Genomic DNA, 51,408 nt, shown 5'->3' with positions numbered 1-51,408 from the left:
GCCTGGAATAAAATGTTAAATTACATTGTGGTTTGGTTTTTGACCTTAATCTAGCGAAAAAAGAGTACATCTAAACGACTAACAATGTTTTACCTTTAACAAAAAAGCTAATTTTGCAAAAGGCTCCATTAGTTAATACTGTCATAAATCTCAACCTCTTCAAAAGGAGCCAGTTTAACGTCGGACTTTAGATAAATCTTGCCGAATCTAACGTCAACTTTGATCGGAAAGCGCCGGCCTTCGCGGAGGGCGATAAACTCAGTAATAATCCCCTTGTCATTCCATTTGGACGGGTAGCAGACAAATCCTTTGCCGCGGCTTGTATACTCCCACTCTTCAAAACACTTAACCGCTTGCTGCGGTGTGAGCTCCTTTTTACACCGTTCACAGATAATTTTAAGTGGACCTTCAACCCACTCGCCTTCTTTGGTCACTTTCCCCAGAGGGTCCTGGACAATGGACATAGAATTCGTTTTAGTTAAAGTAAATCTGGTCGAATTGCCACAAGGACAACGATAAAAGGCCTGTTTTTCCATAAGTACCCTCCCCCACACCCTTTTAATATTATTTATTATTTTAACACACCGACCACGGGAAAATCGACTCCACAAAAATCCCCTGACTTGCCTCTGGTCAGGGGGTTCTCGGTTTGGCGCCTCGACGATTTTACTCTCTTTCAATCAGTCAAGGTATTGTCAGCTACGACAATAAACGATAAGATATAGCTAACAGGCAAAACAAGGGGAGGGTTCAGTATTAGTAAACTTCTGCGTTTGTTACCTTACCTCATTGCCACCCTGTTAATTATTGCATCAGTAAACTGCGGTGATATTTTGCGGAGCATGGCCATTGGCGACATTCCAGCTATCAAAGAGCACATCTTGTCCTGGGGAATCTACGCTCCACTCCTCTCGATATTTCTCTTGATTCTTCAAGGGATCATCTCGCCAGTACCGGCGGTGGTATTATACATCGCTAACGCCATGGTCTTCGGCGCTACCGTAGGATTCATCATCTCCTGGGTTGGCTCCCTCTGTTGCGCCTGGCTTTGCTTCGCCTTGGTCAGGCACACCAACATCGGTAATAAAATTAATCACCGCTACCTAGAAAAAATCAATGAAATGCTGGAAAAATACAAAGAAAAGGCTGTTTTTTTCGCTCGGATTACACCACTGCTACCGGCGGATACAACCAGTTACGCTTTTGGTCTAACTAAAGTTTCGACAAGAGAATACCTGTTCGGCACTGCCCTAGGGCAAACTCCCTCGATTCTCTTTTACTCCTTCTGGAATAATGAACAGACTTCAGTCATCTGGAGCATCATTGGTATCTTGATGTGGTCAGCCATCATGGTGATCTTGCTGAAGTTATTCCACTTCTTAGTCCGTTGGATAACAAACCAAAATAACCGGGCTTTAACCCAAGACTACCCGCACAACTCTTGCATCATTCGGAATAATCAACCTGAACCCGAATGAGCAGGGACACACCATATCAACACCTAGCACTGTGTTACTATTGGTACAGAGCAATTCCAAAACGGGAGGCGTGGTTAGTGGTTAATTTAGCTTTGGTCAGCATGTAAATACTTGTGAAAAAGGTTTGCCTTTTGCTTCTTCTTCGCTCCAGCCTGTAATTTCCTGGGGCAACTTTGTTCATTGTCGTAATCTTTCCTTCTTCGTCTTTAGTAATCACCCCATCATCGATGGAGAAAAGGGTTTTCCAAGTTTTTCTCCATCTTTACCGTTTAATGTACATTATATAACCTCCCGCGCCTCAACCCCCGCCATCAAAATAAACACCACTTAGACCAGTGCCACTACCCTAATCTTATCTACCAGTGCCGTAAAGAAATCCCCGTCGAATTCGGTTATCCTGACAAAGGCTTCCTTCAGTTTTTCCTCATCCACTGCTTGGCCAATAATGTTTCCCCTAGGCGTGTGCGGTGCGCTTTTCTCGGCTGGAACGTTAAACGTGGACGTGTCAACTGCACACGTTTCCTAAAATGAAAAGGCCGTGGTCCATTTCCACAGCCTTACGGTTATTGGGTTTCTGGTGTCGGAGACGGGACTTGAACCCGTACGGTTGCCCACACGCCCCTCAAACGTGCGCGTCTGCCAGTTCCGCCACTCCGACACGTTTTCTGTTTGCAGTGACCATTATAGCAGATACCCTAGACCAGGTCAAGCAAAAATACGGCTTAAAATCTGGTAAGTATCAGGCTACTTCAATTTCACCTTGTTCAGCGGCACCGTATTCAGGCTGGTGACCTTTAAGCCTCGCACGTCCGGACCGACCAGCTTCAAGGCATCCCATGAAAACAACCCGATCAACGGCACATCTTCTATAATCAATTGCTCCACCTGGCGATAAATCGTTAGTCGCTTAGCCAGGTCCTTCGTCTCCCGACGGGCTCCTTCCAGCAAGCTGTCTACCTGGGGGTTACGGTAGAGACAATAATTACTACTCCCGATCTGGTTGGAGTGAAAGTTGCTGTAGAAGAGATCGTCAGGGTCAGGATAATCAGCCAGCCAGCCGACGCGGAAAAACTGACACTCTCCACCAGCCAGAGCGGTTTGATAATAATTCCACGTTACACTACGCAGCCTGACTTTAATGCCAACTTGCGCCAGCTGCTTTTTGAGCATTACCGCGATAGCCTCATGACCCGGACCCGCATTGTAGGAAAAGGTGATCAGGGGTAATCCCTTGCCCTGAGGATAGCCGGCCTCAGCCAACAGTTTAGTGGCCATCTCCGGATCATAGGGATACCGGGGCTCCTGTTTGCTCTCAAAGAAAACACTGGGAAGGAGGCCATATAGCGGCGTCCCCGTTCCCCCCAGAATCTCATCCACAATCGCCTGGCGGTTAATTGCGTAAGCAACCGCCTGACGGAGTTTAAGGTTGTTAAACGGCTCATACTGGACGTTAAAACCGATATAATACGTAGATAATAACGGGCGGCGTACCAGTAATTTCGCCATGGCCGGATCGGAAAAAATATGCTTCACCTGGTCCATCGGAACTTGATCGAGTATGTCCAATTGTCCCTGCTGGAACAGGGTCAGTCCGTCTCGAGCGTTCTTGAGGAAGATAAACTGCACTTCATTCAGATTAGCCTTAGGGCCAAAGTAGGCAGGATTGCGTTCGATCACAACCCGCTCGCCACTCACCCACTCTTTTACCTTAAAGGGGCCAGTACCAACCACCGAACCATTACTGGTCCCGTATTCTTTGCCTTCCTTTTCGGTGACGTTCCGGTCGACGATGAAAAAGGGCGGCTGCCCTAATCGGGAGATAAAAGAGGCATCCGGCTGCTCCAAGACAACCTGGAGGTGGTAGTCGTCAATGACCGTAATCCCGCTAACCTGTTTGGCTTTTCCCTCGATGACCTCCCTGGCTCCCTGGATGGGCAGTAGAAGAAAAGCCGAATCCGCCCGGGTAGCCGGGTCAAGAATCCGTTCCCATGAATACTTGACATCTGCCGCCGTGACTTCGCGTCCATTATGAAATTTAATCCCCTGGCGAAGTTCAAACTGATACACCTTGCCGTCAGGCGAAATCTGCCAGGATTTGGCCAGATTCGGCTCCGGTTTCAGGGTCTCCGGGTTATAGCAAATCAGGCCATCATACAAATTAATCCCCATGGTAAGATTACCAGCCAGGTAAAGGTGCGCCGGGTCCAGGGAAGAAACGTTGGCTACTAAACCAAAGCGAAATGGCCGCTGGTTGTTCTGAAGCCACGGCGGTGTAAATGAAACTGCCCAGGCCATTAAACCCAGAATAGCCAGCAGCCCAATCCACAATCCCCAATTTCGCCAGCGGTCGAATATCTTCCACAACTCGTTTACCTCCCTGCACCATAAATGTAGACAACCTATTAATCATATTTACATATTTATGGTCAGAGATTAGAATTTATGTTGGCATGTGAAAAAATATTGTTCAAAAACAAAGAGCTTCAAATGGGGCCTTAAATATACCCGGGTAGGTCTATAGTTACAACCGTTCCTTTACCTGGTTCACTTTCTACCTGTATTTTCCCCCATGTTTTTTAATAATCTGCTTGCTCATCCCTAACCCCAAACCAATGCCGCCCTTTTTAGTAGTAAAAAAAGTGTCAAATATCTTGTTCAAACTCTCTTGGCCTATCCCTTCGCCGGTATCTTTAATTCTAGTCCTCACTAAATTGTTCTCTCTGTTGTAATTAACCTTAATTTCCAACCTTCCTCCATCAGGCATCGCCTCAAAAGCATTTTTAACGACATTTATCAAGACCTGCTTGATTTGTTCCCGGTCCAACTTAACCAAAGGTAAATCAGGTTCTATGCAACACATAACCTGGATATTTTTCAACACGGCCTCGCTTTCGAACAGTCTTTTTATCTCTAGAATAATCTCCTCATATGAGTTAATAGTTCTTCTGGTTCTGGATGGTTTAGCGAGATGCAAAAAATCTTCCAGGATAGTGTTGATCCTCTCAATTTCTGCCATAAGAATTTCGATATAAGCCTCTTTAGGAGAGCCAATCAATTGATTCTTTAATAATTGGATAAAGCCTTTGATCGCTGTTAAAGGGTTACGAATTTCGTGAGCACATCCCGCCGCTAACTGTCCTAGTATAGCTAGCTTTTCTACCTGAAGAACCGCGTTTTCGAGCTCTCTGAATGCGGTAATATTCTGAACCACAGCTAGCAGGCCGTACTCGCTTTCACTTTGGGGTAGCATGTATGTACTTACCGATAGAATAACTTTCTTTCCATCCCAGGTTTTATCACAAATCTCAATTTCTTGCAATTCCCTTTGCTCTTTAATGGCTTCCAAGATTTTTTTATAGAGCTGGCTTTCTTCTCTAGGATAACCGGCAATGTCTTTCAGCGCTTTATTAGATACTCTTAAGGAACCGTCAGGATCAAATATCAAAACTCCTACCGGTAGGAGATCTAAAAAAAGAGGAGAGATGGACAATGCTTCCGTGAGACTAAGGTTAAAAAGCGGCATCTTTCTCATCACCTACTTATTCTTTAAGCTCAACTCATCCAAACTGACGTAGGAGTACTTCAAACGGTAAATAGCTTTGTCTCCACCGTTTTTAACAAGAACCCCCATCTCTAGAAGCTTACCAATGGCCCGTTCTACTTGCTCGGGTGTTCTATTGATTCGCATCGCCAGGCCGTTAATCGTATCCCGCGCATGAGGGTTGGCGTTAAAGTATGTAATCAAATCAATCCTGACCACAGCATCGGTAATATTTTTATTGTAAGGAGACAACTCTACTAAATTCTTTTTCTTAGACAACCTAAATAACACTCCTTTTAAGATTCTAGATCGCGATGGGGAGAACCAGAAATTCACAGTACTGACTTTTCATTGATTGGCACTGCATCTCCTCACAAATCATTTCTCTACCAAGTAGGACAGTTATATAAGCAGCAAAGGTGCCGCGCAAAAGATCACAAACCACCCTAGGTGTCCGGTATAACCGAATCTGGCTTTCCACAGCCGCGACCTGAAAAGACTCATAGCACCGGAAAACAACTCTTCCCTCTGTCTGGTTAAAGCAAACAAGCTCAACCTTTCCTAACCCAGAACGGGTTATTTCTTCACAAAGGCTCTCCAAACACTCCTGCACATTATTGTAAAGAGAACTGGCTCTTTGCGCGATAATCAAACCGGAAGAATAGCCTGCATCATATAAAACCTGGCGCAAGATATGTGGAGCATGTTCTTTGATGGCTGTCAAGAGAGAAGTGAAAGTTTGTAGTGGTAAAAAAATTGCCCTTTCTCCCGCTATTTTCAAGACATTTCCTTCCCGGACAACAATCTGGTGCTTCGACCAATCCCGGGGAAACACTTTTCCCTCGCAGATCTCGCCTTTGAAAGCAACAGTCGAGCCAAAATCAATTCCTAGCCGACTTTTCAAGACTCCCAAAAAAGCCCCTATACGGGGACAGTTAAAATACAATTCCTCGGCTCTGGCACGGTTGCAAAAAAGCTTGTAAATGCATTTTTTCTGTTGAATAGTAATGTGTATCGAGTCTTTATCATCTTTTAAAGAATAATCGTTAGCATCCAGGAACCCTTCCGAGTCAAGAAAGCTAAGGTAAGTCTGGCAAATATCAAGAGGGTTATCCGAGGCAAATTCTATCCGGTCCTGGAAATCCTTGAAGGTTTTGCTGCCAACCGCCTGGGTTATCTGCTCGACCCAGTACTCACCGCCAAAAGGCATCCGTCTAGCCATTTCGCTTAAGCACAGGTAGAGGACATTAATCACTCGACGAAAAGAAATAGCTTTATTTTTAATATCTTTGTCGATAGTCACGCAATCACCTCCAGATCTAAAGCTACCACGATCCCGAAGACAGGGTGGATGGTAAACATATACTGGTTAGCACTAAACTTGCCACTCTTTAGCTTCCCCAACTGTAAAATCCGCACCGGTCTGGCAGGAGAACCTCCTAAGGTCATTCGCACAATGACATTGTAAAGATGGGAGATCGCCGTCATCACTTGGGACTCAAGGATATCTTTAACAAAAACGTCCATGGTCAGAACCCCATGCTTGCGCAAGAACTTGAGCCGATTTTTGTGAAAATTGATTATTTGGTTAGAGTCTAGCCCCGTTAACAGGGTACTCATGCTGTCCACAATCAGCCTGACCCTGCCTCCCAAATTTTTACTCAAAATTTTCTTCTCCAAGGTGAAATACTTGTCCAGGTTACCGTGGTCACTGATACTATATAATTCTGGACTATCATCCTGCTCGTAAGCGTCGACAAAAATCAACCGCCCGGTTTCTTCATAGGCCTTTGTGCTTAACTTGAACATAGTCAAATGCTCTCGCATTACAGACGGCGCTTCATCACAGGCTACATAAATACAGGTATCTCCGCAAATTAATCCTTCTTTAATAAATTCGCCTGCTAAGACGGTTTTCCCGACACCGGTGTCACCTTGTACCAAAATTTGACTCCCGTAGCTTAGCCCCTGGGAAACGATGGTATCTAACCCTTCTACCCCAAAAAAAGCTCTACTCATCTTATAAAACCTCCCCAACCCGGGGAAAAACCTGGATCCCCCGGTCACCAATTTCCATGATGTGATTGCCAGTAATGTGGTTAATCCCCCGCATCTTGAAAACTTCCAGATACCTGATCCGCCGGTTTTTCTCAAAAGTGGATTTCAATAGAATGGTGCCGTGAACTAATGACTCCTCGGTACTGTACCCGTCCTGTTCACTCATCGTGAGGTTGGACAAGAGAAAAGCGGTACAGCCCAAGCTGGTCAGGTAAGAAACCAGACAATAAATTTTTTCCCGTAGAACATATTCATCTTTTATCGTCGCTGTTAAAGCCGGCAAGGAGTCAATAACAATTCGCTTGGCACCAATTTTAATAATCGACTGTCCTAACTTAATAATTTCCTCATCAAAGTTGAGGTTGATGGGTCGAGAGTAGAATACCTTAACCATATTGTCACGCTGAAGGAGTGGCAGGTCCCATCCGAAAACGGCGGCATTTTTGTGAAGTTGCTCCGGGTGCTCTTCAAAAGAAAGATAAAAACCTTTTTCCCCGTACTGCGTTGCCCCATTCACCAGGTACTGAAGGGCCAAAATGGTTTTACCTGTCCCGGAGCCGCCGGCCACAATCACCGAATGTCCCCTGGGGATCCCCCCGCGCAACAGATCATCTAAACCTTCTACGCCAGTAGGAATTGTATCCGTACCAATTTCTGGCAGTTCCTGGTGAGTAATAATACTTCGCAAAGAGTAGACTTTTACTCCGTGCTGCTCAATTCTGATGGGATGCCGGCCAGCGATGTGATCTTGTCCGCGGGTCTTCAAAATTTCGATATAACGGGTACGCCGGTTGGTGCTCTCTTCATTATTGGTCAGCCTGATCACCACATCGACAACATATTCCTAAAAAGGAATAATACGGTTGCCGGAGTCCTCGATTTCTTTCACCAAAAAAGAGGTCAAACCCATCCTTTTTAAACCATTACAAAAACTGTAAACCGCACGTCGTAATTCCAAAGGATCAGGAAGAATATTGGCAAAATGGGTGACACTGTCAATAACGATCCTTTTAGCACCAACTTCGCTAACAACTTCCTCCAATAAACCCGTGCCGGGGTCTAATAGTAGTTCTGGTGACGTGCAAACCACCCTGAGCTTGTTTTCTCGCTCCAATGCTCGTAAATCCCAACCAAAATTGGCGGCATCACGGTAAAACTGCTCAGGTAATTGTTCAAAAGTCACAATCACCCCGGCCTCCCCGTACCGCACCGCCCCGTGATAGATAAACTCCAAAGCTAGGGTCGTTTTACCAGTCCCGGGAACCCCCTCCACCAGGACACTGTTCCCCTCCCTAATCCCTCCGTAGAGAAGAGCATCAAGCCCGACAATACCCGTCTTAATTATTGGCATGGTTCATCACCTCCGCAACAATAGACGTAACATTACAACTTCTACATCTTTTAACAAAAACCTGCCAAAAATATGAATTATTTTACAGAATTTAACTATATTTTTAAAATTTACGCTATCTTAAAGAGAAATAGGCCCCTGACTTGTATAATAAAAAAAGAGCAGAGCATCGGATTTGCTCTACCCCAAACTAGAATTGCCTTTCCTTACCCGGTTATACCCAGTTCAGCCAGTTTCTCTTTAGTGGGAATACCGGTCTCCCGCTCCCAGCCGCGGGCCTCGTAGTAATCCTCCAGCGTTTCCTGAACCTTCGCTGGGTCGAGCACCCGCCCCTGGCTCGGACCTTCTGGGAGCGGTTCTTGATAGAAGCGTTTTGGATAAACGCTGTCAGCTTTGTTTTCCCCCTCCCGAATATTAAATAACTTCTGCAGGTTCCAGACCCTTTCTCCCACCTGCATCAGCTCTTCAGCGGTCAGGTTAATCCCGGTGAGGGTTGAGTATAATTTGGCCAGCAGGGTTGGGCCAACCGCCTGCAGCACTGGTGGACGAATGCACATCCCGATTGTGTTGTACACGGAAATTAAGTCTTCAGACCACTTGGACATCTTGGGGATGTTGACATCCTTGGTTTCTGGATCAAAAACTTCCTGTTTAATTTTCTCGGGCATGTCAAAGCGCTCGTAGAGTTTATCTGGGAAACCAAACTTTTCCGTCTTATATGGGATCGGGTTGTCGTTGAACTTCAAGTTTTCCACCGGGTTGCGGTTGCGCAAGTGATCGCCACCGCGAATATTGGTGATATTACCAAACGTCCAGGTTGACCAACGGCCACGTGCGTCGGCCATGGGGATTTCCAAACCCTTGATCTGCATGGCGTAGTAATCAGTCCCGGGGATCTTTTCTGCCGCTCTCTTCGTCCCCTCGGCCAGGATATCCCCGATTCCCTGGCGGTAAACGATCATCTCCAGAAGTTTAAAAGTAGCTTCTTCATCGCCCCACTCCAGCTTGAACCCGATCTGTTCCTCCGTCAAAAATCCACGCTGGTATAGCTCCGTGGCAAAAGCGATGGTTGAACCCGCAGAAACCAGGTCCACCCCATACCGCTGACACAGTTCCGTTGCCTTGGCTACCGCTGGGATGTTGTTAAGGTCACAGCCGGCCGCGAAAGCCATCAACGGCGTGACTTCCATATCCTTAACCTTCAGACCTGCATAAGGTCCGTCCTTAACCTCGGTCCAGTGGGCGCAGGCGATCGGACATGAGATACAGGCGATTCCCCGATTGCTGTACTTCGGCACCATCTGGCGGCTCCGCGTTTCCATCCAGTTCGGTAACACGCCGGTCTGGAAATTTCGGCCAGGAAGGGCACCAAACTCATAATATGGCACCGTGGCCAGCATCGTCCCGAACTTACTGAACGGACCGAAGAAAGGTGAGGCATAGATCGCTTTACGGGTCTGGTCGACCGCTTCGAGGAGCTCCTTCTTGCTGGCCACCTTGATACTGCCAGTGCCACGCACCGCAATGGCTTTCAGATTCTTCGAGCCCATGACTGCCCCCAGGCCGGTCCGACCCCAGGCGTCATAATAACCATTTTCGATACTAGCAAAACGGCACAGCTTTTCTCCCGCTGGTCCGATGGTGGCTACTTGAATTTCCTCGTCCTGGAGATCTTGCCGGATGAGGGAAATTGTCTCCCAGGCATCTTTCCCCCACAGGTGATCAGCCGAGCGGATCTCTACCTTCCCATTATGAATCCACAGGTAAACTGGCGAATCCGCCCGCCCCCGCAGGATTAACCCATCATAGCCCGCAAATTTAAGCTCACTTCCCCAGTAGTTGCCCGAGCTGGAGGTGCCGAACAAACCGGTGGCTGGCGATTTGGCTGAGGCCTCGGTGCGACAGGCAGTCGGTATATTGGTGCCTACCAGTACCCCAACCCCAAAACAAAGAATATTCTCCGGGCCAAGCGGGTCTACCCCCGCTGGCAACTGTTCATAAAGAATTTTCGTATTGATACCTAGACCACTGACGTAAGTCCTTTTCAGTTCTTCATCCAGTGGGATCTCTTTTACGGTCAACCCGGTCAGGTCGATATCCAGCATTTTACCCGCGTATCCAAACATCAATCTCCCCCCAATTTCTCGCATAGTCTGGCCTACTTGTCTGCTGCAGCAGGTAGTTCGGGAACCTCAACGACCCGCAAACAGCCGGCTGGGCACACTTCTGCACACTTATAACAGCTCCGGCACGTGGACGAAAAAGTAATGTCAAACTGCCCGTTCAAATCATGTTTCTTGATAGTGACGTGGGCCTTGGTCAAATCAAACTCATCGTGATAAGTAATTGAACAGGTTAAAGCACATGTGGTACAACCAATACATTTCTTCGGTGTAATGACCATTTCTTTTGCCATTGTTTCACCACCTTTAAATCGATATATTTCTTCTATTTTCGACATTTAACTCGAGATTCCTGTAAACTCAAACCAGATCTTTTAAAAAAAGACCCCCATCAGAAGAGGCCCATGGATCCAGTTTATTTTTTGTTATCACTGGAATTTCACCAACCGCGGGTTATCCACGCAGCCGGGAATTCGTCCTCGCTTTGCGACTGGCTGACCATTGACCTCTTTTAAGTCCATGGTCATATCGATCGGCGGGGCACCGGAAATATAGCTGCCAACCCCAAAGGCATCCGCACCGGCCGCGACTAACTGGCTGATCTTTTCAGGGGTTAGCCCACCGGAGACAAAAATCTTGACATGCTCCGCCCCTACCGCGTTCAACCGGGCGCGGACTTCCCGCACCAGGTCAGGCGTTACTCCCCCCCGCTCACTCGGGGTGTCCAACCGTATCCCCTCCAGGTGCGGTCCCAAGACAGCAGCTACCCGGAGTGCCTCCTCCGCTTCGTCCTTAAAGGTATCAACCAGCACGAGGCGCAGGTGCTCAGGCGGCATGGTCTGGTGGTAAGCCAGGCCAACCTCAACCGTATCACCGGCGATCAAGATGGCAGCGTGCGGCACAGTACCAGCGGGCTCTTTTCCCGCCAGTTTGGCCCCCAGGATACAACTTGCTCCGTCTGCTCCACCCACAATGGCCGCCCGCTCCATCACCGGCGCAACCGCCGGATGCACATGCCGGGCCCCAAAACACAGCACCGGTCGGTGGCCGGCGGCCGCTTTCGCCTCTCTGGCCGCAGTCGCCCACCCGCTTGAACTGGCCAGGAATCCAAGGATCGCCGTCTCAAACAGACCAAATGCGTTGTATGGTCCCGCGAGGCGCATCAGCACCTCTTTTTCTGTAAATGTCTCTCCTTCAGGCAGCGACCACACCTCTACCGGCCGGTCTTTCAGCAGGTTCAGCACCTCCGGCACACCGGCCAGTACCCCGGCACGGCGGGCAAAAATCTCGGCTTTTACCGGGGTATCTGCTTTCCCTAGGTATTCTAAAATCTCGTAAGTCTTAACGAAATAGATATCTGCAGTCGCTCCATTAGCGATCTCATCATGGTCGGCCGAAAAAAATCGGCGCTGGAGATCTATTTTCAGGTTGCTTACTTCCGCCAGGGTACGAATTTCCTTTGCCGGCATGACTATCCCCTTTCTGGTAGCAGTTTACAGTAGTATTCTCTTTTTATCCCTAAAATCCTCTTTGTCTTGGTGTAATAACAAGGTGCCGTCTTGGCACCTCACTTAACCGCATACAGTTTTCGGTAGATGTAATAGTCACTCATCACCCGGTAGACATACTTGCGGGTTTCTGGGAAAGGGATCTGGTCAATGGCTTGATACTCACCTGTCCACAGACCAACGGCCAGCCAGGTTTTGACGTTTCCCCGACCAGCGTTATAAGCAGCGACCGTTACGACCACGTTATGGTCAAACTCATCCAGAAGTTCGGACAGATACCACGTCCCAATCTGAATGTTTCGCTGTGGTTCGTACAACTGACTGGGATGGTAGTCAGGCAATTTCATCTGGCGGGCCGCCCACTCAGCTGTTTCCGGCATCAGCTGCATCAGTCCCCGCGCGCCCACCCGGGATTCGGCATCGGGGTAAAAACGACTTTCCACCTGGATGATAGCCGCCACCAAATAGGGGTCAACGTCAAACACTCGAGCGTAGCAGAAAATCAACTCCCGGTGAGGAATGGGATAAAAATACTTGAGGATTCGGGGTGCATTCAGGGTAATCAGGGCAAGAATAACTACTGCGCTCAGGAACAAACTCAACCAAAACCGTCTTTTTCTCTGGCCCCAAAACAAGACCATGGTCATACCCCCGAAACCATTCTATGTCTTTGGCAAATCAATCATGTCTTGTTTCGGGGTATTTTCCTCAGTTTGCCCGAGTTCCCTCCACAACTTACGGACCTGGCTCACCGTATCGGTAATACTCCCCCTATTGTCGATAACCCGATCCGCTACCTTCACCTTCTCTGCCAGCGGCATTTGAGAAGCAATCCGCTGTCGGGCCGCCGCTTCGCTCAGGCCGTCCCGCTCCATCAACCGCTTGAGCTGAGTCTGTTCATCCACCGCTGTTACCCAGATCTCGTCCACCAGGTCATTCATGCCGGCCTCAATTAATAAGGGGACATCCAGAAACACCACCCGGTCCAGGCTTTCCTGGCGCAATCTGGCTAACTGACGTTCAAATTCAGCCCTCACCTGGGGATGGGTGATGGCATTCAGCTTTTGCCTGGCTACCGGGTCCGCAAAAACGCGCTGACCCAGGACCGGTCGGTCCAGGGTACCGTCGGACCGTAAGACCTCTGGACCAAAATAATCCACAATTTCGCGCCAGGCCGGCTGGCCCGGCGCCACAATCTCCCTGGCGATCTGGTCCGCGTCCAGAACTACCGCGCCCAGTTGCCGCAGGATCTCAGCAACGGTGCTTTTTCCGGTGGCGATTCCGCCAGTCAAACCAATCACTCTCATGCCCGGATTCTCTCCTAATTCTGACAGTTAGGACAGTGGTAGGAACTCCGCCCCCCAACTTTCAGCCGGTGGATCACCTGCCCACATCGCGGACAGGCTTGACCTTCCCTGGCGTATACCTGCAGGTAATGCTGATATTCGCCGGGTCTGCCTTCCCCATCAACGTAATCGCTGACCGAAGTCCCCCGGTGCTCAACCCCAGCCGCCAGCACCTGCCGGATAGCCGCGTAAAGGCGGTTAATCTCCGCTGGCGATAGCGAATTGCTAACCCGCTCTGGGTGAAGCCCGGCCGTAAATAGAATCTCATCGGCGTAAATGTTGCCGATTCCCGCGATCAAGGTCTGGTCAAGCAGCAGTTGCTTGATCTTCGTTTTGCGTGGGCCAGTTATCTCCGCCAGATATTCTCGCGTAAACTCATCGCCCAGGGGTTCAACACCCAGTTCATTCAGGCCCGGCACCTGATGCAGTTCACCCCTTGGCACCAACAACATATAGCCAAACTGCCGGAGGTCCTGAAAGCGGAGTTGGTGACCATTATCCAGTGTGAAGACCACATGGGTGTGTTTCGTCTGCGGTACGTCTGCGGCCGTATACAACCAGCGGCCAGTCATCTTTAGATGAGTTACCAGGGTCTGTCCATTACTAAGGGAAGTCAATAAATATTTTCCCCGCCGGTCAATCCCGAGGATTTTTTGCCCAACCAACCGTTCACTAAACTCCATCGGGCTCAGACCCTGGACAATTTTCGGTAAGGCCACCTCCACCTCGGTGATGACCCGGTCAACGATTTTCTTTTCCAACGTGCGTTTAACCGTCTCGACTTCAGGTAGTTCTGGCAATGCTTCAACCTACTTTCGCCAGGTCGTACCAGTTCGGTCCGACATGGATATCCACTACCAGCGGTACGCTCAACGTGACCGCGTTTTCCATGCACGTCTTGACTAATGGAACGACCACTTTAATTTCGTCACGGGGGACCTCAAAAATCAGTTCGTCGTGAACCTGGAGCAGCATTTTCGTTCCCAGTTGATGTTTTCGGAGGGCCTGCGCCACCCGGAGCATGGCCAGTTTAATAATATCGGCCGCACTCCCTTGAATTGGCGTATTGATGGCTGCCCGTTCCCCAAAATTGCGGACCATCCGGTTGCTGCTGAACAGTTCCGGCAGGTAGCGGCGTCGTTTGAGCAGGGTGGTAACATACCCGAGATTGCGTCCCTCTTGGACTACATCCGCCATAAATTTCCTGACCTGCGGATAGGTGTCGAGATAATTAGCAATGTATTCCCTGGCCTCCTGACGGCTGATCCCTAAATCGCGGGACAAACCAAATTCACTGATACCGTAGACAATTCCGAAGTTTACCGCCTTGGCCCGGCGGCGCATCTCTTTGTTCACCTCATTCAACGGCACGTGGAAAACCTCGGCCGCGGTATGGGTGTGGATATCCCGCTCATCTAAAAAAGCCTGTCGCAGATTACGGTCACCCGAGACATGGGCCAGCACCCGCAGTTCGATTTGGGAGTAGTCGGCCGTCAGGATCAGGTTATCTGTCTCGGAGGGGACAAAAACTTTTCTGATTTTGCGGCCGTGCTCCAGTCGAATTGGGATGTTTTGCAGATTCGGCTCGGTGCTGCTGAGCCGCCCCGTCGCAGTAACGGTCTGATTGAAGGTCGTGTGAATTTTTCCCGTTTCGGGGTGGATCAATTGCCTCAATCCATCAACATACGTTGACTTCAGCTTCACCAACTGGCGGTGTTCCAGGATCTTGGCCACCACCTCGTGCTGGTTGGCCAATTCTTCCAGCACTTCCGCATTGGTTGAATAACCCGTTTTGGTTTTCTTTAATACAGGTAGTTTCAGTTTTTCGTAGAGAATTATCCCTAATTGCCGAGTCGAGTTGATGTTAAACTCCTCCCCGGCCAGGGTATAAATTTCCTGGGTGATTTCCTCGATCCGCCGGCCCAATTCGGCAGACATCACCTCTAGCTGTTCAACATCCAGGCGAATCCCAGCCATTTCCATGTCCGCCAGTATCGGGATCAAGGGGAGTTCAACTTGCCGATAGAGTGGTTCCATCTCCAGTTCAGTTAGTTTGTGCTGCAGCACACAGTGCAGTTTAAGGATCACCTCGGCCCGCCGCCCCGCTGCCCAGACTGCGTCATCCGAGGGAACGATAACTTCGTTCAAGTAATCCAGGACCAACTCCTCGAGTCCCTGCTTGGCTAACCCCGGGTTAAGCAGGTAAGCAGCCAGCATCGTATCCCCCGCCATCCCTTTAAGCGCAATCCCTTCCCGGCGCAGCCTGATCAGGGCCGCTTTGGCGTCGTGGAATATTTTGTAGATTTCCTCAGTAGCAAAAACCTCGTTTAACCGGGCAAGTAGCTCTTGTTTCTGCTCAGCAAACTTGTCAAAAGCCAGGACCGCCGTCTGCCCCTCCCCAGCGGAAAGCGCGATCCGTCTGATTTGACCATACATCGGATGGGGATGAGTGCTCTCGACATAAACGGCCATTTCTCCCGCCTGTCGTAGCCGGTTTAAAAACTGGTTTACTTCCGCCAGGGTATTCAGATGTAAATAGTGTGTCCCAGTCAGCTCTGGGCTATTTAATCTATCCCGGGCTGTCTCAGGCTTTGGTCCCGATTTAGCCATCTGTTCGACCACATTATTGATCAATGACTTGAATTCCAGGTCTTTAAACACCTCAAGCAGTTGCTCCAGGTTTGGCTCAGTGTAGGCACATTCCGACCATTCCACATCAATCGGCACATCACAACAGATCGTGGCCAGGCGCTTGCTCAGGCGGGCTTGCTCGGCAAATTCCTGCAGCTTGGCCTGCAGCTTCGCCGGGGTAACCCGGTCAAGATGGGTCAGCAATTCTTCCACTGTCTTAAATTCTGTTAGCAGCTTGAGAGCAGTCTTCTCACCGATCCCGGGGACACCGGGAATATTGTCCGAAGCATCACCCATCAGGGCTTTCAGATCCACCACTTGAGCAGGTGTCAACCCATATCGCGCCCATACTTCCGCCTCACCGTAAATCTCCAGATCACTGATCCCCTTCCGTGTCAGCATTACCCGCACATGGGGAGAAACCAATTGCAGGGCATCCCGGTCACCCGTAACGATTACGCTTTCCAGCCCCTCGGTTTCCGCCCGACGGACCAGGGTCCCGATCAGGTCATCAGCTTCAAACCCCTCTACCTCAATAAAAGGGATGTTCATCGCCTCCAGGACCCGCTTAATCTGGGCAAACTGAGGGCGCAGCTCCTCGGGTGTCCCTTTACGGGTCCTTTTATAGTCACCAAAGCAAGCGTGCCGAAAGTTGATTTTCCCTTTATCAAAAGCGACGACCAAATAATCAGGTTTCTGCTCAGCAATCAACTTCTGGAGCATATTGGTAAACCCGTAGACCGCGTTGGTGAAGATTCCCTTACTGGTGGATAAAAGCGGAATGGCGTAGAAAGCGCGGTGGGCCAGACTGTTTCCATCCAGGACGACAAATTTTTTACGTTCTGCCATTGGCTGTCCCACCTTTCCTGGTTCGGGTATCCAAAACTTGTCCCCTCAGTCCCGGCAAGTATCCCTGTTCACCTGTGATGAGGAGTTCAGTGTCTAATTTACGGGACAAATTCTGCAGTTTCTCTAAGATCTGCTGCCCGTGTGTATCTTTAAGCACCACGGGCTGGGACTCAGGAATAAACACGGGTAAGATAGTCACCCCAGCCACACCCTGCCTGTCCAGCTGCAGCTTGAGCAGTAAGGCCTCACGGGTGGGGAAAGAGAAATTCTGGTCAGTTATAAAATTACCCAGACTGTAGGCGATTGGTTTCCCCTGGTAAACCTCCATCGCCTGAAAAACATGAGGGTGGTGACCGATGATCGCGTCTACCCCGCTGTCAATCAGGGCATGGGCCAGTTTACGCTGCTCGGGAGTCGGCAGTTCCGTGTACTCTACTCCCCAGTGGAGGGACACGATCAGGACATCAACCTGTGGTCTTAACTGCTGTACATCTACCTGGATTTCCTTGAGAATCAAAGGAGCCACACCGGGGACAGTCTCTGTGGCCTGAAAACGCCGCGGATACTGATAGCTGAAGAACAAATCAGCCATCTCACTGTAGGCCAGAAAACCCACTTTTAACCCGTTGACCTCGAGGATCTGCGGCCGGCGCGCCTCAGTAATATTCGCTCCCGCCCCCACCGTCTTGATGCCGACTTGATTCAACAGTTCAATCGTATCAAGCAGAGCTGGTGAATCATAATCCACCGAGTGGTTGTTCGCCAGATTGAGAATGTCAAATCCCGCTTCGGTTAGGGTAGTCATTGTCGCCGGGTCCGCCCGAAAACAGATGCCCTTGCCGGGGAGAGCCTGGCCCCGGTTAGAAATCGGAGTCTCTAAATTTGCAAAAGCCAAGTCGGCCTCGCGCAAAGCCAGCTTGATGTTTACAATAGGATATTCTTCTCCGTAACTCGCTATTAATTTCCCCACTTTGCGGGAAAGCCAAACGTCCCCGACGGCAACCAGCGTGGCGGTGGCTGGCTTTTCCATTGATGGAACGGTAACAGAATCACTCACTGGAACAGCCTGCGGCGAACACTGGCCAACTCGCCACCAAGCGTAGCCAACCACGATTAATATAAGAACCAGGGAACCGAGGAAAAGCCGACTTGAACTGGAAAATTCCCGCGCCACCGCCATCCCTTCTTTCAAAAAACATCGCCCAAAAACTACTTCGGTGTGCCTGGCCTTAGTTCCTGCACACCGAAAACGTTATCCCTTACCTGATACCTTTCGCTCTGGCAACCGGCGGGCTCTCTCCTCCGCCAGTTCCCGATCGCTGGTGATCTTCGTGCGCAGAATCTGTCTGGCTCGACTGAGGCGAGACTTGACCGTCCCCAGCGAGCAGTGCAAGTGCGCGGCGATCTCCTCATAAGCAAACCCCTGAATCTCACGCATCACCAGCACCAGTCGATATTCCACTGGTAAGGCGTCAATCAGACTCTGCAGGTATTGTTGAAACTCTTTCTCTTCATAAACCCGGTCAGGAGTCATCACGTGGTCAGCCAGCTGTCTAAACATGTCACCTTCATCGTTCAGCACTGGCGCATCAAGAGAAGTGGTCTGATTCCGGTTACGCTTCCGCAACTCGTCCCGCGCGATATTGGCGACAATGTGGTAAAGCCAGGTATAAAAAGAAGAATCGCCGCGGAAAGTTTTGATGGCGTGGTATGCGCGAATTAAGGCCTCCTGGGCCACGTCACTGGCATCATCATGATTACCCATAAACCGATAGGCAACAGTGTATATCTTGCGCTCATAGCGACTGATCAGCTCCTCGAAAGCCGCAATGTCTCCATTTCGGCTCTTCGCAATGAGATCCTCTTCGGCGTTCAGCACACAACGGCTCCCTTCCGAACAAGAATCCATGATAGGAAGTACGAATTATGAACTTATATGTGCATAATCGTAATAATACTTCGGTACACAAGATAAAATTCCTTCAGGAAAAATAACACACCAAAAGTAAAAAAAGAATACCTTTTAAAATTTACGGAAGCAATCCCATACGGGAAATTGGATAATATCGAAACACCGCTCGCCCTTTTACGTTTTCCAGGGGCACCATCCCCCACGCTCGACTGTCAAAACTGCTGTCGCGGTTGTCTCCCAGCACCAAAAGATAATTTAACGGCACAGTCACCGGGCCAAACTGTCCCGAGGTATGAGCACTCAGGTACTCCTCATCCAAGGGCCAATCATTGACTATAACCTGCCCGTTTCTAATCTCCACTGTATCACCGGGCAAGGTCCGTGTCAAGATCTAGTAGGTATCTCCACAAAAATTTTTTCCGCTATGAGACCTCACCGTTCAAAACATCAGCATCAAGGCAGCGGCCTTGACAGCCACCCCACAGGTGGTCAAATATTGGCACGACAGGACGGCTCCAGGGAACAGGTAAAGATAATACCAGCGCCCTGTCGCAAAAACCATTGTACCACCTGCGGGGACCCTGGCTGTCAAGGCTTCCCTAACGGCGCTGCCTTTTGGGCCCTCTAAGGCTCACCAGGGAACAGGTTAGCAAATAAGGGCAGCAAAATCTGGCCGGGCAAGTTCCCGTAAAACATACTTAATCCACGGCCGGTCGGCAAAAGGACCCTTTAATGCCGGTAAAGACCCCTGTAGCCATTTTTCCACGTCCCCGGCTTTTTGTTTTTCCACTGGCTTTAACTGCGCTAATTCCCTCAGCTTTTCGTGTTTCACCGGCCAGCGCAAAACATAATTATTAAGCTTCCCGTTTGCCTTAGCGGCTAAAATCCGGGCCATCCGGCCCCCACCGTTAATGGTCCACTGGGCTCCCAAGCGTTTCATACGCCGGGCCACGTTGTGCTGAATCTGCCCTTCAATGGTGCCCAAGCATTTCGCTCCCGGTGAGGCAACAATCCCCACCCAATTTTCCTCAAGATAGTGCAAAAGCTTGGTGATCCTCTTCTTCCAGTTACCTCTGGTCTTTTTCGCCGCTTCCGTTAGAATCCCTTGGGTTTCCTGCCAGTTACCTTGGAAAATAGCTGTGGCTACCTTCCGGAAGGTTTCTTCATCATACCAGAGAGCTTCTGTTAAATGCTTGCTCAGGTGGTATGGGTCTAAGCGATATTCGGCGCCAGGAAAGTATTCCAGTCCCTGCTTGGGCCAGTCCGCCCCATCGCCGCCAATGTATATCTTTTGAACCTGGCTTAAATCCCATTTCCCCCCGATCTCAGCATAACCCTCTTCCCAGGCTGCCTCACCTTCATTTAAGCTGCTTAACACAAACTTGTTTTTCAGGACGTAGCGTTCCCGGTCTATTTGCTCCTTCCCCTCGTAAGCTACTATGTGTTTGATTTCTCCTCGTTTCTGCTTTGCCCTTTGCAGGCGGATCATCACCCCGTCGGCTTCAATATACAGCTCCGGCGACACCTCTTTCCCTCCAGGAGCTTCGCCGTCTTTAAAAACTGCTGCTCTTTTTTCTTGGCCTTCGCGTTGGAGAACTTCGCCTACTTCCTGGGTGGCCTGCCAGATGGTCATGGGACTTACCCCAGAAACAAGGTAGCTCAAAATCTCTGCGGCCCGATCAAAGGGAAGCTCAGTGCTTAGGTTGACAGCCAGTTCTTTTAGGCGGGGGGTAATCCTGGCCCGCTCCGGCCAGCCCAGTAGCTCATCTAAAAAGAATCTGGTTTCCCCTGTTTTTTTGTTTTTGTACAGGCGCCTTTTGTAGAGAAATTCCCCGAAGGTGCTGATGGCTGTTTTATCCCGAAACCCGACTACCTTCCAGGTGCTCCGGTCACGTTCATTCATCAGGCGGGTATCGAGTTGTTCCAGTGCCCAAGTGAATATTTGGTTACTGACCTTCTGACAAAGCTCGTGGATACCTTTTTCAAGTTCATAGAAGTCTTTGCACCCACCAATTAATTTAACCAGGTCAGTGACGAAAAGAAGGACTGCACCCACTATTTGGCGAATATTTAACATGAGACCTCACACTCCTTTAGTTTGACTTTGGGTGTTTTTTTGGGCGAGGTCTCATTTCTTTTTCAGGGGGCTGATCCCCTTCTGGTGCCTACTGAAATTTTACTCGGCCCCGGGCAAGCCAATCACCCGCTTGATGTAATCTTCCTTGGCCTGGGCAGCTGGAGGCGGCGTAAAGACAATTATGTCCTGGCGGTGAACCATCGCAAAATGGCAGGTCACCTTTTCCATCAGCACGCGGTCACCGACTTGAATGGTAGGAAGCATTGAACCACTGGTAATTACCCGCGCTTCAGCCAGGTAAGCATGCATGGCAAAAAAGATCAGGCTGGCTGCAAACAGGGCCAAGAGAAGTTGACAGAGTTCTCTCCACCAGCGGGAAGACACGGTTATCGCCCCCAGAAAGCCGTGGTTTTACCCTGATCATCATACCACAGCGCTCCAAGCGAAAAGTGTCATTCGCTCGCCAACCGTTCTTTGTTCCTAGCCGAATTTTCGACAGTCGAAATCCAAATAATCGAAAATGATAAGGCTTTAAAGTCTTTCTACTCAAATTAATTGCCAAGCGTGCTATGCTTTCCCTCTTGCAAATTAGTTAAGAATGTTGTAACATAACTTACGTACCCACTTCATTTTACAATAATTGATCGTTTCACAAAGTAAGGAACAAATGCATCATGCCGAAGTGGCGGAATTGGCAGACGCACTTGACTCAAAATCAAGCGTGGTCACCCCACGTGCCGGTTCGACTCCGGCCTTCGGCACCATCAGGAACACCCCTCCAGCCATGGGCTATTTAGCTATGTGCGGGAGGGGCTTTAATTCTCCGCCTCTTCTTGTCGGCATACATCCTGGCATCAGCCCCAGGGTAATAAGCGCTTCTAATCACTCTCTGCCCGTGTCAGAAAAGCCTGCCAGTTATATAGACCAAAAAGCCCCGTTTTACCGGGGCCTTTTCGTTACACTTTAAAGCGAGCCGCCTGTTCTTCCAGTTGCTTAGCTACCGTCAGGATCTCCTGGGCGTTAGCCGCGATCTCTTCGGTGGAAGCCGAGAGTTCTTCCGATGAGGCCGAAATCTCTTGCGCTGAAGCAGAAGTTTCTTCCGCCACTGCGCTGACATTTTGAACCCGATCTAACACGATGTCTTTATTCTTCACGGTGCTGTCCATCTCATGGTAAGTGGCCTCAATCATCGGGGCAAGGGCCGCTACCGATTCAAGAATATCGTCAAAAGCCTTGACCGTATTTTCTACATTTTCCAGCTGTGCTACTACTTGTCGTCCAACTTCCGCCGAAGTGTTCACCACCTCATTTGTCTCCGAACCAATAGCGGTAAGCAAAGCTCTGATCTTGTCCGAAGAAGCCCGCGACTGCTCAGCCAGCTTACGCACCTCCTCCGCCACCACCGCAAAACCTCTTCCTGCTTCTCCAGCACGCGCCGCTTCAATGGCCGCATTCAGGGCCAGGAGGTTTGTCTGGTCAGCGATCCCGTTGATTACTTCCAGGATCTCGCCGACCTGGTTTACGGATCTACTCAAGCCCGTCAGTTTATCTCCGACCATCTGGAAGGCTTCGCGCACACTTCTGATCGAAGTGACTAAAATATCCAGCTCTTGTTTACCCATCCCGGCTAATCTTGAAGTTTCTTCGCTGTTCGCCTTGACGCGGCCGAGTTCGTTATAGACCTTCTCCAGGCTGGTAGTTATATTACCAATGAGGCCCAGGATCTCCTGCAGATTACCCGCCTGGTCTGAGGCACCTGCAGCTACCTGCTCGACAGCCCTGGCCACCTCATTGGCAGATGAGGCAATCTCTTCGGACGTAGCGCTCAGGGTCTCCGCGTTAGTAGCCAAGGTCTTAGCGTTCCCCTGGAGACCTGAAAGCAGCGGTTTGAGGTTGGCCTGCAACTGGTCAATGGCCTGGGCCAACTTACCAATTTCGTCCTTCAAGCGCAAGAGGTGCTCAGGAACCGGCTGGGTGAAGTCACCGGCAGCTATTTGCCCTAGATGTTCGACAGCCAAGCTCAAGGGTTGGGTTATATTTCTCGCCATCACAAAGGTCAGCAGTAGGGCAAGCAGGATGATGATTACAGACACAAGGGTCACGGCCCATTTTAGACCGGCAACCCGCTCTAACACCTCTGCCGCGGGGGCAGTAACCCCTACCGACCAGCCGGTACTCTTAATGGGAACGTAAGCTGCCACCTTCTTCTGCCCCTGGAAGGTGTATGACGCAACACCTTCCTCTCCCTTGGCCATCCGCGAAATCACCGCGCCAACAGAAGCCACAGATGGATCAGTCTTCGTCTTCTCAATGAAGTTTTCCTGGGATTTGACCATCTCGATATCTTTGTGGGCAATAATTTTACCTGTACCATCCACCATAAAACCATAGCCGGTGTGGCCGTAGGTAACGCTGGCCACCAGCTGACTGAGCTTTGCTCCATCTACCGTACCGGTCAACACCCCGATTATTTCATTGGTGCCATAGTGACGGATAGGAGAAGCAAAGATAAACACAACCGAATTATCAACCTTGCTGACAATCGTGCTGGAGATAATCGTTTTGCCTCCTAAAGCCGCCTTAAAGTAATCGCGGTCGGCGATGTTGGCTTTACTCCCGTCGTGGTAAATTATCTCCCCATTTTTTCTGCCAGACCAAGCCGCTTGAACCCCAAGCTTTCTGCTCTCTTTTGCTCATCGCGAAGAACGGCCAGTTTTTCCTCCGTTGTGGCCTCCCGGTCACCTGACTTGCCACAGACAATGCTGTTATTAGCCAGGGCTTCCACCACGTACAGTCGCGCCTGCAACCGGCTTTCCACGGTCTCAGCGGTTTGTTTTGCCAGCTTGTGCAAAGCATCCTGGGCTTCTCCCTCCAGGGCGCTCCCGGCGCGGTTTTCGCTTATCAATCCCAGCACCAGGCACCCAATCAAGACGATAAGCCCGAATAAAACAGTCATTCTGGTCCGTAGACTTCCCGAAAGTTTTCTTATCATACTTGCTTTCGGTCGCTCACCCGGTCGAATTATGACCCACGGAGGAGCGAACTTCTCCCCTTTCTTTAAATTTTTTTATCTTTTCGGTAGATAATCGATTTTTAAAAATATAATGATAATGCCATATTTTAGTGTTTCTTGTCAACATTTGTCTATTCGATGCGATTTGCTAACCGAAAAGCCGCTGGAGAACCCTGGCCCGGGCTCTCAATAAAAGGTCAATTGGCAACCATCTTGTTTTAGCGATTCCACAGTTTTCATTCTGCGAAAGTTCAATAAAACGACAAAAAAAACATCTTTTCTAGCAGGGATTAAGGATTAAAATAAAAATAGAGAACCTAAAAAAATAAATAAAAATTCCAGAGGAGGGATAAATATGCCTAATAGTGTTAAATGGCTGGGACATGCCGCCTGTCAAATTACTACCACGAAAGGAAAGGTCGTTTTAATTGACCCCTGGATTACCAATAATCCGAGTTGCCCAATTAAAAAAGAGAACCTCCAACGGGTAGATCTTATTCTGGTCACCCACGATCACTTCGATCACCTGGGCACAGACATCCCAGACCTGGTAAAAACAACGGGAGCTACGGTGATCGTTCAACCCGAACTGGCTGGCCAACTCCAGCAAAGTGGGGTAAATGCGGCCAACATTATCAACGGAATGGGCATGAACATTGGCGGTCAGGTGGAAGTAGCCGGCATTAAAGTCACCATGACACAGGCCCTGCATTCCTGTTCAGCGGGCAGCCCCGTCGGCTTCATTGTTAGATTAGAAGATGGAAAAACAATCTATCACGCCGGTGATACGGGCATTTTTGAAAGCATGCGGCTACTTGGTGAGCTCTATAATATTGACCTGGCTCTATTGCCGATTGGGAGTGTTTTTGTCATGGATCCCCTTCAGGCAGCAACCAGTTTGACTTTGCTCAAGCCGAAAAAAGTGATCCCCATTCACTATCGCACTTTCCCTATCCTGGTCCAGGACACGACAGAATTTGTTAAACTGGCGCGGGAAAAAGCTCCGACAGTTGAAATTGAGGTCATTGAGCCAGGACAAGAGGTATTACTCTAATCTCACGAAGAACACTCGGCAAGTACGTTACCGAGTGTTCTTTTATAGGAAAGATTTTCCATTCACCCCAGCAAAATTACTGCCGTTTCCAATTCTATCTATATCTTCCTCGTTGGTTTTTAATTGACTATATTACTAAAATATGCTACTTTTGATATTGTGAGATATATTACATAATTACAAACAAGGAGGGAATATATGTCGGGAACACCAACAAAAGAGAATGCACAAATGGTTCAACACGTTGTGGCTGAACCAGCGGGTTTGGGCCTATTGGGCCTGGCCATGGTTACCTTAGTCGCTTCTTCGCAAAAATTGGGATGGACCACCGGTGTGTCTTACGTTCTGCCTTGGGCAATCTTCCTCGGCGCATTTGCCCAACTGGCCGCTTCCATCTACGACTTCAAGCGTAACAACATTTTCGGCGGGACAGCATTTGGAGGTTACGCCTTCTTCTGGTTCGGCGTAGCCATGAGCTGGATGATCAAACTGGGTATGTTTGGCAAGGCTGCGGCAGAAACCGCGGACGGCAAACAACTGGGTTTCGCCTTCCTGGGTTATTTAATTTTTAGCCTGTACATGACCATCGCTTCGCTGGAAACCAACAAAGTATTGTTTACCATTTTCTTCCTTATCGATCTGTTATTTATCGGTTTATCCTTGAGTACCTTGACTACCGGCTCACTGGCTGAAATGGGTCACAAACTGGCGGCTTGGTCAGAACTGGTTATTTCAATCTGCTCCTTCTACGGATCCGCTGCTACGGTAATCAATCATCATATCGGCAGAACAGTTCTTTCGGTAGGAAAACCTTTTGGTATCCTTAAATAATAAATATATATTATCTCTAATGCAGTCGAAACCCGGGAACACTCCTCGGGTTTATTCTTTATTTATTTACGCGGACCGGGAATCTATTAACGGAGGAAGACTTTTTGATTGCTCAGCCAAAACCAACTGATGGGAAGTAAATCTAACCTGTCCTTGTTGTGTCAGAACAAACCGCTTGAATTCCTCAAAGAAGAGAGTACTGTTTTTATGGTAGTACGTAAGCCGGCGGAAATCTTCCGCGTCGATCGGAGTTTTCAATTCGACTGCCTGGACGCTTTCCGCAATCTCCTGCTGTAGCGTCGCTTCAGCACAGATGATCGTCTCAAAGTTAATTGAACCCTCAAAATATTGAGACAAGCGCTGAACAGTAAAAACCCGATATCGGTATACCTGATCGCTTAATGGATGAGAGATTAAAACACCACGCATGGATGGAACTGGATCAAAGACTTTGAGCGCGCTCGGTTGTAGTTCTGTCGGAATTACGCGCAAAAATTCACTCGCTTTCATGCAGGACCCTCCTGGTGGAAAATATTGCATGTGAACATTATAGCATATCTCTATTGAAGAACAGGTCGATTTCTGTCCGCGTTCAAAAGATTTTTCTGGCTTATACAGCTATATACTGAAAATATTCTACAAAAGCAAAATAGTTGTTACTCACAACGGAAAGTAAAATTAAAGAACAATTATACTTACCTGTTCGAAATAAAAAACCGACGCCACCCGCAATCAGTGAAGTCGGTTTGATTCAACACGCGCAACCTATCCTGCGTCTTCTATTCTCCATCAAAATTGATTAATCAATTGTTCTTTGGTCTTCACCAGTGTAGTAATCACCTCATTAACTGGTGTGCTTACGCCGTATTTTTTACCAAGTACCACCACCGCTCCGTTCAAAGCGTCGATTTCAGTCTTTCGGCCCCGCTGGATATCCTGCAGCATCGACGCATGATGGGAAGCAGTAGCGGGAACCAGTTTTTCGTAAAAATCCCGCAGGTAAGCTTCGGCATCAGACCATAAGGTCTCCTGTTTCATCGCTGCCAAAAGAGCAAATATCTCCCGAATCACGTTGTCCATCAGGAGCCTGGAGTGCTCAACCTCGGCCAGTTTACCATAGTTTACTTCTAAAATTGCTCCCAGAGAATTCAAGGCCGAATTATAGATGATTTTGCCCCAAACATATTTCATGACCTGTTCGGAAGCCCGGGTGGGGATGCCGGCCTTGCTCATCGTCTGGGCAAAGTTCTCCAGGACCTCCATATCGATCACGTTCTGAGGTGAGCCCAACACCACATCGTCAGCGATGACCGTCACTTTGGAAAACCCCGGCGCCAGTGTTTCTGCTCCGAAAATCACTCGACCCAAAACCAACTTTTCCTGTGGGATATATTGGGCCGCTGCTTCAAAGTTTCCGTAACCGTTTTGCGCCAGCAAAACGTATGTATTGGCCGCCATTATTTGAGTAATCTGACCGGCCACCGCCGCGGTATCAAATGACTTAACTGTTAAAATAATCAAGTCAAAATCCCGGCTTTGAATCTGTTGAACATCCGAGACCAGGTCATCTAACTGACTAACGTGATCACCCCAGATCCCTGTTATTCTGACCCCATCTTGCCGGATGGTTTCAACCACCGGTTCGCGATCCAGGCCAACCACCTGGTGTCCAGCCTCTTTCAACAGACAAGAATAAACCGTACCTAACGCGCCAAGACCGAAGACCAGTATCTTCACCCTACTCTACCCCTTACCCTTTTTTCATTTCCTAACTGAATCTAATATAAACCAAGATCTGGACAACTTCAATCAACAGTGAAGAAATCTTCATGCTCGACTTGGACAAACTTTACGCCAGCCGAGGTCTTCTTAAAGAGAACTACGGTAGGTTCCGGATAAGCCACCTGTCTGGCCGGCGCACTGGCTAAGGTCACCACGTCACAGTTGAAAATCTCCAGATGCAGCACTTTGCTCAACTCCCTGGCCGTCAGCGCCGCAAATTCTGGAAAATACTTCTCTTTCATCTCGTACTCACCAAAAAACCGGGCGCGTTTTTCTCTGAAGCCAGCCCCATTTTCTCGATTTAAGAACTCCGGAACGGAGCCTATTCCAACCTGACAGAGATAATCCAGTTTTAACACCTCGCAAAACACCTGATAATCAGGCAGACCTAAAGCTCGATAGAAACCATCAAGTTTTTCTCCCAGACTGGTTGGGTTATGAGCCTGCAAATGCCAACCATGCGCTTCCCAAAATTCGGCCAACCGGGCGTACCAGTCAAAAGGTCCAGCCGGGTAACGGGCTAAGGCAAACTCCAGGGAATAGATGAACCGGTGTGAATTGTAATACCGTTCGAAAACGTCTTCCAGGATCTTCAGCTGCCTGATCTCGGTATAACTTAACCAACGGTTGGCCAAAACTTCATACGGTGGCTGGTCCATAAAAACATACCCATACTGTTTCGCAGTTCGCCGCAACCCTGAACCCTTAAGAAGTTTTAAAAAGCCAATCTGCAACATGTCAGGCCGCAAGGCATAGACGTCGTTAAAAGAACGCTTCAAAGCTTCCCAGTTCTCCTCCGGCAGCCCCACGATGAGGTCCAGATGCTGATAAATCCGGCCTTGACAGCGGATCTGTTGGACCGCCCTGGCCAGCCGGGAAAAGTCCATTTTCCGTTGAATCGCCTTCAGGGTTGGCGGGTGGGTGGACTGGACCCCTATTTCAAAGCGAAACCGACCAGTCGGTACCCGGGCCAGCCAGTCAAGCACCTCGCTGTCGAAGAGGTCAGCCGCGATCTCAAAATGAAATTCTGTTGAACCACCATACTCAGCCAGAAACTTTAAAATGGGCCAGTAGTGTTCTTTACGGCAATTGAACGTCCGGTCAACAAAATTAACCTGCTTGACGCCCCGTTCGATTAAATAAGCCAGGTCCCTCAGCACCCGGGGGAGAGAAAAAAATCTGACCCCGGCAATGGTGGAAGAAAGGCAGTATTGACAGGAAAACGGGCAGCCTCGAGTACTTTCGTAGTAAACCACCCGGTTTTTCAAGTCTAATAATTCCCCCGTGTACGGAAAGGGGATCTGATCAAGGTCCTTAATCAAAGGACGCTCTGGCGTGAGCTTAGGTCCCTCCTCGTCCCGGTAAGCTAATCCCTTAACCTCCTTCAAGCTTCCCCCGCGATGAATGGTTTCCAACAACTCACGTAAGGTTTCTTCGCCTTCCCCCCGCACAATAATATCTACATCAGGGTTAGCGATAAGGATTTCTGCAGGCTCATACGACACCTCTGGTCCACCCAGTATTACGCACGTTGCTGGAACAATCTTTTTTAGGAGCCGGGTCAGTTCGAGGGTTTGGCTGATATTCCAGATATAGCAAGAAAATCCGATCACATCCGCTTGATAACGGTAGAGATCACCCAGGATGGTCAGGATCGGATCATTGATGGTGTACTCGGCCAGCATTATTTCCCAATCAGGAGACTGGCAGTATCTGGCCAGGTATCTGATCGCCAAACAGGAATGAATAAATTTAGCGTTCAGCGTAGTGAGCAGTACCCGCATAAATGTTATCCTTTCTTCCTACTCTTCTAATATTGGTTAATCAGGGAACGGATCAAACCTGGTAATCATCCCACCAGTATGCGCTGGCCTAGTCAGGGCCAGGTGTCTGGCCTGCCTGAAACTCTCGATAAGATCCAGTAGGTCTTGAACGCTTGAGCTATTCGTCAGGTGACCCCATTCCCAGCCAACAGTCATTTTGTCGCCCGCTACACCTGGTATGGCGTCCGGTATTAACCACCCGATCTTTAAACCATCTGCTTCAGGAATAATCGCCGCAAAAGCCCTACTATCCGCGAAGTAAACTATTTTGCCGGGGTCAATCCGCCGTTTCACGTCAATTCCCAGTCCTAATAAATGCTGATCCAGGAGACGAAACATAGGCTGGAGGAACGTGGGTCGGATATGGTCCAGAAACGCCTCCCAGGGCTGACCTTGATTGATAAACTCAACGGGGTAGGGGGTTAAATTCGGCATGATGTTACGGATTCCACCCCGGGGATTGGGGACATCCCCGAATTTCCGGGGAATCACGTGCAGGTGCAGATGCATCACCGTCTGCCCAGCCGCTCTACCCCCGTTGATTCCGAAGTTAAATCCATCAGGTTTATACTGGTCGATCAATATGTTCCGGACGGTTTGCAATAAAGTGAACATCGCTATCAGTTCGTCGGTCGTCGCCTCACTGAGGTCAGGAAAATGCCGCCGCGGAATAATCAAGGTGTGCCCGGGACTGACAGGGTAGCGGTCAGCCGTAGCGACCGCCAGCTCATTAGCCGCCATGATTTGCGCCGGCGACAGTTGACAAAAAATGCACAGCTTGGCCATCCGCTGTAGTCACCCTTTCACTATTCATTGAACAAAATAATCCACTGTTCTTATAGTTCTTAATAAAAAACGAAGTCAGTCGGAGACTCCGTTTTAAAAATATTTCACACTTAGATTACTCACCTGGTTACAGATTTCGGCACAATGGTCCACTGCCGCTTCTAAACGTTCGTAAAGTTCCTTATACTTAATGACGGAAATCGGGTTAGCAACCTGCTCAAACAGGTTAGCCATCGCCTGGGAATAAATAGAGTCACACTTGTTCTCCAGGTTCAAGACCATCCGACAGTGGGCCGCAATTTCCTGCCGGTTTTGCTCCAGCCTGTCTAGTAAAGAAATAATAACCCGTAACTCTTTGACACTTTCCCGCAGGATCTCCACCATGGTTCTAACACAATCCGGGAACTTCTCAATTCCGTAGAGTATTATCCGTTCAATAATACCCGTGACGAAATCCAACGTACCGTCCACGATTTCAGCCAGGTAGAAGATGTCATGAATGTCAAAAGGCTGAAAATACTTGTGTTTCAATTTCAACTTGAGTAAGGCGGTCAGGTCATCTCCTTGAGCCTCCAGGGCAACCAGTTCAGCTAATCGCTCATCCAAAGACTTCCGAGTTTCCACGACATCGACTAGAATGTCAATTCCCTTTTCCACATTCTTCAAGCTCTCGTTAAAAAACCAAAAAATCGAGTCTCCTTCCTTCTGGTTGAATAGCATGGGCATATTCCCGTTGTCCTCCTTACTCAAGAAATTACTTCAATAAATTAATATACGATGGTTACCTGGCAGTTATCATTACCAAATGTTAATACTCCCTCTGAGAGAAAATTCCTGCCAACTTTGACAAAAATCAACCCAACAAATGCTTCATGCACAAAAAAAAGTCCCCTGCCTGATCAGCAGGTAGACATGAATAGGAAGTTGGTATGGTACCCCTGTACTGTGAAGTTCAGTACAAGTGTATTATAACACAAATAGACAAATACTTCTATATTTGTATAGTGTTTGTCAAAAGAGATTTTTTTCACATTTGTGGGACTAAAACCCATTCTGTTTCAAAAAATAAGCTCCAGGGGCGGTTTCACTCCTGGAGGTTTTTTTCTTACTAATTACTTACAGTTAAATAAATCTTGATGGTAACAAAACTACTGGCTCGATCCAGGTATTCTAAATGATTTTCTGTGTTCTTAATGTCCCCCTGTACTCTGGTCAATTCGCTTTGGAGTTGAGGGTTATTCGCCAAATTGGAATTTTGCAGCAGCTTCCACTCTTCCAGCTTCAGTTTTTCCAGTCGGCTATATGTAGAATCATAATCGTTGGTGACATTAGTTTCGGTAACCTTAGAATCAACTATCTTCCCCAACTGGCTAAGTGAAGACATCACCTGTTCGAAACGCTTTTGCGGTACTCTGAAAATTGCCCATGGCTCATTACCGTCGTTTTTATTCGGCCCGCTTATATCACCATTACAGCTAACTGCCAGTTTCTGAAGCTGCTGAGCGATGGCCGCTTCATTCGCAGGCTGCACCTTGATCACCGCTTCTTTGATAATCCGGGTCTCCGACCAGCCATCAAGATTTGTTCCCTGCAGTGAAGGTTTCGGCGGCAGAGGATTTACCTCTGTTGTTAAGCCATTGGTATTACCTTGCTCATTATTCCTGCCGTCGGCAGGCTTAACTCCGGTTTGATTAACATCTCCTGGCTCAGGTTTAGCAACTCCCTGGTCGACAATTGTTCCCTGGTTAGTCGCTTCGCTATCGCTGCTAGCAAGGTTTTGGCCAGTCTGGGCATAGGGATCAAAAGCGACCTTCTCTCGGTTAGTCGAATCAGCAAAGAGGCCTCCCCAGGATAACCCAATCACCAGACAGGCGGCCGCGACCGCAGCCGACAACCAACCGACCCGCTGGTAACGGTTAAACCACCTGAATTTACCGCCTACCTGCTTCTGGGCTTGCAGTTCAACTAACCTTTGATGTAAATGGAATCGGAAATCCTCCGGTGGCTCTATCTCCTCAAGACCCTGCACGAGTTGGCTTACTTCCTGCAATGAGTGCAGTTCCTGCCGACAAACCAGACATCTTGCCAAATGAAAATCCACCGCTGCCTTTTCTTCCGAACTCAACACATTGTCTAGATAGGGAGATAACAGTTCACGGATTTCCTGACAAATCATCAGTCTCCCCCTTTTGTTTGATAGACGTAGCAGCCAGTCATAATGTTCCATTAACCATTATTTTTTCGCTGTCTTTTTGAAAAATTTTCAAAGTCTTTTTTTTCTTGCTTATTAGATATAATATTGATAGTGAATTAGCATCGGGTCGCGTTTTGAACAGGTGTCAAAAATGGCCAAAGCTTACAAAGGAAACCAGAAAATTAGCCAAATTGAACCAGCAACTGAGACGGAACACCGCTTGATCCGACTACGTCTTAACCCTGGGGATATCAATTATTTGCAAAAGGTAATTGACAGCCATACCCATCTGGGCTTTTTGACCCAAATCAATCCAAAGGAAGGGTTGGTGAATATTCATACCACCCCGGATACCTATCCGGAAATGATGAACGTGCTCAAACACTTTCCCCGGCCATTCATTTTATTACACAATGAAAAAAGCGGCATTGAGGTGCCGCCCAACATTCATAATAATAATAATAATTATAATAATTGACAGGTCATTAATGACTCGGCTTAGTTTCCGACATTAAAGCAATGGTTAAGAGGATTAATATTACAAAGCCCAGGGTAATCGCCTGAAGCTGAGAATGGTTATAAAGATAGTTAGCCACAATTAGTCCAACCGCGGTAATGATGTAGATGGCTTTCTTCGCGCCTGCACCCAGAGCGAACTTCTGGCAAACCCCACAGAACTTCAGAAAAATATAAATCGCCACAAATACGGCAAGAATTTCAATCAGTGCATACATTTTCTCACCTCCTCACTTAAAAAAAATCAACTAATTATATACATTTACATGATCTTTCGCGAAAGATTGGCTAACTGGACCGAATTCTGGTATACTATTCTTACCAGTTATACAGATAAATGGAGAAACGCACTATGAAAAAGATTATTCGCCGTGATCTAGAATAATCCTTCTTCCGCTTGAAGTTTGTTAGCTTTTACGTCGCAAAGACTTTAATATACCCCTAAAGGAGGTAAATTACTGGTGGAAATCAAAACAATTGGAATTCTAGGGGCAGGTACAATGGGTTTGGGAATCACCCAAATTTGCGCGCAAGCAGGTTTCCAGGTCGTTCTGGTCGATATTGATCAGGCCATCGTAGATAAAACCATTGGACGCATCGCCACCATTATTCAAAAAGTAATTGAGAAAGGCCAGGCGCCCGAAACAACTAAAGACTTTGTCCTCGGTCACATTAAAGGAACAACCAACCTGAATGAAGTAGCCGACTGCAATATCATTATCGAAACCATTGTTGAAGTTATGGAAGTCAAGAAAAAAGTCTACACCGAACTGGATGCCATCTGTCGCCCATCAGCGATCTTCGCCAGTAACACCTCTTCTCTATCCATCACCGAACTGGCCGCCGTCACGGAACGACCAGAGCAGGTAATCGGCATGCACTTTTTTAACCCCCCACAGATAACTAAACTGGTCGAAGTAGTTCCCGCGATGAAAACTTCTGAAGAAACGGTTAAAGCAATTTGCACCCTGGCGCAAAAACTCGGTAAAAATCCCATAAAGGTTAAAGAAGCACCGGGTTATGTGGTAAATCGAATTTTAACGGCCATGATGAACGAAGCAGTGGCCATCCTGGGAGAAAAGCTGGCCACCGTGGAAGATATTGATACAGCCATGAAGCTGGGGGCTGGGCTGCCGATGGGACCAATGCAGCTAGCCGATATGTTCGGTCTTGACATCGCCCTGCAGGTCTCACAGAGCTTGTTTAAGGAATACGGATTGGAACGCTACCACCCGCACCCACTCCTGCAACAAAAAGTCAGGGCTGGACACCTGGGCATGAAGAGCGGCCGAGGTTTCTACGATTACTCGAAGCACTAAAGGGTACTAATCTTAACAGCTAAGGAGGTGGAATATCCGCTTCGACTAGACATGACCACCTCCTTCGGTTTTTGCAATGTTTTAGAGAACCTTTGTTACACCACGGTACACCAGTCCGCGCGCAACGTCGATAGTCACGGTGGTACCGTCCTGCAGAAACGTCGTCGCGCCGGCAGCCCCGACAACTACTGGAATTCCTAGACTTAACCCCACCACCGCCGCGTGGGAGGTCAACCCACCTTCTTCAGTAATTACTGCCACCGCTTTTTCCATCAGCGGGACGAATTCTCGGTCCGTGCTGATCGTTACCAGAATGTCACCGCTGCGGAACTTACCCAGCCCCTCTTCCGGCCGATTCACCAGGCAGACGCGGCCAGTTACCGCTTTCTGACCGATACCAGTACCGCGGACAAGCACTTCGCCCACGATGTGCACTTTTAGCAGATTGGTTGTGCCGGGAATCCCCACCGGGACACCAGCGGTAATGACGACCAGATCACCGCACTTGATTAGACCGGCTGCCAGAGACGCGTTAATCGCCTCTTCGATCATTTCGTCAGTGCCTTTGGTTTCGCCGACCTGCAGAGGTTCCACTCCCCAGACGATCGAGAGCTTCCGCACCACTTCTGCCGTCGGCGTACAGGCAATGATCGGTGCAGCTGGCCGATATTTGGACACCATTCGAGCCGTCGAGCCCGATTTAGTGGCCACCACAATGGCCGCCGCCCCTAGATCGAGCGCAGTATTGCAGGTGGCGTGGCTGATAGCATCAGTGATACTAGGTTGATTCAGACGGGTCTTCTCCCGCAGAATCTCCACATAAGGTAGAGCCTCTTCAGCCCGCTTGGCAATCGTCGCCATCATGCGGACCGCTTCCACCGGGTACTTGCCAGCCGCGGTTTCACCTGACAGCATAATTGCATCAGTACCATCAAAAATAGCGTTGGCCACGTCACTGGCCTCGGCCCTCGTTGGGCGTGGGTTTCTGATCATGGAGTCCAGCATCTGGGTCGCAGTAACCACGGGTTTGCCAGCCTGGTTACATTTATGAATAATCATCTTCTGCACCAGCGGAACTTCCTCAGTCGGAATTTCCACGCCCAGATCGCCCCGCGCGACCATAACTCCGTCGGCTACTTTGATGATCTCGTCAATATTGTCCACGCCTTCCTGGTTTTCGATCTTAGCAATAATATGAATGTCGGAATTTCTGTCTTCCAAAATTTTTCTGATGGCCAGAACGTCCGCGGCTTTCCTGACAAATGAAGCTGCAATAAAATCTACACCCTGCTCAATACCAAAATTAATGTCGTTAACATCCTTCTCGGTGAGAGCTGGCAGCCGGATCTGGGCGCCGGGGACATTAACGTTTTTCTTACTGCCGATCTCACCGCCATTGACTACCTCACAGACAATCTCGGTATCCGTCGTCTGTAAGACCTTGAGGCCAATCAGTCCATCAGCAATTAAAATCATCTGGCCGGGCCGAACATCGTGTGGTAATCCCCGGTAACTGACGCTAAGACGTTCGGCATCCCCTTCGATCTCCTCTGTGGTCAGCGTAATTCGACTGCCTTCCTTGAGGATAATCGACTCTTCTTTCAGCAAACCCGTACGGATCTCTGGACCTTTGGTATCCAGCATGATCGCGACTGTCCGGCCAACCTGCTTGGCTGCTTCTCGGACCGCCTTGATCCTGGCCCCGTGTTCCTCGTGTGTCCCGTGGGAAAAGTTGAGCCGTGCCACGTTCATTCCTTCGCGGATGATCTGCTCTAAAACGGGCAGAGATTCGCTGGCCGGCCCAATCGTACAAACGATCTTTGTCCTTCTCACGCTCCCACCTCCTAAATTGCTAAAATATTGGCTAGTTCGCACATCATAAGGTTGACTTTCTTTTCCTGACTTAAGGCAGCATCTATATCACAAGACACAACTTCACCCGCGACCATGCCTACCATCTTCCTGGTTTCTCCGGCTAAGAGCAGGTCTATCGACTTCGCGCCAAGCAAGCTGGCGATGATCCGGTCCTGGGCCGTTGGTGTTCCTCCCCGCTGGATGTGCCCCAGGATCGTCACCCGAATTTCCATGCCAATTCTGGCCTGAAGTTGCTTCGACAAGTCGATCGCCGAAGTGTACCCCTCGGCCACAACAATAATACTGTGTAATTTGCCCCGCGCTTGCCCCCGGCGCAGTTTGGCAACTACTTCGTCCAGGTCAACCTGAATTTCTGGAATCAAGATCGTTTCCGCTCCCCCGGCTAAACCCGCACTGAGGGCGATAAAACCTGAACGGTGCCCCATTACTTCAATAACGAAAATCCGCTCGTGTGAGGTGGCCGTATCCCGAATTTTATTGATCGCGTCAACCACGGTATTAATGGCGGTATCAAAGCCGATAGCATAATCAGTCCCGGGAATGTCATTGTCAATACTGGCTGGCACACCAATGACCGGAACTCCCATTTTTGCCAGTTCGGCAGCCCCGCGGAACGAACCATCACCGCCGATTACCACCAAGCCATCTATCCCAACCTCGCGCAGGTTGTTTACCGCGATCTCTCGACCCTCTTTAGTCTTAAACTCTTCACAGCGGGCCGTCTGGAGGATTGTTCCACCACGGTGAATAATATCCGCCACTGACCCTAAGTTCATCTCGACAAACTCACGGGCGATCAACCCGGCGTATCCATGTCGGATTCCCACTGGTTCCAACCCATGGTAAATGGATTTACGCACGACCGCTCGAATCGCCGCGTTCATGCCGGGAGCATCCCCACCACTCGTTAGTAAGCCAATCCGGTGCATAATCAACCTCCAACTAAAACAAACCCAAACTCCGCGTGGTGAAGTTTGGGATTGTACAAACAATATGTCAGGAATAAAATTTATTCTTCTTTATTTTATCCGAAAACAAGAGCAGCTATGCAACCGGTCAAACGCACAGGCGGCCTCTCCGCCCAACCAATTTCATCAAGATCGAATTAGGCACCCAGGGCAGTACTCAAAATTTCGTGGGCCTCCTCGGCTTCAGATTCGGGAACCAGAACCTCTACCGCCGCCGAGTCTCCCAGATGTGGAACCCCAATCGGCCTGAGCATTACCAGCAGTCCTTCGGAGGTTAAAACCTGCTTCAGCATTTCGGCACTAGCACGATTAGGAGCGATGTATACCACAGTCCACATTCTAGGTTGCCTCCTTATAAGATTTACTGGAACCATGCGTTTATTCTTTCGACCTTGATTAAAAATCTCCTGCAAAAAATTTAGGTTTCCTGAAAATTATCTCCTTACTCTCTACTCAATCAGTCCAGGTATCCACTACCCCGTATCTGGTGTAGATCCTGGCTTTGCCCCGGACCTTAATCGCCGAAGTGTGCTCGGTAAACTGAGCGATCATTACCTCTCCTTTATCCAGCTTTTCCGTGTGATGAAATTTGGTGTCTTTACCCCGTGTTAACCCAATCAGCATCACTCCGTTTTCTAAAGCTTTCACCACGACGTAATCATCATAACTAACATTCTCTGGCATATATTCTCACCTCTAATCTATTTTCATGCCTATGCTACCATAAATTTACTGTTGATGCAACCTGGGTTTATTTGACCATAAACGCTCCCTCGCCAAAAGCCCGCTCAATCTCTTGCTTTAATTCCGGGCTAATCGTCACCCACCACTGCTGGTTGGTCCGGATTAATTTCCGGTCAGCCTCAAAAAACAGGTACACTGGGGAAGAACCGGTGTATTTATGCAGCAACTGACCCACTTCCTGCAGCAGGCGCCTGTTTCCTGAACCTGTTGGTACTTTAATATACACCTGGCCGGTTGGCGGTAGGTCAATCGGCCCACTGGATCCTGGGCAAAGGTTCAGCCTGTTCGCCTGGCTAAGCGGAACCATCTGGTCAGCGAAAATCTTCAATTCTTCCTCCTGGTGACTAAGCCGGCCGTCAATTACCACCACCTGCTGCTCCTGCAGCAAACTCCCGCACTTGAGGTAAGTCCGGGGAAACAGCAATACTTCTACCGCACCGGTTAAGTCTTCCAGGGTCAGGTAGGCCATTGTTGTCCCTTTTTTGGTTACGCTCCGCCGGTAGTTAGTGATCAATCCACCAACCCTGATCCGGCTACCATCCGCAACCTGACTGAGTTCAGCTATACTGTGACTGACTGTCCGGCGCAAGTTCGCCTGGTGCTCCTTGAGGGGATGGCCACTGATGTATAATCCCAGGGTCTCCCGCTCCATCGCCAGCAGTTCCTGCGGAGAAAACTCAGGAATATCTGGAATCACCGGACCGATTGAAGTCCCAGGAGCGTCAACATCAACCAGATCGAGAAGCGATAACTGCCCGCTGGCTTTCCGGCGCTGGACCTGTTGGGCTGTTTCCAGGCATTCATCCAACATGTGCAGGAGTTGAGAGCGGTACAGACCCAGCGAGGAAAAAGCTCCTCCCCGGATCAGGTTTTCCAGGACCCGTTTATTCACCTGATGGAGGTCAACCCGTTCGCAAAAATCGGCCAGCGAACGAAACGGGCCTTTTTCTTGCCGCGCGGCGATGATGGCTTTCACTGCCCCCTCGCCGACGTTCTTTACGGCTGCCAGGCCAAACCGGATGCGAGAGCCTACCACGGTAAAATGAACCAGACTTTCGTTGACATCCGGGGGCAAAATCTCGATGCCCATTCGGCGTGCTTCTTCAATATAAAAAGAAACTTTGTCACTCGTACCGATCACACTAGTCAAAAGGGCTGCCATATACTCAACGGGATAATTGGCTTTCAGATAAGCCGTTTGGTATGAAATCAGGGCATAAGCCGCAGAATGACTCTTATTGAACCCATAACCCGCGAAATACTCCATCAGGTCAAAGATCCGGCCAGCAATCTCGGGACTAATTCCCCGGATGGCAGCACCCTCAACAAATTTGGTCCGCAGGCCAGTGATTACCTCCGGCTTTTTCTTACCCATCGCCCGGCGGAGTTCATCCGCTTCCCCCATCGAGAAGCCGGCTAAATCACTGGCAATGCGCATAACTTGTTCCTGATAGAGAATAACGCCATAAGTGTCCCGGAGGATCGGCTGGAGGGCTGGGTGCAGGTACTCTACCGCCACCTCACCGTGCTTGCGGCGGATGAAATCTTCAACCATTCCACTGCCCAGCGGCCCTGGCCGGTACAAGGCAACCAGGGCAATAATGTCTTCAAACCGCTCAGGTTTCAACTCCTTGAGGATCGCGCGCAAACCCGCGCTTTCTAATTGAAACACCCCGATGCTTTCCCCCCGGGCCAATAGAGCGTAGGTAGCCTGATCATCAAGCGGCAAAGCCGTCAGGTCGATGGATCTACCCTGGGTGTGACGAATAATCTCCAGGGTATCGTTGATGACCGTCAAAGTACGCAGGCCGAGCAAGTCCATTTTTAACAGGCCGATTTCCTCAACGGTCTCTTTAGGGAACTGGGTAGTAACCACCCCATCACCGATCCGCTGCACTGGCAAATACTTCACCAGGGGCTCCCGGCTAATCACAATCCCGGCCGCATGTGTCGAGGCATGCCGAGGCATCCCCTCCAGAGCCTTGGCCGTATCCAGGAGTGTTTTCATCCGCGGATCAGTTTCATACAACTGGCGTAATTCCGGAGAAACCTCCAGGGCCCTTTCCAGGGTGATTCCCAATTCGGTGGGAATCAATTTGGCCACCCGGTCAACTTCGCCTAACGGCAAATTTAACACCCGGCCGACATCCCGGACCGCGGCCCGGGCCGCCATCGTCCCAAAGGTGATGATCTGTCCAACGCGGTCGTGACCATACTTGTTAACCACGTAGTCAATGACTTCGCTCCGTCGCTCGAAACAGAAATCAATATCGATATCGGGCATGTTTACCCGTTCTGGATTGAGAAACCGTTCAAAGAGCAAATCGTACTTCAAGGGATCGATGTTCGTGATTCCCAGGGCATAAGCAACCAGACTCCCTGCTGCCGAGCCCCGTCCCGGCCCAACCTGAATCCCCCGGTTCTTGGCCCAGTTCACAAAATCCTGCACGATCAGGAAGTAGCCGGCAAACCCCATCTGCTTAATGACACCCAGCTCATAGTCAAGCCGCCGCTTGATCTCTTCGGTAACCACAGGATAGCGGCGTTGAATCCCTTCCTGACAGAGTTTCACCAGATAGCTATTCAAATTATAACCTGGCGGGACTCGGTAGTCGGGCAGGTTCAAGTTGTGAAAATCAAAGTTTAAATCACAGCGCTCGGCAATGGCCAGGGTATTAGTCAGAGCCTGCGGGTATTCGCCAAAAAGCAGGTTCATTTCCGCCGCACTTTTCAGATAAAACTCGGGAGTAGGAAATTTGAGACGATCAGTTTCGTCCACCGTTTTTCCAGTTTGAATGCAGAGCAAAACATCCTGAAACGTGGCGTCCTTTTTTTCTATGTAATGCAGGTCATTCGTCGCGACCACCGGCAGGTCCAACTCCCGGCTGAGCTTTAGCAGATGGCTATTTACCCGGCGCTGTTCAGGAATCCCGTGATCCTGGAGTTCTAGGTATAAGTTTTCCCGACCAAAGATTTCCCCATACTGTCCGGCAATTTCTCTGGCTCTGGCTAACTCCCCCTGCATGATTAACTCGGGGATTTTCCCCGCCAGACAGGCGGTCAAAGCAATTAGCCCCTCGTGGTACTGGGCCAAGAGTTCAAGGTCAACCCGCGGCTTGTAGTAAAAACCCTCGGTAAACGCGCGCGAGACCAGTTCAAGCAGATTCTGGTAGCCCGTCTGATTCACCGTCAGTAAAACCAGGTGGTGCTGGGAGTCATCCAACTGGGGTACCCGGTCAAACCGGCTGCGGGGAGCAACGTAGACCTCGCAGCCAATGATTGGCTTAATGCCATACTTCTTCGCCGCCTTATAAAAATCGATTACGCCGTACATAACACCGTGGTCCGTGATCGCCAGGGCAGACATTCCCCTTTCCCTAGCCGCGCGGACCAGAGGTTCGATGCGAGCGGCCCCGTCGAGCAGGCTGTATTCAGTATGACAATGCAAATGAACAAAGTCGTACATGAGTAAGAATTATCCTCCCTTTCCACTTGGAACCCGACTAAACAATTCCACACCTCGCGGCATTCTCCTCCTGACCACCATTAAAGATAAAGGAATAAAGGACGTTAACTTACGCCCTCTCGCTTTTCAGCTACTTTCACCGTCATTAGCCCCTTGGCCACCAGCTTGTCCTGCCAGGTTACCTCCAGTTCAACCTTGCAGTTCTTTTTCTCCAATAAGTTTTCCGTAACCGTATCAATCCGGTAGTGTTTTCTAATGGCGTGGTTGGTTGCTATGGAGAACTAGGCCTAATCCTTCGGTACCATTGGCACGGGATTGCGATCCAGGTTGCTGAAAGCATAACATGTACCCTTGAGAATTTTTTTTACTTGTTTTTGCTGTTCTTCAAAGGTCAAATGCTGTTGTTTTACCCGAACAATAGCCTGGAACGCTCCTTGCACAGCCTCCATCACCAGATCGACCAGGTGCGTACACCCCTGGCTGCGCCCAATGATGTCTTTGACCTGTTGACGAATGCCGGATTGGATCTTCAAGCCCACCAACCCGCCCATTTTGGGGACGACTTCAGGACAAATACTCCAGGGAAACCGTTGCATAATCGCCTCCGCTTCTAAGATCTCCTCCGTTGAGACCCGGACCACCAGGATAACACCAATTTCATGGACCTGGTCTATCAACCGGGCTTCTATCCTGATCTGATCTTCTTGCTGAGTAGTAACCGATAATGATTTTTGTCGAGAATAAATCTGCATATTTTTCGCTCCTATTCAAAAAATAATGTGTTGTTCAAAAATCAATCCTGGGCCAGGTTGACGATCTCCCCGCGGGTTACCTCCTGCAACTGCTGGAGGGTTACTGGCAGGGCAGATTGAGGAGTTCCCGCCGCAGCATACACCACGTCAAAACGGGCCAAGCTGTCGTCGAGGAAGATCCGCAGTGGCGTTTTGAGGGCAACCGGACAAACCCCACCTACGGGATAACCCGTCAGGGTCAATACCTCGTCTGGGGTGGCTAATTTGACCTTCACTCCCACGTATTTCTTAAGTTTCTTGGTGTCAACCCGGACATCACCTGCGGCGACCACCATCACGTACTGTTCTCCCCCTTTGAAAACCAACGATTTAGCGATCTGGCCGACCTCAACTCCCAGGGTAGCCGCAGCGGTCTCACATGTACTGGTATCGGTGTCAAATTCAATAGCCTTCAGGCCAGGATGATAACGGTCTAAATAAGCTTGTACCCTTTCTACAGCTGACATCGGTTATTCCTCCAATTAATGTTGCACCTCATCTTACTTCACCGGTTTAACGTTGGCAGTTCCTGGCGGATAAAACCGACCAGATCCACCAGACGGCCCCGGTAATCGGTCTCATAAGCAATTCCTTTGGGGTTCAATAAAAAATCCTCCACCAGGAAAGTCTTGATTCCCAGCGTACGGGCAGCCAAATCTTCTTCCACGTCGTTGCCGATCATCAAACATTCTTCCGGCTTTAGCTGGAGGAGTTCAAGAATTTCGTAGTAATAAGCTGGATTAGGTTTGCAAAAATGCATCTCCTCGTAAGCCGTGATCAGCTGAAAGGAGAAATCATCCACCTGAGCCCAGCGGAGCCTCTCCATGATTGCCTGCCGGGGAAATACCGGGTTGGTCGCCACAACTAAATCATACCCTTTGGCCACCGCTGCTTCGAGCGCCATTCTGGCCGCCGGATTGTTCCCCGCATACTCACGCAGCTTGGGAAACTCATTGGCATAAAACTCATCAAACAATGGCATGATCTCCTCGGCTGGCCGCGGGAAGTCCCGAAAAAAATCCTCGGTAAAGACCTGCTGGTTGGTTTTTGTCCGGTCATTATTGCGTATCATTGCCTCCGTCGCCCGCATAATTTGGGCAATGAGCTGCTTGGGCGGTACCAACTCGGCAAATCTCGCCGTTAAACTTCGAAAGTAGTGTTGCAAAAAGAAATCAACATTCAGCGGCAGCAATGTGTCATCCAGGTCAAAGAGTAGGGTCTTAATCATATCTATCCTCCACGTTACTTAGAGCGGTTTATAAGCATTGAGCCCGGTGGCAATGCTGTCCAAACCAGCAATAAAGTAGGTGATCCTGAGCACTTCGGCAATCTGCGCCTCCGTTACTCCCAGGGCCCGGGCCTGATTGGCCAGCATCTTAACCCCCCGTTCTGCCCCCTTGTATGCGTCGATCCCCAGGGCGATCAGGATCTTGGTCCGTTCGTCAAGCGCTCCGGGAGACATCGCCAGTTCGATCGTCCGACAGACCTGGGCGTACAACTCAGGGTCTTTATCTTTCAGGGCCTCAACAAAAGGAGGAATAATTGCCATCAATAAACACCTCCAAAACAAATTACGGGACAAACTTCCATCGTCCCGAACATGATTCACCCTTATTTTACCAGAAGAGCTCTGGATTATTCAAGCCGTGAACAGCTCATCGGTCAGCTTCACATCAGCATAATGTTCCTGCGGAAAATCACGATCGTACTCGATATCATCAAACAGGATCGGCAGTCTTTTTTGGAATAGCAGGAGTAAGGGAATAGCCACCTGTCTCATCTGCGGGTGGGCAGCCGCTGAGCAGCGCAGGAGGAAAAAATGCCGCCATTCCCTTATGTTGTAGGTCACCACCAGTTCTGTTTTCAAAGAGTTCGGTAGTACCGCCCGGGCTTCCTGAGGTGAATAGTGGTTTTCTAACAAGGCCAGATAACATTTTTCTGCCGTCTGACAAGCCTCTTTCCAGTAAGCGTATCCATCAGTGCCAACAAAGAAAAACGGTTCAATCACGGTTATTTCATTACCAAACTTATCCTGGCTGTAGTTGCAGTACCGGGTCGACTCCTGACTATAACTGGCCAGACGGTGCCGGACAATTTCGTGGGAGACACCGCGGTCCACGATAAACAGGGCAGTGATCTTTTCGTGTTCAATCACCGATTCATGGCCCCGTTTAATAATCGACTTTAAGAAATTCGGGCTGAACTCCGGACCCATCTTGTCCTCGGATTTGTAACAGACCCTGGCGTAACGTTCCAATTTGGTAATTACTCTCGGGTCAAGCTGATTCTCCGGGACAAGCACCTGCGGCTGGCGAATAATCATCGTGAAACTCCTTCCACTGTTTATGCTTAACTATAATTCCTGATTACCAGTTCAGTTATTGGCCCTCGCCGGTCAGATCGGCAATTAATGGTCCGCCGGGCATAGACCGTTTTAAAATCGTACCCCCTGTATATTTCTCTGATAAAATCGGTTGCGGAATTGCTCAGCATCACATAGCACCCCAGAGCGTCAAGCTTACGAAAGACTTCAGCCAGGCGGTATTGGTCTTTTTCATCAAAAGCGTCGCTGGTGTAGCTGGTAAAATTCGCTGTTCTGGTTAGCGGGTGATAGGGCGGGTCAAAGTAGACGAAAGTCCCCCGCACCGCGTATTTTAGCACCTCAGAAAAATCTCCCCAGACCAACCTGGCGCTATTCAAGGCCTGGCTTACCTGGCGCAGGTTATCCTCATCTAAAAACTGCGGGTTTTTGTACTTCCCGTAGGGAACATTATGCCGGCCCTGCCGGTTTACGCGCCATAAACCGTTGTAGCCGGTCTTATTCAAAAACAAAAACCTTGAAGCCCGGGCAACACTATCCATTTGCGCCGGGTCGAGTGCCCGCAGGTAGTAATAATAATCTTCTTTATTCTGGTGTTTCCTCAAGTCGTCTAGCAAGGCATCCAGGTCCTGCTTAATTACCTGGTAAAAGTTAATCAGTTCGAAGTTACTGTCGATAAGAACTGCCTCCGTCGGTTGCAAATCAAAGAAAACCGCCCCTCCACCAACGAAAGGCTCGCTGTACCGGCTGAACTCTGGCGGGAATAGGGGCCGCAATTGGGTGAGCAATTGACTTTTTCCCCCGGCCCATTTAATCGGGGGTTTGGGCTTATTGTCTAACCTGACTATTGTATCTACTACCAAAGCTGGGCCCTCCCTACAACAAGTATAATACTTCTTCAAGCATCCTATCAATAGCCACTAGACCTCTGCATATTAGGGTTGGCCCCGTTTCTAATTCGCTGAGTTGAAAAACTCTCAAAGTTCAATTATTCCACCACCGCTGGGAATAAAGTCGCCATTGTCACCATAATACCTGATCGCAAGTTCCGGGCACTGGTTTTCACATCCGTGACAACGCGAAATACAGTTATCAGGACGAACAACCAGAGGCCGTTCGTCCACAATCTCGTAGACGTCATGCGGACAAAAGTTAGCGCAAATTAAACATCCCGAGCACTTTTCTTCATCAATTATTGGATACCAATCTTTAGCCACAATGTCACCCCTACTTCGCTTTCAGTAGCGAATTAATAGCCTCCTTGATTCTATCAGCCATAACCCCACCAGCAAATTTAGGCTTACCCTGGATTATAACATATGGGGCAGGGTAGCCCATCGTGGTTAATTTTTTTATCTCAGGATATTGTGTTAAGTCTTTCCCCGTCAAGTCCGTGTAACTTACTGAAACTTTATCCCCGAATCCCTTCTTCAATTCTTCTTCCAATCTTCCCACTGACACTTCTATCGAACCTGAGCCACAATTAGAGCCGCAACTCGGCCCAGCACTGGGTCCTCACCCACAGCTCGATAGTGGTTGGTCTAACCAGTATACTTCAACTCGAATTTTTTCAGGATCTGCCATGAAATCATCGTCTCCTTTTCATTTTTTACAATTATTTTATTATTCGCCCACCAGGGTTTGTTCCTTCGGGAACCAGTGACGGGTACGGTTGCAAAAAGCACAGACGGAAAGCATTACTGGCACCTCGACCAACACTCCAACGACCGTAGCCAGGGCTGCCCCTGATTCAGGGCCGAACAGGGCAATCGCGGTGGCAACAGCCAGTTCGAAAAAGTTACTCGCCCCGATCAAGGCGCCGGGGGCCGCCACAGAATGCGGAACCTTAAACCATTTCATAAGTGAATAAGCGAGGGTTGAATTAAAGTAGACCTGAATCAAGATCGGAATAGCGATTAATATAACATGGAAAAATCTGGTTGTGATGTTTTCCGCCTGGAAGGCGAAGATGAATACCAGCGTGGCTAACAGAGCCATAATAGTGACAGGTTGGAAGAAGGCGACAAATTTCTTTTCGAACCATTCCAACCCGTATTTGCGAATAAGGAAGATTCGCGACATATACCCAGCAGACAAGGGTATAACAATAAAGATTAATACGGCGTAGAGGAGTACATTGAAAGGCACAACCAGCGAAGACGTGCCGCTAACCAGAAATTTAATTATCGGGGCAAATAAAATAAGCATCAACAGGTCATTCACCGATACCTGAACTAGGGTATAGGCCGGATCGCCGTCAGTTAAATAGCTCCAGACAAAAACCATGGCCGTACAGGGAGCAGCCGCCAGAATAATAGTACCGGCAATGTATTGGTCGGCTAATTCCGGACCAATAAGTGGTAATAATAAATGTTTAAAGAATAACCAACCAAAAAAGGCCATGCTGAATGGTTTGACCAGCCAGTTGACGAATAGAGTAATAAATAATCCGGTCGGGCGCTTTCCAACATTCAAGATTGAACCAAAATCAATTTTTACCATCATCGGATAAATCATCAACCAGATCAAAACGGCAATTGGGATATTAATTTGACTGGCTTCTCCAAACTCCAGCCCTCTTAAATAGTCCGTCAATGCGGGAAATGTCTTACCAATAATAACACCGACGACCATACAGATAGCAACCCATACAGTCAAGTACCTTTCGAAAAATCCCAAACGTTTATCTTCAGCCATTTGCAACCTCCTGTTTTTTTCTAATAATTTTGTTGCTATTTCGCCAATTTTTACAGTTTTCAGCACTAGAAGCATTTGTTACTAACCGCATTCGCGGCGCTTCAGCCTTAAACTCATCTAGCAACTCTAAGGGCTTACTCAGTAGTTCATTGAACATCGATAACATTTTACCAAGGTTTTCAAAATGCAGTGCTGATATGGACCATTGCTGCTCTTTTCGCTCGCTTACCAACCCTGCATTTTTTAACACGCGCAAGTGTTGAGAAATGCGTGGCTGGCTTATTTGCAGAACCTCTACCAGTTCACACACGCAGAGCTCCCTTTCAGCTAGCAACTTAATGATTCGCAGCCTCGTCGGTTCTCCTAGTGCCTTGAAAAATTTCTCAAGTTCATTAATCATCATTTCTCACCTCGTTTTCCGATACAAGCAAATGTCCGCTTCCTCCTTTTATCTGTTTTACTAGCTATATTATTGTTTAATATAGTAGTCTATGTCAATATAATTATACGCTTATATATCGACGAAAACATATACTTATCGTTTATCATTATTATTTCTCTTAATTAGAGTAAATAAGTTGACAAGCACAAAATAAATTTCCTATCATATATATATATGTTATATGCATAGACCATCTATATATGGCAAGGGGTGATTAAAATCAAGTACGAGTCGCAGGAATACTGGGCAAACCTGATCAAAATGAGTCTATCCCGTTTCTTTATCTTGCACGTCCTTCACCAGCAACCGCTGCATGGTTACGAAATCACCAAACGGGTAGCCGCTCTAACCAATGATTGTTGTGCACCAACCGAAGGAAGCCTGTATCCTGTTCTAAAAGAGTTCATGGAAGCCGGACTGGTCAAGGTAACCATCGAAGAGGTTTCCGGACGCGAACGCAAAGTTTATACCCTGACCTCCATTGGCGAACAGGCTTATCAAACCGCTTCTCAAGCCTGGGGAGAAGTAGCCAAATACATCTTGCAGGCCATAAAAAATAACTGAAGATACTCTCAAAAAATATGGGCAGAAATGAGGGATTTTCAAGTATGTTTGAGCTAAATAACCTGGTCTCTGCAGGCAAATATTTCGTTTTAATTACTGGGGAACTGCTGATATTATTTATTGGCATTTCTTTTCTGGTCGCCCTGCTCCAGGAATTCGTATCCGAGAAGACAGTAAGACAAGTTCTGACCAGGCCCAAAAAGTGGTTGGGCAATATCCTGGGAGCCGTGCTGGGAGCAGCTACCCCTTTCTGCTCCTGTTCGACCATTCCTGTACTGGTAGGTTTGCTGAATGGTGGCGCACCCTTTGGCGCTTCAATGTCTTTCCTGGTTGCTTCTCCCTTATTAAACCCGGTCATTCTTGCCTTATTCCTATCCATGATGGGTTGGAAAATCACCCTTGTTTACGCGGTTATGACCTTTATCGCCGCCGTTCTTATTGGTGCTCTGTGGGAGCGTCTGGGGTTGGCCAGCGAATATAAGATGGTTGGAATACAAAGCACGTGCTGCTGTTGCAGCACCGGCGTAATATCACTCGAAGATCTGCCGCTGACAAACATAGATAAGGTAAAAAGAGCCGGTAGCCAAACGTGTACTTTATTTCGTCAGGTATTGCCTTACCTCATAATAGGCGCAGGAATCGGAGCATTTATTTACGGCTTTGTTCCAGAACAATTCATCATTAAGGTAGCTGGCCCGGGTAACCGGGTCGCCATACCGATCGCTGCAATTATTGGGGTCCCAATGTATATCCGGGTTGAAACCATGATTCCTATCGCTTCGGTGTTAATGTCAAAAGGGATGAGTCTTGGGGCAGTAATGGCCCTGATTATTGGCGGTGCTGGTGCCAGTATCCCCGAAGTAACACTTCTGGCGTCGATTTTTAAACCCAGGTTGGTAGCGGCCTTCGTAATAACCATCCTGGCCGTAGCCATATTCTCTGGATATATTTTTCAGGTTCTTCAAATTTGGGTAGGTGTTTAAACAGTATAAGACTACAGTAAGAAAAACGGTATTTTACAAAAGAAACGGCAGCCACCTGCCGTTTCTTAAACCTTGGTTACTCTATATTTTTTATTATGTCTTGCTTGATTTTCTCTACTAACACCGGATTATAATCATTTAGTTTAGGGTCTTTTTTGACCCCATAATCTTCCATAACCTGAATCTGTAATTCTGGTGTCCGACCGGTCTTTTCTTTGATTCTCTATGGTCTAAAATATCCAAAAAGCATCCCGGTAAAAGTTGACATCAAAATAACCAGTGAAATATAGACCAAGGTTTTTTTGGTTCCCATAACTGTCCTAATCACTATCATGTTCGGCAAACTTAAGGCTGGCCCGGCCAGTAACAGGGCTAAGGCGGGACCTTTCCCCATCCCACTGCCCATCAACCCTTGCAGGATAGGCACTTCAGTTAAGGTCGCGAAATACATGAAAGCACCGACTATTGAAGCTAGAAAGTTGGCCGCCAGTGAGTTACCACCAACCCAGGACTCGATATACCGGGCTGGGATAATCCCTGTATCCAGGCCAGGGCGCCCCATGAGAAAGCCAGCTACCAGGACACCCCCCAGCAGCAGGGGAAAGATTTGTTTCGCAAAGCCCCAGGAAGAATCCACCCAGGCAGTTAATTCGTCTTTATTGAACCAGCGCATCAACATAATCGCCAGTAGGACCAAGAAAAACCCGGTCAGATACCAATGTATTTCATAAACAGCATTAAAGAAACCCACTGGTTGTGTTGGTCTAGCCCAGGCCGCAAAAATTAAGATCGCCACCATGGTGAAGAAATAGGCCGCATACTGCCACAGTGAACGTGGGTCTTCCGGGCCCGGCGGCAGATTTAACGCAGCAGCCTGCTTTTCTCGTTCTTCTTTGATGAAGATCAGGTGCATCAATAGTCCAATGATAATTGAAAACAAAACCGCTCCCAGCGCCCTGGCGACTCCCATTTCCAATCCTAAAACCCTGGCCGTTAAAATAATGGCCAGCACGTTGATGGCTGGACCGGAGTACAGAAAGGCTGTCGCCGGCCCGATTCCAGCGCCGCGGGTATATATGCCCGCAAACAGCGGCAGTACGGTGCAGGAACAAACCGCCAGCACACTCCCCGATACAGAAGCAACCCCGTACGACAAAATCTTATTCGCTCCAGCCCCGAAATATTTCAGTACTGAGGCCTGGGAAACAAAAACCGCAATTGCTCCAGCAATGAAGAAAGCCGGTACCAGACAAGTCAAAACGTGCTTCTGGGCATAATCCTGGAGCATATAGAAAGATTCCAAAATTGCTGACTGGACGCGTGGATTTTCCAGCGGAATATAAAAAGCGATTAAGAAAACGCCAACCATCAGGAGCAATTTATTGCGCTCTTTCATCTTTATACCTCCCTTGAATACTAAGCCTGGCTTGACAGAGTGTCAACCAGGCTTAATCTTTACCCTAGGTTTCCTTTCTGCTTATTTTTAATCTAATTTCCCTGTAACGGGCAGCGGTCGGCCCAGTTTTTCTTTTACCGCCGCACAGACTTTTTCAATATCGCTGTCATCCAGGTCAAAGTTGTGCCGTTTCTTTATCCCCAACTCGGATACTACTACATAGTCTGTCAATGGATACCCGAGGTGAACGATTGTTTCCTTGCCGCAAGCAATCGGGCAGCCGTCAATAACCACAAACCGTCGTCCTACTTTAGCGGACTCAACCATGGCCGGCACGTGTCCTCCCAAACCCGCCAGGCAGAAAAATTTGCCCACATTGTCCCTGGTGAGTTTTACTGCGGCCTGGTTGCTGATCTGCCCAACGTTAGAGGCACCAGAACATGAAAATATTAATATTTCAGCCGGTGTACATTGACATTCTTCAAACTCCATGATTCTCCTCCTCTTAAAAAGTAGTTACTTAACTTCTTCCTGGATCCATTTCTTGATCTCTTCTTTTTTTGGTACCCGCCCGAAAACTTTCAGGTTTTCGTTGATAACCAGACCGGGTGTCATCAGTACGTTGTAATCCATAATCTTTGACAAATCCGTGACCTTTTCTACTTGAGCCTCAATTTTGAGTTCTTCCAAAACAGTTTTTACTTCCTTTTCCAGGGCCTGACAATTTTTGCAGCCAGGGCCGAGGACCTTAATGTTCATTTTTATTCACCTCTTGTTTATTATATGATTATCTATTTATATTATAAAACTGTTACTATTCAAAGTCAATTCAACAATTTGTCATGTCCGTGTCAAGATCTAGTAGGTATCTCCACAAAAATTTTTTCCGCTATGAGACCTCACCGTTCAAAACATCAGCATCAAGGCAGCGGCCTTGACAGCCACCCCACAGGTGGTCAAATATTGGCAC

At 48.7% G+C, this 51,408-nt stretch carries 50 protein-coding genes, 2 tRNA genes and 2 pseudogenes; 8 read left to right on the top strand and 46 right to left on the bottom strand.

Annotated features, from left to right (window positions below; all coding sequences use genetic code 11):
• Positions 1-128 precede the first annotated feature (128 nt).
• Positions 129-536 carry a hypothetical protein gene (locus HPY81_09235; protein ID NPV27600.1) on the bottom strand — a complete coding sequence of 136 codons (408 nt, stop codon included), beginning with the start codon at positions 534-536 and terminating at the stop codon, positions 129-131.
• A 306-nt stretch (positions 537-842) separates the two neighbouring features.
• Here HPY81_09235 and HPY81_09230 point away from each other — a divergent pair, with 306 nt between their 5' ends.
• Positions 843-1,478 carry a TVP38/TMEM64 family protein gene (locus HPY81_09230; GenBank protein ID NPV27599.1) on the top strand — a complete coding sequence of 212 codons (636 nt, stop codon included), beginning with the start codon at positions 843-845 and terminating at the stop codon, positions 1,476-1,478.
• 575 nt (positions 1,479-2,053) lie between these two features.
• On the opposite strand, the gene HPY81_09225 is transcribed toward HPY81_09230, so the two are convergent.
• The 19 genes and pseudogenes from HPY81_09225 to lepB (HPY81_09135) form a co-directional block, all read right to left on the bottom strand.
• Positions 2,054-2,136, bottom strand: a tRNA-Leu gene (locus HPY81_09225).
• An 86-nt stretch (positions 2,137-2,222) separates the two neighbouring features.
• A complete protein-coding gene (locus HPY81_09220; protein NPV27598.1) occupies positions 2,223-3,842 on the bottom strand; it encodes an ABC transporter substrate-binding protein in 1,620 nt (539 codons plus the stop codon).
• Between the two features lie 187 nt (positions 3,843-4,029).
• On the bottom strand, positions 4,030-5,001 hold the full coding sequence (locus tag HPY81_09215; protein NPV27597.1) for a PAS domain-containing sensor histidine kinase: 972 nt from the start codon (positions 4,999-5,001) through the stop codon (positions 4,030-4,032).
• 12 nt (positions 5,002-5,013) lie between these two features.
• A complete protein-coding gene (locus tag HPY81_09210; protein ID NPV27596.1) occupies positions 5,014-5,298 on the bottom strand; it encodes a hypothetical protein in 285 nt (94 codons plus the stop codon).
• Positions 5,299-5,323: 25 nt separating this feature from the next.
• Positions 5,324-6,322, bottom strand: a complete 999-nt coding sequence (locus tag HPY81_09205) for a 4-vinyl reductase (protein ID NPV27595.1) — start codon at positions 6,320-6,322, stop codon at positions 5,324-5,326.
• The gene (locus HPY81_09200) at positions 6,319-7,038 is read right to left on the bottom strand and encodes an ATPase (protein ID NPV27594.1); all 720 of its coding nucleotides are present in this window, start codon (positions 7,036-7,038) and stop codon (positions 6,319-6,321) included. The genes HPY81_09205 and HPY81_09200 overlap by 4 nt, the downstream gene beginning before the upstream one ends.
• Position 7,039: 1 nt before the next feature.
• Positions 7,040-8,428, bottom strand: a pseudogene (locus HPY81_09195) (AAA family ATPase).
• 206 nt (positions 8,429-8,634) lie between these two features.
• A complete protein-coding gene (locus HPY81_09190; protein NPV27593.1) occupies positions 8,635-10,554 on the bottom strand; it encodes an aldehyde ferredoxin oxidoreductase family protein in 1,920 nt (639 codons plus the stop codon).
• Between the two features lie 32 nt (positions 10,555-10,586).
• A complete protein-coding gene (locus tag HPY81_09185) occupies positions 10,587-10,844 on the bottom strand; it encodes a 4Fe-4S dicluster domain-containing protein (GenBank protein ID NPV27592.1) in 258 nt (85 codons plus the stop codon).
• Positions 10,845-10,979: 135 nt separating this feature from the next.
• Positions 10,980-12,020, bottom strand: coding sequence for a nicotinate phosphoribosyltransferase (locus HPY81_09180; GenBank protein NPV27591.1), 1,041 nt, complete (start codon positions 12,018-12,020; stop codon positions 10,980-10,982).
• Positions 12,021-12,118: 98 nt separating this feature from the next.
• The gene (locus HPY81_09175; GenBank protein ID NPV27590.1) at positions 12,119-12,706 is read right to left on the bottom strand and encodes a lytic transglycosylase domain-containing protein; all 588 of its coding nucleotides are present in this window, start codon (positions 12,704-12,706) and stop codon (positions 12,119-12,121) included.
• Between the two features lie 15 nt (positions 12,707-12,721).
• Complete coding sequence (locus HPY81_09170) at positions 12,722-13,366, bottom strand: dephospho-CoA kinase (GenBank protein ID NPV27589.1); 645 nt, start codon at positions 13,364-13,366, stop codon at positions 12,722-12,724.
• Positions 13,367-13,380: 14 nt separating this feature from the next.
• On the bottom strand, positions 13,381-14,205 hold the full coding sequence (gene mutM, locus HPY81_09165; GenBank protein ID NPV27588.1) for a DNA-formamidopyrimidine glycosylase: 825 nt from the start codon (positions 14,203-14,205) through the stop codon (positions 13,381-13,383).
• Positions 14,206-14,209: 4 nt separating this feature from the next.
• Complete coding sequence (gene polA / locus HPY81_09160; GenBank protein ID NPV27587.1) at positions 14,210-16,885, bottom strand: DNA polymerase I; 2,676 nt, start codon at positions 16,883-16,885, stop codon at positions 14,210-14,212.
• Positions 16,872-18,077 carry a CapA family protein gene (locus HPY81_09155; GenBank protein ID NPV27586.1) on the bottom strand — a complete coding sequence of 402 codons (1,206 nt, stop codon included), beginning with the start codon at positions 18,075-18,077 and terminating at the stop codon, positions 16,872-16,874. The genes polA and HPY81_09155 overlap by 14 nt, the downstream gene beginning before the upstream one ends.
• A 60-nt stretch (positions 18,078-18,137) precedes the next feature.
• Entirely contained in the window at positions 18,138-18,761 is a 624-nt protein-coding gene (locus HPY81_09150; protein ID NPV27585.1) for a sigma-70 family RNA polymerase sigma factor, read from the bottom strand.
• Between the two features lie 154 nt (positions 18,762-18,915).
• A complete protein-coding gene (gene lepB, locus HPY81_09145) occupies positions 18,916-19,185 on the bottom strand; it encodes a signal peptidase I (GenBank protein NPV27584.1) in 270 nt (89 codons plus the stop codon).
• Between the two features lie 258 nt (positions 19,186-19,443).
• Positions 19,444-20,874, bottom strand: a complete 1,431-nt coding sequence (locus HPY81_09140; protein ID NPV27583.1) for an ISLre2 family transposase — start codon at positions 20,872-20,874, stop codon at positions 19,444-19,446.
• Positions 20,875-20,973: 99 nt separating this feature from the next.
• Positions 20,974-21,258 carry a signal peptidase I gene (gene lepB / locus HPY81_09135; GenBank protein NPV27582.1) on the bottom strand — a complete coding sequence of 95 codons (285 nt, stop codon included), beginning with the start codon at positions 21,256-21,258 and terminating at the stop codon, positions 20,974-20,976.
• 292 nt (positions 21,259-21,550) lie between these two features.
• Here lepB (HPY81_09135) and HPY81_09130 point away from each other — a divergent pair.
• Positions 21,551-21,638: transfer RNA gene (locus HPY81_09130), tRNA-Leu, on the top strand.
• Positions 21,639-21,830: 192 nt separating this feature from the next.
• Here the strand turns inward: HPY81_09130 and HPY81_09125 are convergent.
• Positions 21,831-23,866: pseudogene (locus HPY81_09125) on the bottom strand (methyl-accepting chemotaxis protein).
• Between the two features lie 376 nt (positions 23,867-24,242).
• Between HPY81_09125 and HPY81_09120 the strand changes: the two are divergent.
• Both HPY81_09120 and HPY81_09115 read left to right on the top strand, forming a co-directional pair.
• Entirely contained in the window at positions 24,243-24,941 is a 699-nt protein-coding gene (locus tag HPY81_09120) for a metal-dependent hydrolase (GenBank protein ID NPV27581.1), read from the top strand.
• 198 nt (positions 24,942-25,139) lie between these two features.
• Positions 25,140-25,772, top strand: a complete 633-nt coding sequence (locus tag HPY81_09115; GenBank protein ID NPV27580.1) for an acetate uptake transporter — start codon at positions 25,140-25,142, stop codon at positions 25,770-25,772.
• A 66-nt stretch (positions 25,773-25,838) separates the two neighbouring features.
• Here the strand turns inward: HPY81_09115 and HPY81_09110 are convergent, their stop codons facing one another.
• From HPY81_09110 to HPY81_09085, 6 genes are all read right to left on the bottom strand, one after another.
• On the bottom strand, positions 25,839-26,282 hold the full coding sequence (locus HPY81_09110; GenBank protein ID NPV27579.1) for a hypothetical protein: 444 nt from the start codon (positions 26,280-26,282) through the stop codon (positions 25,839-25,841).
• A gap of 279 nt (positions 26,283-26,561) precedes the next feature.
• Positions 26,562-27,509 carry a 2-dehydropantoate 2-reductase gene (locus tag HPY81_09105; protein ID NPV27578.1) on the bottom strand — a complete coding sequence of 316 codons (948 nt, stop codon included), beginning with the start codon at positions 27,507-27,509 and terminating at the stop codon, positions 26,562-26,564.
• Between the two features lie 68 nt (positions 27,510-27,577).
• A complete protein-coding gene (locus tag HPY81_09100) occupies positions 27,578-29,338 on the bottom strand; it encodes a B12-binding domain-containing radical SAM protein (protein ID NPV27577.1) in 1,761 nt (586 codons plus the stop codon).
• A gap of 36 nt (positions 29,339-29,374) precedes the next feature.
• Complete coding sequence (locus HPY81_09095) at positions 29,375-30,163, bottom strand: HIT family protein (protein ID NPV27576.1); 789 nt, start codon at positions 30,161-30,163, stop codon at positions 29,375-29,377.
• A 93-nt stretch (positions 30,164-30,256) separates the two neighbouring features.
• Positions 30,257-30,889, bottom strand: a complete 633-nt coding sequence (locus HPY81_09090) for a DUF47 family protein (protein ID NPV27575.1) — start codon at positions 30,887-30,889, stop codon at positions 30,257-30,259.
• A gap of 382 nt (positions 30,890-31,271) precedes the next feature.
• Positions 31,272-32,339, bottom strand: coding sequence for a DUF4349 domain-containing protein (locus tag HPY81_09085; protein ID NPV27574.1), 1,068 nt, complete (start codon positions 32,337-32,339; stop codon positions 31,272-31,274).
• Positions 32,340-32,508: 169 nt separating this feature from the next.
• Between HPY81_09085 and HPY81_09080 the strand changes: the two genes are divergently transcribed.
• Positions 32,509-32,835: a DUF4911 domain-containing protein gene (locus HPY81_09080; GenBank protein NPV27573.1), complete on the top strand. Its 327-nt coding sequence runs from the start codon at positions 32,509-32,511 to the stop codon at positions 32,833-32,835.
• Positions 32,836-32,842: 7 nt separating this feature from the next.
• On the opposite strand, the gene HPY81_09075 is transcribed toward HPY81_09080, so the two are convergent.
• Positions 32,843-33,091: a hypothetical protein gene (locus HPY81_09075; GenBank protein ID NPV27572.1), complete on the bottom strand. Its 249-nt coding sequence runs from the start codon at positions 33,089-33,091 to the stop codon at positions 32,843-32,845.
• Between the two features lie 249 nt (positions 33,092-33,340).
• Here HPY81_09075 and HPY81_09070 point away from each other — a divergent pair, with 249 nt between their 5' ends.
• A complete protein-coding gene (locus HPY81_09070) occupies positions 33,341-34,192 on the top strand; it encodes a 3-hydroxybutyryl-CoA dehydrogenase (protein ID NPV27571.1) in 852 nt (283 codons plus the stop codon).
• Positions 34,193-34,273: 81 nt separating this feature from the next.
• Here HPY81_09070 and pyk read toward each other — a convergent pair whose 3' ends face one another.
• The 15 genes from pyk to HPY81_08995 form a co-directional block, all read right to left on the bottom strand.
• On the bottom strand, positions 34,274-36,025 hold the full coding sequence (pyk, locus tag HPY81_09065; protein ID NPV27570.1) for a pyruvate kinase: 1,752 nt from the start codon (positions 36,023-36,025) through the stop codon (positions 34,274-34,276).
• A gap of 11 nt (positions 36,026-36,036) precedes the next feature.
• Positions 36,037-36,996: a 6-phosphofructokinase gene (gene pfkA, locus HPY81_09060; GenBank protein NPV27569.1), complete on the bottom strand. Its 960-nt coding sequence runs from the start codon at positions 36,994-36,996 to the stop codon at positions 36,037-36,039.
• Positions 36,997-37,172: 176 nt separating this feature from the next.
• Complete coding sequence (locus HPY81_09055) at positions 37,173-37,373, bottom strand: glutamate decarboxylase (protein ID NPV27568.1); 201 nt, start codon at positions 37,371-37,373, stop codon at positions 37,173-37,175.
• A gap of 115 nt (positions 37,374-37,488) precedes the next feature.
• Complete coding sequence (mtrB, locus tag HPY81_09050) at positions 37,489-37,719, bottom strand: trp RNA-binding attenuation protein MtrB (GenBank protein NPV27567.1); 231 nt, start codon at positions 37,717-37,719, stop codon at positions 37,489-37,491.
• A gap of 67 nt (positions 37,720-37,786) precedes the next feature.
• The gene (locus HPY81_09045) at positions 37,787-41,245 is read right to left on the bottom strand and encodes a DNA polymerase III subunit alpha (GenBank protein ID NPV27566.1); all 3,459 of its coding nucleotides are present in this window, start codon (positions 41,243-41,245) and stop codon (positions 37,787-37,789) included.
• Between the two features lie 287 nt (positions 41,246-41,532).
• Positions 41,533-41,997 carry a DUF2889 domain-containing protein gene (locus HPY81_09040; protein ID NPV27565.1) on the bottom strand — a complete coding sequence of 155 codons (465 nt, stop codon included), beginning with the start codon at positions 41,995-41,997 and terminating at the stop codon, positions 41,533-41,535.
• Between the two features lie 41 nt (positions 41,998-42,038).
• A complete protein-coding gene (locus tag HPY81_09035; GenBank protein ID NPV27564.1) occupies positions 42,039-42,503 on the bottom strand; it encodes a YbaK/EbsC family protein in 465 nt (154 codons plus the stop codon).
• 38 nt (positions 42,504-42,541) lie between these two features.
• Positions 42,542-43,264, bottom strand: coding sequence for an HAD family hydrolase (locus HPY81_09030; protein NPV27563.1), 723 nt, complete (start codon positions 43,262-43,264; stop codon positions 42,542-42,544).
• Positions 43,265-43,282: 18 nt separating this feature from the next.
• Complete coding sequence (locus tag HPY81_09025; protein NPV27562.1) at positions 43,283-43,585, bottom strand: carboxymuconolactone decarboxylase family protein; 303 nt, start codon at positions 43,583-43,585, stop codon at positions 43,283-43,285.
• A gap of 90 nt (positions 43,586-43,675) precedes the next feature.
• Positions 43,676-44,359 carry an FAD-dependent thymidylate synthase gene (gene thyX / locus HPY81_09020; GenBank protein NPV27561.1) on the bottom strand — a complete coding sequence of 228 codons (684 nt, stop codon included), beginning with the start codon at positions 44,357-44,359 and terminating at the stop codon, positions 43,676-43,678.
• Between the two features lie 26 nt (positions 44,360-44,385).
• Positions 44,386-45,258, bottom strand: coding sequence for a DNA adenine methylase (locus HPY81_09015; protein NPV27560.1), 873 nt, complete (start codon positions 45,256-45,258; stop codon positions 44,386-44,388).
• 75 nt (positions 45,259-45,333) lie between these two features.
• Positions 45,334-45,573 carry a ferredoxin family protein gene (locus tag HPY81_09010; GenBank protein NPV27559.1) on the bottom strand — a complete coding sequence of 80 codons (240 nt, stop codon included), beginning with the start codon at positions 45,571-45,573 and terminating at the stop codon, positions 45,334-45,336.
• Positions 45,574-45,583: 10 nt separating this feature from the next.
• Complete coding sequence (locus HPY81_09005; GenBank protein ID NPV27558.1) at positions 45,584-45,802, bottom strand: hypothetical protein; 219 nt, start codon at positions 45,800-45,802, stop codon at positions 45,584-45,586.
• A 177-nt stretch (positions 45,803-45,979) separates the two neighbouring features.
• A complete protein-coding gene (arsB, locus tag HPY81_09000) occupies positions 45,980-47,053 on the bottom strand; it encodes an ACR3 family arsenite efflux transporter (GenBank protein ID NPV27557.1) in 1,074 nt (357 codons plus the stop codon).
• Positions 47,046-47,453: a winged helix-turn-helix transcriptional regulator gene (locus HPY81_08995; protein NPV27556.1), complete on the bottom strand. Its 408-nt coding sequence runs from the start codon at positions 47,451-47,453 to the stop codon at positions 47,046-47,048. The genes arsB and HPY81_08995 overlap by 8 nt, the downstream gene beginning before the upstream one ends.
• Positions 47,454-47,756: 303 nt before the next feature.
• On the opposite strand from HPY81_08995, the gene HPY81_08990 reads away from it, so the two are divergent.
• Both HPY81_08990 and HPY81_08985 read left to right on the top strand, forming a co-directional pair.
• The gene (locus HPY81_08990) at positions 47,757-48,059 is read left to right on the top strand and encodes a PadR family transcriptional regulator (protein ID NPV27555.1); all 303 of its coding nucleotides are present in this window, start codon (positions 47,757-47,759) and stop codon (positions 48,057-48,059) included.
• Between the two features lie 44 nt (positions 48,060-48,103).
• Positions 48,104-49,042 (top strand): permease, encoded by a 939-nt coding sequence (locus HPY81_08985; protein NPV27554.1) that lies wholly within the window; start codon positions 48,104-48,106, stop codon positions 49,040-49,042.
• A 223-nt stretch (positions 49,043-49,265) separates the two neighbouring features.
• Here HPY81_08985 and HPY81_08980 read toward each other — a convergent pair whose 3' ends face one another.
• The 3 genes from HPY81_08980 to HPY81_08970 all read right to left on the bottom strand — a co-directional run bounded on the left by HPY81_08980 (position 49,266) and on the right by HPY81_08970 (position 51,197).
• Complete coding sequence (locus HPY81_08980; GenBank protein NPV27553.1) at positions 49,266-50,438, bottom strand: permease; 1,173 nt, start codon at positions 50,436-50,438, stop codon at positions 49,266-49,268.
• 87 nt (positions 50,439-50,525) lie between these two features.
• Positions 50,526-50,930, bottom strand: coding sequence for a zinc-binding protein (locus tag HPY81_08975; GenBank protein ID NPV27552.1), 405 nt, complete (start codon positions 50,928-50,930; stop codon positions 50,526-50,528).
• 24 nt (positions 50,931-50,954) lie between these two features.
• On the bottom strand, positions 50,955-51,197 hold the full coding sequence (locus HPY81_08970; GenBank protein NPV27551.1) for a thioredoxin family protein: 243 nt from the start codon (positions 51,195-51,197) through the stop codon (positions 50,955-50,957).
• Positions 51,198-51,408: the final 211 nt, after the last annotated feature.

The organism is Bacillota bacterium, from assembly GCA_013178045.1.
Classification (GTDB): domain Bacteria; phylum Bacillota; class Ch66; order Ch66; family Ch66; genus Ch66.
This window is presented reverse-complemented; position numbering and strand designations above follow the sequence as displayed.

Excerpts from the sequence above, each read along its gene's own strand:
- HPY81_09215 (NPV27597.1), bottom strand. The coding sequence starts at position 5,001 with ATGCCGCTTTTTAACCTTAGTCTCACGGAAGCATTGTCCATCTCTCCT.
- HPY81_09030 (NPV27563.1), bottom strand. The coding sequence starts at position 43,264 with ATGATTAAGACCCTACTCTTTGACCTGGATGACACATTGCTGCCGCTG.
- HPY81_09180 (NPV27591.1), bottom strand. The coding sequence starts at position 12,020 with ATGCCGGCAAAGGAAATTCGTACCCTGGCGGAAGTAAGCAACCTGAAA.
- HPY81_08980 (NPV27553.1), bottom strand. The coding sequence starts at position 50,438 with ATGAAAGAGCGCAATAAATTGCTCCTGATGGTTGGCGTTTTCTTAATC.
- HPY81_09110 (NPV27579.1), bottom strand. The coding sequence starts at position 26,282 with ATGAAAGCGAGTGAATTTTTGCGCGTAATTCCGACAGAACTACAACCG.
- HPY81_09235 (NPV27600.1), bottom strand. The coding sequence starts at position 536 with ATGGAAAAACAGGCCTTTTATCGTTGTCCTTGTGGCAATTCGACCAGA.
- HPY81_08985 (NPV27554.1), top strand. The coding sequence starts at position 48,104 with ATGTTTGAGCTAAATAACCTGGTCTCTGCAGGCAAATATTTCGTTTTA.
- HPY81_09170 (NPV27589.1), bottom strand. The coding sequence starts at position 13,366 with ATGAGAGTGATTGGTTTGACTGGCGGAATCGCCACCGGAAAAAGCACC.
- HPY81_09175 (NPV27590.1), bottom strand. The coding sequence starts at position 12,706 with ATGACCATGGTCTTGTTTTGGGGCCAGAGAAAAAGACGGTTTTGGTTG.
- HPY81_09190 (NPV27593.1), bottom strand. The coding sequence starts at position 10,554 with ATGTTTGGATACGCGGGTAAAATGCTGGATATCGACCTGACCGGGTTG.
- HPY81_09085 (NPV27574.1), bottom strand. The coding sequence starts at position 32,339 with ATGATTTGTCAGGAAATCCGTGAACTGTTATCTCCCTATCTAGACAAT.
- HPY81_08995 (NPV27556.1), bottom strand. The coding sequence starts at position 47,453 with ATGATTAATGAACTTGAGAAATTTTTCAAGGCACTAGGAGAACCGACG.
- HPY81_09075 (NPV27572.1), bottom strand. The coding sequence starts at position 33,091 with ATGTATGCACTGATTGAAATTCTTGCCGTATTTGTGGCGATTTATATT.
- HPY81_09025 (NPV27562.1), bottom strand. The coding sequence starts at position 43,585 with ATGGCAATTATTCCTCCTTTTGTTGAGGCCCTGAAAGATAAAGACCCT.
- HPY81_08975 (NPV27552.1), bottom strand. The coding sequence starts at position 50,930 with ATGGAGTTTGAAGAATGTCAATGTACACCGGCTGAAATATTAATATTT.
- HPY81_09080 (NPV27573.1), top strand. The coding sequence starts at position 32,509 with ATGGCCAAAGCTTACAAAGGAAACCAGAAAATTAGCCAAATTGAACCA.
- polA (NPV27587.1), bottom strand. The coding sequence starts at position 16,885 with ATGGCAGAACGTAAAAAATTTGTCGTCCTGGATGGAAACAGTCTGGCC.
- HPY81_09100 (NPV27577.1), bottom strand. The coding sequence starts at position 29,338 with ATGCGGGTACTGCTCACTACGCTGAACGCTAAATTTATTCATTCCTGT.
- HPY81_08990 (NPV27555.1), top strand. The coding sequence starts at position 47,757 with ATGAGTCTATCCCGTTTCTTTATCTTGCACGTCCTTCACCAGCAACCG.
- HPY81_09115 (NPV27580.1), top strand. The coding sequence starts at position 25,140 with ATGTCGGGAACACCAACAAAAGAGAATGCACAAATGGTTCAACACGTT.
- HPY81_09230 (NPV27599.1), top strand. The coding sequence starts at position 843 with ATGGCCATTGGCGACATTCCAGCTATCAAAGAGCACATCTTGTCCTGG.
- HPY81_08970 (NPV27551.1), bottom strand. The coding sequence starts at position 51,197 with ATGAACATTAAGGTCCTCGGCCCTGGCTGCAAAAATTGTCAGGCCCTG.
- HPY81_09090 (NPV27575.1), bottom strand. The coding sequence starts at position 30,889 with ATGCCCATGCTATTCAACCAGAAGGAAGGAGACTCGATTTTTTGGTTT.
- HPY81_09200 (NPV27594.1), bottom strand. The coding sequence starts at position 7,038 with ATGAGTAGAGCTTTTTTTGGGGTAGAAGGGTTAGATACCATCGTTTCC.
- thyX (NPV27561.1), bottom strand. The coding sequence starts at position 44,359 with ATGATTATTCGCCAGCCGCAGGTGCTTGTCCCGGAGAATCAGCTTGAC.
- HPY81_09045 (NPV27566.1), bottom strand. The coding sequence starts at position 41,245 with ATGTACGACTTTGTTCATTTGCATTGTCATACTGAATACAGCCTGCTC.
- HPY81_09035 (NPV27564.1), bottom strand. The coding sequence starts at position 42,503 with ATGTCAGCTGTAGAAAGGGTACAAGCTTATTTAGACCGTTATCATCCT.
- HPY81_09095 (NPV27576.1), bottom strand. The coding sequence starts at position 30,163 with ATGGCCAAGCTGTGCATTTTTTGTCAACTGTCGCCGGCGCAAATCATG.
- HPY81_09120 (NPV27581.1), top strand. The coding sequence starts at position 24,243 with ATGCCTAATAGTGTTAAATGGCTGGGACATGCCGCCTGTCAAATTACT.
- HPY81_09040 (NPV27565.1), bottom strand. The coding sequence starts at position 41,997 with ATGCAGATTTATTCTCGACAAAAATCATTATCGGTTACTACTCAGCAA.
- mtrB (NPV27567.1), bottom strand. The coding sequence starts at position 37,719 with ATGCCAGAGAATGTTAGTTATGATGATTACGTCGTGGTGAAAGCTTTA.
- HPY81_09140 (NPV27583.1), bottom strand. The coding sequence starts at position 20,874 with ATGTTAAATATTCGCCAAATAGTGGGTGCAGTCCTTCTTTTCGTCACT.
- HPY81_09055 (NPV27568.1), bottom strand. The coding sequence starts at position 37,373 with ATGTGGACTGTGGTATACATCGCTCCTAATCGTGCTAGTGCCGAAATG.
- HPY81_09185 (NPV27592.1), bottom strand. The coding sequence starts at position 10,844 with ATGGCAAAAGAAATGGTCATTACACCGAAGAAATGTATTGGTTGTACC.
- arsB (NPV27557.1), bottom strand. The coding sequence starts at position 47,053 with ATGGCTGAAGATAAACGTTTGGGATTTTTCGAAAGGTACTTGACTGTA.
- pfkA (NPV27569.1), bottom strand. The coding sequence starts at position 36,996 with ATGCACCGGATTGGCTTACTAACGAGTGGTGGGGATGCTCCCGGCATG.